At 38.2% G+C, this 45,927-nt stretch carries 39 protein-coding genes, 1 pseudogene and 1 other annotated feature; of the genes and pseudogenes, 14 read left to right on the top strand and 26 right to left on the bottom strand.

The annotated features are described in order from the left end of the window. Positions 1-447, top strand: a 447-nt coding sequence (locus M3210_RS03830) for a transposase (RefSeq protein ID WP_251511699.1), incomplete at its 5' end; no start/stop codon positions are given. A gap of 374 nt (positions 448-821) precedes the next feature. On the opposite strand, the gene ezrA is transcribed toward M3210_RS03830, so the two are convergent. Together ezrA and refZ are read right to left on the bottom strand one after the other, a co-directional pair. Further along, the gene (gene ezrA / locus M3210_RS03825) at positions 822-2,516 is read right to left on the bottom strand and encodes a septation ring formation regulator EzrA (protein ID WP_251511696.1); all 1,695 of its coding nucleotides are present in this window, start codon (positions 2,514-2,516) and stop codon (positions 822-824) included. 194 nt (positions 2,517-2,710) lie between these two features. Further along, positions 2,711-3,316, bottom strand: coding sequence for a forespore capture DNA-binding protein RefZ (refZ, locus tag M3210_RS03820; protein ID WP_251511692.1), 606 nt, complete (start codon positions 3,314-3,316; stop codon positions 2,711-2,713). A gap of 158 nt (positions 3,317-3,474) precedes the next feature. Between refZ and M3210_RS03815 the strand changes: the two genes are divergently transcribed. Next, a complete protein-coding gene (locus M3210_RS03815) occupies positions 3,475-3,954 on the top strand; it encodes a GAF domain-containing protein (RefSeq protein ID WP_251511688.1) in 480 nt (159 codons plus the stop codon). 35 nt (positions 3,955-3,989) lie between these two features. Here the strand turns inward: M3210_RS03815 and M3210_RS03810 are convergent, their stop codons facing one another. Next, positions 3,990-5,807, bottom strand: coding sequence for a sensor domain-containing diguanylate cyclase (locus tag M3210_RS03810; RefSeq protein ID WP_251511685.1), 1,818 nt, complete (start codon positions 5,805-5,807; stop codon positions 3,990-3,992). Positions 5,808-6,366: 559 nt separating this feature from the next. Between M3210_RS03810 and rpsD the strand changes: the two genes are divergently transcribed. Further along, on the top strand, positions 6,367-6,969 hold the full coding sequence (rpsD, locus tag M3210_RS03805; protein WP_251511680.1) for a 30S ribosomal protein S4: 603 nt from the start codon (positions 6,367-6,369) through the stop codon (positions 6,967-6,969). Positions 6,970-7,090: 121 nt separating this feature from the next. On the opposite strand, the gene M3210_RS03800 is transcribed toward rpsD, so the two are convergent. Both M3210_RS03800 and tyrS read right to left on the bottom strand, forming a co-directional pair. Beyond that, on the bottom strand, positions 7,091-7,819 hold the full coding sequence (locus tag M3210_RS03800) for a FixH family protein (protein ID WP_251511676.1): 729 nt from the start codon (positions 7,817-7,819) through the stop codon (positions 7,091-7,093). Between the two features lie 357 nt (positions 7,820-8,176). Then, the gene (tyrS, locus tag M3210_RS03795; protein ID WP_251511672.1) at positions 8,177-9,451 is read right to left on the bottom strand and encodes a tyrosine--tRNA ligase; all 1,275 of its coding nucleotides are present in this window, start codon (positions 9,449-9,451) and stop codon (positions 8,177-8,179) included. A 48-nt stretch (positions 9,452-9,499) separates the two neighbouring features. Then, positions 9,500-9,709 (bottom strand) — a binding site (T-box leader). Between the two features lie 108 nt (positions 9,710-9,817). Between tyrS and M3210_RS03790 the strand changes: the two genes are divergently transcribed. From M3210_RS03790 to M3210_RS03770, 5 genes are all read left to right on the top strand, one after another. Next, positions 9,818-12,745, top strand: coding sequence for a transglycosylase domain-containing protein (locus M3210_RS03790; RefSeq protein WP_251511668.1), 2,928 nt, complete (start codon positions 9,818-9,820; stop codon positions 12,743-12,745). A gap of 177 nt (positions 12,746-12,922) precedes the next feature. Next, complete coding sequence (locus M3210_RS03785) at positions 12,923-13,609, top strand: GNAT family N-acetyltransferase (protein WP_251511664.1); 687 nt, start codon at positions 12,923-12,925, stop codon at positions 13,607-13,609. A gap of 290 nt (positions 13,610-13,899) precedes the next feature. Beyond that, positions 13,900-14,550, top strand: a complete 651-nt coding sequence (locus M3210_RS03780) for an acetoin utilization AcuB family protein (protein ID WP_251511661.1) — start codon at positions 13,900-13,902, stop codon at positions 14,548-14,550. After that, positions 14,547-15,713 (top strand): acetoin utilization protein AcuC, encoded by a 1,167-nt coding sequence (locus tag M3210_RS03775; RefSeq protein WP_251511658.1) that lies wholly within the window; start codon positions 14,547-14,549, stop codon positions 15,711-15,713. The genes M3210_RS03780 and M3210_RS03775 overlap by 4 nt, the downstream gene beginning before the upstream one ends. A 137-nt stretch (positions 15,714-15,850) precedes the next feature. Beyond that, positions 15,851-17,326 carry a UDP-N-acetylmuramoyl-L-alanyl-D-glutamate--2,6-diaminopimelate ligase gene (locus tag M3210_RS03770; RefSeq protein WP_251511655.1) on the top strand — a complete coding sequence of 492 codons (1,476 nt, stop codon included), beginning with the start codon at positions 15,851-15,853 and terminating at the stop codon, positions 17,324-17,326. 43 nt (positions 17,327-17,369) lie between these two features. Here the strand turns inward: M3210_RS03770 and motS are convergent, their stop codons facing one another. The 4 genes from motS to M3210_RS03750 form a co-directional block, all read right to left on the bottom strand. Beyond that, positions 17,370-18,152, bottom strand: a complete 783-nt coding sequence (gene motS / locus M3210_RS03765; protein WP_251511652.1) for a flagellar motor protein MotS — start codon at positions 18,150-18,152, stop codon at positions 17,370-17,372. Continuing rightward, complete coding sequence (gene motP / locus M3210_RS03760) at positions 18,142-18,987, bottom strand: flagellar motor protein MotP (RefSeq protein WP_251511650.1); 846 nt, start codon at positions 18,985-18,987, stop codon at positions 18,142-18,144. Before motP ends, motS begins: the two co-directional genes overlap by 11 nt. A gap of 151 nt (positions 18,988-19,138) precedes the next feature. After that, entirely contained in the window at positions 19,139-20,143 is a 1,005-nt protein-coding gene (ccpA, locus tag M3210_RS03755; protein ID WP_251511648.1) for a catabolite control protein A, read from the bottom strand. Positions 20,144-20,326: 183 nt separating this feature from the next. Further along, entirely contained in the window at positions 20,327-21,400 is a 1,074-nt protein-coding gene (locus tag M3210_RS03750; protein WP_251511645.1) for a bifunctional 3-deoxy-7-phosphoheptulonate synthase/chorismate mutase, read from the bottom strand. 288 nt (positions 21,401-21,688) lie between these two features. On the opposite strand from M3210_RS03750, the gene pilM reads away from it, so the two are divergent. Continuing rightward, positions 21,689-23,830, top strand: coding sequence for a pilus assembly protein PilM (gene pilM, locus M3210_RS03745; protein ID WP_251511643.1), 2,142 nt, complete (start codon positions 21,689-21,691; stop codon positions 23,828-23,830). 56 nt (positions 23,831-23,886) lie between these two features. Here pilM and M3210_RS03740 read toward each other — a convergent pair whose 3' ends face one another. The 8 genes from M3210_RS03740 to M3210_RS03705 form a co-directional block, all read right to left on the bottom strand. Next, positions 23,887-24,462: a YtxH domain-containing protein gene (locus tag M3210_RS03740; protein WP_251511641.1), complete on the bottom strand. Its 576-nt coding sequence runs from the start codon at positions 24,460-24,462 to the stop codon at positions 23,887-23,889. A gap of 30 nt (positions 24,463-24,492) precedes the next feature. Then, positions 24,493-24,903: a DUF948 domain-containing protein gene (locus tag M3210_RS03735; protein ID WP_251511639.1), complete on the bottom strand. Its 411-nt coding sequence runs from the start codon at positions 24,901-24,903 to the stop codon at positions 24,493-24,495. Between the two features lie 546 nt (positions 24,904-25,449). Beyond that, positions 25,450-26,763 (bottom strand): UDP-N-acetylmuramate--L-alanine ligase, encoded by a 1,314-nt coding sequence (gene murC, locus M3210_RS03730; RefSeq protein ID WP_251511637.1) that lies wholly within the window; start codon positions 26,761-26,763, stop codon positions 25,450-25,452. Between the two features lie 123 nt (positions 26,764-26,886). Continuing rightward, the gene (locus M3210_RS03725) at positions 26,887-27,993 is read right to left on the bottom strand and encodes a nicotinate phosphoribosyltransferase (RefSeq protein ID WP_251511636.1); all 1,107 of its coding nucleotides are present in this window, start codon (positions 27,991-27,993) and stop codon (positions 26,887-26,889) included. 75 nt (positions 27,994-28,068) lie between these two features. Continuing rightward, a complete protein-coding gene (locus tag M3210_RS03720) occupies positions 28,069-30,498 on the bottom strand; it encodes a DNA translocase FtsK (protein ID WP_251511635.1) in 2,430 nt (809 codons plus the stop codon). 153 nt (positions 30,499-30,651) lie between these two features. Further along, on the bottom strand, positions 30,652-31,254 hold the full coding sequence (gene ytpR, locus M3210_RS03715; RefSeq protein ID WP_251511634.1) for a YtpR family tRNA-binding protein: 603 nt from the start codon (positions 31,252-31,254) through the stop codon (positions 30,652-30,654). A gap of 16 nt (positions 31,255-31,270) precedes the next feature. Further along, positions 31,271-32,080 carry a DUF1444 domain-containing protein gene (locus tag M3210_RS03710; protein WP_251511633.1) on the bottom strand — a complete coding sequence of 270 codons (810 nt, stop codon included), beginning with the start codon at positions 32,078-32,080 and terminating at the stop codon, positions 31,271-31,273. 21 nt (positions 32,081-32,101) lie between these two features. Then, entirely contained in the window at positions 32,102-32,419 is a 318-nt protein-coding gene (locus tag M3210_RS03705) for a thioredoxin family protein (RefSeq protein WP_251511632.1), read from the bottom strand. 169 nt (positions 32,420-32,588) lie between these two features. On the opposite strand from M3210_RS03705, the gene M3210_RS03700 reads away from it, so the two are divergent. After that, complete coding sequence (locus M3210_RS03700) at positions 32,589-33,029, top strand: YtoQ family protein (RefSeq protein ID WP_251511631.1); 441 nt, start codon at positions 32,589-32,591, stop codon at positions 33,027-33,029. A 45-nt stretch (positions 33,030-33,074) separates the two neighbouring features. On the opposite strand, the gene M3210_RS03695 is transcribed toward M3210_RS03700, so the two are convergent. Both M3210_RS03695 and M3210_RS03690 read right to left on the bottom strand, forming a co-directional pair. Next, a complete protein-coding gene (locus M3210_RS03695; RefSeq protein WP_251511628.1) occupies positions 33,075-33,578 on the bottom strand; it encodes a DUF84 family protein in 504 nt (167 codons plus the stop codon). A gap of 162 nt (positions 33,579-33,740) precedes the next feature. After that, entirely contained in the window at positions 33,741-34,808 is a 1,068-nt protein-coding gene (locus M3210_RS03690; protein WP_251511625.1) for a M42 family metallopeptidase, read from the bottom strand. Between the two features lie 174 nt (positions 34,809-34,982). On the opposite strand from M3210_RS03690, the gene M3210_RS03685 reads away from it, so the two are divergent. Continuing rightward, the gene (locus M3210_RS03685; RefSeq protein WP_251511623.1) at positions 34,983-35,297 is read left to right on the top strand and encodes a PepSY domain-containing protein; all 315 of its coding nucleotides are present in this window, start codon (positions 34,983-34,985) and stop codon (positions 35,295-35,297) included. 37 nt (positions 35,298-35,334) lie between these two features. Here the strand turns inward: M3210_RS03685 and M3210_RS03680 are convergent, their stop codons facing one another. Continuing rightward, positions 35,335-36,192, bottom strand: a complete 858-nt coding sequence (locus tag M3210_RS03680) for a YtnP family quorum-quenching lactonase (RefSeq protein WP_251511621.1) — start codon at positions 36,190-36,192, stop codon at positions 35,335-35,337. A 108-nt stretch (positions 36,193-36,300) separates the two neighbouring features. Beyond that, positions 36,301-37,200: a DUF4349 domain-containing protein gene (locus M3210_RS03675; protein ID WP_251511617.1), complete on the bottom strand. Its 900-nt coding sequence runs from the start codon at positions 37,198-37,200 to the stop codon at positions 36,301-36,303. Between the two features lie 280 nt (positions 37,201-37,480). Here M3210_RS03675 and M3210_RS03670 point away from each other — a divergent pair, with 280 nt between their 5' ends. Continuing rightward, positions 37,481-37,669, top strand: a complete 189-nt coding sequence (locus M3210_RS03670) for a hypothetical protein (protein ID WP_251511614.1) — start codon at positions 37,481-37,483, stop codon at positions 37,667-37,669. Beyond that, a complete protein-coding gene (locus M3210_RS03665; protein ID WP_251511610.1) occupies positions 37,666-39,141 on the top strand; it encodes a sodium:solute symporter family protein in 1,476 nt (491 codons plus the stop codon). The genes M3210_RS03670 and M3210_RS03665 overlap by 4 nt, the downstream gene beginning before the upstream one ends. A gap of 113 nt (positions 39,142-39,254) precedes the next feature. On the opposite strand, the pseudogene ybaK reads toward M3210_RS03665, so the two are convergent. The 3 genes and pseudogenes from ybaK to M3210_RS03650 form a co-directional block, all read right to left on the bottom strand. Continuing rightward, a pseudogene (gene ybaK, locus M3210_RS03660) lies at positions 39,255-39,729 on the bottom strand (Cys-tRNA(Pro) deacylase). A gap of 87 nt (positions 39,730-39,816) precedes the next feature. Further along, positions 39,817-41,298 (bottom strand): sodium/proline symporter PutP, encoded by a 1,482-nt coding sequence (putP, locus tag M3210_RS03655; RefSeq protein ID WP_251511605.1) that lies wholly within the window; start codon positions 41,296-41,298, stop codon positions 39,817-39,819. A gap of 93 nt (positions 41,299-41,391) precedes the next feature. Next, positions 41,392-42,399, bottom strand: a complete 1,008-nt coding sequence (locus tag M3210_RS03650) for a proline dehydrogenase family protein (protein WP_251511602.1) — start codon at positions 42,397-42,399, stop codon at positions 41,392-41,394. A 357-nt stretch (positions 42,400-42,756) separates the two neighbouring features. On the opposite strand from M3210_RS03650, the gene M3210_RS03645 reads away from it, so the two are divergent. Continuing rightward, positions 42,757-44,127 (top strand): sigma-54 interaction domain-containing protein, encoded by a 1,371-nt coding sequence (locus M3210_RS03645; protein ID WP_251511599.1) that lies wholly within the window; start codon positions 42,757-42,759, stop codon positions 44,125-44,127. A 39-nt stretch (positions 44,128-44,166) separates the two neighbouring features. Here M3210_RS03645 and M3210_RS03640 read toward each other — a convergent pair whose 3' ends face one another. Together M3210_RS03640 and M3210_RS03635 are read right to left on the bottom strand one after the other, a co-directional pair. Beyond that, positions 44,167-44,478 carry a YuiB family protein gene (locus M3210_RS03640; protein WP_251511596.1) on the bottom strand — a complete coding sequence of 104 codons (312 nt, stop codon included), beginning with the start codon at positions 44,476-44,478 and terminating at the stop codon, positions 44,167-44,169. Positions 44,479-44,630: 152 nt separating this feature from the next. Further along, positions 44,631-45,851 carry an NAD(P)/FAD-dependent oxidoreductase gene (locus M3210_RS03635; protein ID WP_251511594.1) on the bottom strand — a complete coding sequence of 407 codons (1,221 nt, stop codon included), beginning with the start codon at positions 45,849-45,851 and terminating at the stop codon, positions 44,631-44,633. Positions 45,852-45,927: the final 76 nt, after the last annotated feature.

The raw sequence follows: 45,927 nt of genomic DNA, 5'->3' as shown, positions 1-45,927 counted from the left end.
AAAGAACTGGATAAATCCATCGAGCGAATCATGAAAGGTTTGCCGCAAACGCTACAGTCTATCCCTGGCATCGGACCAGTATTAGCTGCCGGTATTCAAGCTGAAATTGGACAGATTGAACGCTTCGCAGATGAAACAAAGATCGCCAAGTATGCAGGTCTTTATTGGCGAAAGCATCAATCCGGTCGCTTTACAGCTGACGATACATCGTTATCGCGTAATGGAAATCAGTATCTCCGTTATTACCTTGTTGAAGCCGCCAACTCGGTAAGAAGACACGTTCCTGAATACAAAGAGTATTACGCGAAAAAGTACGATGAAGTACCAAAGCATCAACACAAAAGAGCCCTCGTCTTAACTGCAAGAAAACTTGTGCGTTTGGTGGATGCGCTACTACGCAAAAACCAAATTTACACGCCGAAAGGAGCGTACATACATGAAGCATGATTAGCTTCTAAATCCTTCTGACAATATCCAGTAAATTCTGTAAATATTACTGGGTTAGTTTAGTGCTGCCTTTTTTAAGATAATTGAACCTTGATAACTCAATAATCATTTATTTTACTCTTGACATATCACCGCAGGTCTTTAATAAGTGTTCTCTATTCTAAAACGTTTATTAATCGCTGAATTATACCTTAAGCATCTTAATGCATTCCAGCTAAAAAAACAAGGGTTTTGTATATAAAACAGCTGTTAAGTAAAGACTATCGGGTTAATCATTTCTATGAACACGATTAAAACAAAAGGCTGTAGTAAAAGGAGTCCCCTTTTACTACAGCCCTCAAAGTCAGTGACAATAACTTTCAATCTTAATAGTTTTAATCGTTCATAACTAGCTGAGATTCTTCAATGCGCTTTAAAGCTCCTGGTTCCACTTGCTCTATAGCTTTAGCCGCTTTTTCCAATGATAGTTCGTATTCGTAGTTACGGAATAATCGTTCTGCTTCATGAAGTTCTGCAGAAAGAATCGGGTTACGGCTACGATATCGGTTCGCATATTGAATGACACGTTCTGTCAAATATGCCTGATCAAGCATCACTTCGATCTGTTCGCTTGCTTGTTCAATGGAGCCTTCCGCTTCCAATAATGTTCGATGAACGGCCCCAGTATCCAATGGATGCTGTTCCAGTGCTTCCAGCACCTTTTTGTTCTTTTGTTGGGCCTCTTCAAGACTAGTCCAAATGTAAGTTGGTACTCCCGGGATGTTACTTTTACGTAAACGTCGATGTAAATTCATAATTTGCTCTCGCATTTGCACTAGTTTATCTTTGGCCATCAGTTCATCTTTTCTCAGTGTCTGAATACTTTCTCTAAAAGATGTGTGTTTCTCCTTCAATTCATCTATCTGCTCGAGACTTGTTTCAACTCTTCTCCGTATTTCACTATGTGCTAATCCATTTGTCTCTAGCTGTACTAAGATTTCTTCCAACTCATCTTTTAAACTTTGCGTTTTCTTATCTACTGCAAGGAACTTTTCCAGTTCTTCATCTTCTACATAGTAGGCTTTCTTCAATTCCTCAACTTCTTCTTTCGTTTCAGCGAAGGAGTTATAAAGGGATGTTACTGCATCTTTATAGGATGGTATATACTGTTCGAGGTAACTCTTGGCCAAAGCTTCTTGTTCCAATTGCTCATACATTTCAGCAATTCTCTCTTCCACTTCATTAAGTATCTCATTGCCCTCTGCTAAGTTTCCTTCTTCAAGCAGCTGCATACAATTCGTAAGTCTTTCCTGATATGTACGTATTTCTTTTTCAAAATTCAAGTGTTCAATGAAATACCCTTCTTGTTTCATCTCTTTCATACCTGAGAGCAGTTGATCAAGTTGTGAAGAGAGCTCGTGCTTGGCTTTTTTGTATAGAGGAGGAAATGCGGTTATTTTCTCTTCCAATTCCTCCAGTTCTGCTTTTATTTCAATCACAATATTCTTAGCTTCCATATAGTTCCCTGAATCACTTTCTTCATGGAACCTCTTTAATTTTTCTTCCAATTCGTCGAGTCTGCCGTCAAAATACCGATCGGCTTTAGCAAATTGATAGCGATTCTGAGAGATGTGTCTTCGTAGATCTTTGATGGATGGTTCTACAGCTTCTATCTCAATTCTGCTTGATTTTTCTGATTCCAGCAGATCATGAAGCTCATTTAAAATACTTTCAATACTTGCTTCAATCGATTGGAGAATTGTCTCCGTTTCTTTCAATACTTTTTTAGCCTTTGGAATTCTGAAGTAATCGGCAGCATCTTCCGCATCGAGTAAATGTTCTTCGATATCGGCCAGCTCTTTACTCACAATATAGTCCCAGCGTTCCTTCCACGCTTCGAACTTAACTTGAGTTTCCCCTGATAAATTGAGATTTTTGATTTTGCTCAATTCACCAGCAACATTCCGCCCCATAATATCCAATTTCCACGCTTCCAGCCTATCTACGTTATCATAAACTCTTTTACGCAGGATTAAACCGATGATGATTAATACAATTATTGCTAAAATAATTCCAATGAATAACTCCATAGCGTACCTCCTACCCCAATCCAACAAGAGGATTTATACCTATACATTCAGATGTTGTAAATAAAAAGTATATATTTTTTTTAATATAAGTTACGATATAATACTAATAATAGCATGTATCTAGTAACTTTGGCTAAGAAAAACAAAATTTTGTCTTCTTTTTATGGATTTTATAGAAAAATGGCGATTAGTTGTCAAATTCCGACAATGAATTTCAGCCATTTTTGAATCGTAGCCACATATTTTTTTACAAAAACCTCACGAGAATATTCCCCAATCACTCGATCTTTCCATTCATTGTGTAATATATATGGAGTAATCAGCATACCTTTCAGCTGCAGTAATAGATAATCCTTTTGATCACCCGGCAGTTTCTTACCTTCTAACGCTGAGAAAAAAGTAGAGCGGATATAGTAATTTTCTTTCGCAAGATATGTTACAGTCATTTCTCGGACAAATATGGAATCGAGTGTCAACTCACGCTGAATGAAGCATGTCAATTGCAGTTTTGATTGCTTGTATTGTATAATTGTAAAAATCAATTTGTTCAGCCGTTCTATAGCAGATTGATTCTCTGTCACTTTAAGGCATTCTTCCACTTTTTCTAAGTATTCTTCATAATATGCGGTCACAGCATATTCCAATAATCCTTGTTTGCCGTTGAAATAGTAGCTTACGGATGAGACATTAACTTTAGCTTTCTCGGCAATATCGCGAACGGAAGTACCATGGAAGCCTTTTTGGAAAAACAGAGTGGAAGCTGCATGGATCACTTTTTGTTTTGATAGGTTTTTTTTCATCATACTCAACTCCTTACTTTTCCAATACGACAAACTTTCTAGATTTCCTGTTACTTTCGCTCGACAGGATTCTTAGCAATGTCGAATACTGCATTGTAAGTTTCATTCTACTGGAATCTTCGGAGAAAAACTATTTATAATTCTATAGGGGGATGATTATGTTTCAACAAGTCACTTATTCAGACGACCGTATGAAAGGATATGAACTGTTAATTAAACAGCTTCATGCATTATCTGAAGATGAAAAAGATCAAATTGCACTTCTCGCGAATGCTGCCAGCCTTCTCAATCAATTTCTCGACGAAGTGAACTGGGTTGGCTTCTATTTATGGAAAGATGAAGAGCTTGTACTTGGTCCTTTCCAAGGGTTGCCTGCGTGTGTACGCATCCCTTATGGTAGAGGTGTTTGTGGTACAGCAATAAAAGAAAAGAAAACCCAACTTGTTCCTGATGTACATGCATTTCCTGGTCACATTGCCTGTGATGCTGCGAGCAACTCAGAGATAGTTGTACCAATGATCATCAATGGTGAAATCTATGGTGTGCTAGATATTGACAGTCCGATTAAAGAAAGATTCGATGAAACGGACCAATTATATCTCGAAAAGTTTGTAGATGCATTGAGTCAATATCTATAACATAAAACGAGCAACTCTAAGGAGGCTGCTCGTTTTTATTGTATGATCACACAATTCTTTCCTTTAGATTTCGCTCTGTACAATGCTTCATCGGCGCGTATAAACAAGCTTTTCTGATTATACTGTTCGGTTCTTTTCCAGTTGGAAATTCCACAAGAAACAGTAATCGCTGGTTCAGTACCTTCCCTTATAAGCTTTCGAATATCATTTGCATATTGCTTTCCTTGTTCACAATCCATCTCGGGTAAATAAATAGCGATCTCTTCTCCGCCCCACCTTGATACGATTCCTTTGTTCCCTATCTTGTTCTCCATGATTGCAGCAACTTGCTTCAATACCACATCACCCACATGGTGCCCATAGGTGTCATTTACACTTTTGAAATCATCAATATCAAATAAAAGAAGAACACCACTCGAACCACTCTCTAAATGAGTGTTGATCCTTTCTTCCAGATACCTTCTTGTATACAATTGAGTAAGGAAATCAGTAATGAGAGTCCGCTGTAATCTTTCCTTTAGAATAGTATTAGAGATGGCCAAGGCAGAATGCTGCATCATCGATTCCACCAATTTAAAACTCTCAAACGAAAAATGATACGTATCTTCGTGAAGGATAATCGTAAATCCCATACTAAGACCCGAGTATTCCATTGGAATAACCATTACCGACTGATAGCCATAACTTCGCAACTCCTCTGCTTTACCATTGAAGACCGCATCAGACTTCTGCAAGATTTTCTCTTTATATAGGCTTACAATACCGCTTCCATTCCCCACCTTAAACAACTCTGAGCTGCCTTCCAAAATTTCAATTTCAACATTAGATTCTTCATCAAGATAAATAAAACCGACTTCACTTGCTTCTGTGATTTCCATAATTTGAGTACGGATGATTTCTGTAAGTTCCGACAGTTCGCTTGTGGAATTCAGTTTATGATTTACTTCATTTATCAACGTTAGGTTGGATACTTGCATTAATGAGTCTTCATATAAAATAGTTTTTTCTAACGCTTTGCCTGATAATGCTGCAATCTCTTCTATTAAAAGAATATCTTCCTTCCATAAATAGCTCTCAATGGGCACGATGATTTCGAGAACACCATAAACACTCTGTTCACCTGTCAACGGAGCATAGATCATCTTTTTTGATTGTTCTTTTAAAATTTCAATTTGGAATTCTCCAGTCATAAAAACCTGGGTACTCATCGAAATTGGATTTTCATCTTTATATTCCATAACTCTGATAGGCAGTGAAGGAGTATTTCCATACTCCTGAGTCAGAATCAAATGGTATTCTGCATCACCATAAAGTTGTTCCAACGCTTTTGTAATATCCCGCAACACATCGTTCTTATCATTCGCCTTTAATAACTTCTCACTTAATTCTTGTAAGAATTTATTATTTTTGCTCCTCTGGGCATTTTCCCAGGTTTGAGCTATTATTGAGAATAATTTCTCTGTTTCCTTTTTAAATGTAGCTAGAAAATGTTCGGGTAATGGAGTTTCTTTGGAATAAATAAATAAAAGTTTCCCCATTCCCCTGAGTTGTATCTGAAGAAGGTCTACATGTTTTGGCCTCTTGTTTTCATGAAAAAAGCTTTCCGGTATGATAACCTCATCAGCAACAAAATTTTTCGGCATAAACATAACAATATCTTCATAATAGGATCCCAATAATCGAAATGACTCAGACTTATCGAAATGCACGTAAGCTGCAAGAAAATCCGCCTCAATATGCCCACATATTTCTTTTAGTATGTAATCAATAATTGTGTCATCCCAGGTTTTCTGTTCGAATAAATCTGAAAGAATGTTAAAATACATGAATTGAAGTTGTTTTGAGCTATCCATTTAATCACCTATTTATTATGATAAAGCTATTCTCTCTTCATCAAATAGTCCTTTATTACTATAAATGTGGTTTTAATCATTTAAATTATAAGCTTCTATTGCTTTCGATATATCCGTTTCTTTCCTCTCCCATAACGGTTTGGCACGTTATTCTTCAATAAAAGTTCAGCCGAACCAACAGATTTATATATTTGATATTTATTATACACGAAGTAGTGCGAAATTCCCATGCTAAATATACTCTTTTCCCAAAATATTACTTTTAAAACCTATAAGCAATCATAGTATAATTAAAATGATAAAGACTTCAATAGAACAAAGTTAAATCTTTGTTGACTTTCAGAGCTAATACTTATATAATAGTCTTTGTGTAAATTTAAGGTAGCCTTAGCGCTCGATTCATTGTAACTAGTTTGTTCCTTACTTTGATAAAGAAAGTTTAAGGGTGTATCGTGTAACTCTCTGCTGCTGGAGCGATGGTACAAGAAAACAAACTAGCCAGTGTAATTGACGTGGTGATTTAACTTTATACAAATTTAAATCAAAGGAGGAAATGTCTATGTCACGTTATACAGGTCCTGTATGGAAAAAATCTCGACGTTTTGGCATTTCATTAACTGGAACTGGTAAGGAATTAGATAAGCGTCCTTACGCTCCTGGACAACATGGTCCGAACCAAAGAAAAAAGCTTTCTGAGTATGCTTTACAGCTTCAAGAGAAGCAAAAACTACGTTTCATGTACGGATTGAACGAACGTCAATTCCGTAACCTATTCAACAAAGCTGGTAAAATGAAAGGGATCCACGGTGAGAACTTCATGATTCTTCTTGAGTCTCGTCTTGATAACCTTGTTTACCGTTTAGGTCTAGCTCGTACACGTAGACAAGCTCGTCAGCTTGTAAACCATGGTCACGTTTTAGTTGATGGTCGTCGTGTTGACATTCCATCTTACTCAGTTGCTCCAGGCCAAACAATCGGCTTACGCGAGCGTTCAAGAAATCTTGAAATCGTGAAAGAAGCAATAGAAGTAAACAACTTCGTACCAGAGTATACTACATTCGACGCAGAGAAATTAGAAGGTACGTACTCACGTTACCCAGAGCGTTCTGAGCTTCCAGCGGAAATTAACGAAGCTCTTATCGTTGAGTTCTACTCACGTTAATAGAATTAATGATTACCTCCTCTTTCACTTTAGTGTTCGAGGAGGTTTTTATATTGAAAAAACCTTAACACCCTATGAAAGGATATTAAGGTTTTTCATTCGCTATCAGCTTAGACACCAATTATTGTACTTCAATGGTATACTCTTCATGCTCATGAAGATCTGCATCATCTTCAACATGGATGACAATCGAATATGTACCTGCTTCTGAAAATTCATGAACTGCGGCATATTCACCTGGTTTCGTTTCATTGGCGTCAACCCAAGCTATATGTTCACCTTGTTCGGGTAGTATTTCAAAGCGGACGTTTGCGTTTTCTAATTCCTCACCCTCCAACTGAAGGTGAACAATTAAATCTGTATCGTCTCCTGCTTGAATATTTTCCGGGTTGGAAAAATGAAGTTGGAATCCATCAGAATGTTTGTGTTCTACATGTTCTTCATCCTGGTGTACCGCTTCTTCAGCATCACCAACCGCTATAGATTTTAACGGCATCGTATGCTGGCCTCTTGCCGTAGTATGGGCATACAACTCATAAATTCCATCTTCTGCAAATTCAACTTCCGCAGTATAACTTCCATTAGATGTATGTATTCCTTCCACATTTGTACTATCTGTTTCATTACCTTGAACCCAATATTCAAACATTACTTCATCAGCATCTTCTACCATCTCATCACCATAAGATACAATAGCTTCCAACTGGACTGTTTCACCAGGTTCTGCAGTTTCTGGTACAATAAATTCAACTTCCAACGTTGCTAATTCCTCTTCCCCGCTCTCTTCATTTCCACAAGCAGCTAGTAATAATAGCAACGCCATAACAACTAGTATTGTAATTTTCTTCAATAAAACAACCTCCAATATTTTGCTGGTCATTAATTTTTCCAAACTAATGAAATTGCATACACAGATTGAATAATCCATACCTACCCATAATAGGGATGGATTATTCAATCTGTAAGTGGGTACACGTTAAAACAAACTAATCTACAATGTCCCTAATTTAACTCTACCAACTAAAAATGCCATTTTCAACTGGATGACATGACTAATTTGTGAAAATGCAATGAGGTATGTCGATTGGTCCTATTGATCACTTTGAAATCTAAAGCTAACTAATCCTCCTCTCTCCTGCATTTTAAATTTAATAGTAAAAAGAAAACAGCCTGTGGGTTGATCCACTCACAGGCTGTTTTCACTTAATTAGCTGAAATCAATTAACGTATATTTCTTTTTCCCTCTTCGGATAACGGTAAATACATCACCAATACGATCTGCAGCAGTTACTTCATAATTCGTATCTTGCTGCCTTTCACCGTTAATATAAATTGCACCATTTTGAATATCTTCTCTTGCTTGACGTTTTGATGGAGAGATTTTCGCTTGTACGAGCAAGTCAACTAAACCAATGTCCGTTTTTTCCAATTGGTGTGTTGGGACATCTTTAAATCCTTGCTCAATCTCTTCTACTGTTAATTCTTTAATGTTCCCGCTGAATAATGCATCAGATATTTTAATTGCTTGTTGTAAAGCTTCCTTACTATGCACGAGGATGGTCATTTCCTCCGCTAAACGTTTTTGGGCTACGCGTTTTTCTGGTTGAGTTTCAACCTCTTTTTCCAGCTCTTCAATTTCTTCTTTGGAAAGGAAGGTGAAGTAACGTAAGAATTTCACAACATCCCTGTCATCTGTGTTGATCCAGAACTGGTAAAATTCGTATGGAGTCGTTTTTTCCGGGTCCAGCCAAATTGCATTACCGGCAGATTTTCCAAATTTTGTTCCATCAGCTTTTGTAATTAAAGGGACAGTCAAACCGAATACTTTGACATCCTCTTCTTCCGGATTCTCTCTCGTACGACGAATGAGCTCCATTCCTGCAGTAATATTCCCCCACTGGTCACTTCCGCCAATTTGAAGTTGACAGTTTTCTTCCTCATAGAGCTTCATAAAATCAATGGATTGCAGCAACATATAACTGAACTCCGTGTACGTGATTCCTGTTTCAATCCGGGATGAAACGGATTCTTTCGCTAGCATGTAATTGATGCTGAAATGCTTTCCTGCATCACGCAGCACTTCGATGAAAGTCAAATTGCTTAACCAGTCGTAATTATTACGTGAAACGACAGGGTTCTCCCCTTCTCCAAAATTAACTAACTTTCCAATCTGCTTTTGGATACTTTCCGCAAATCCCATAACAACTTCTTTACTGTTCAGGGAACGCTCAGAAGAACGGCCACTTGGGTCTCCAATCATTCCTGTACCGCCACCAACCAACGCAATCGGCTTGTGTCCTGCTTTCTGGAATCTTTTCAGCATAACAATCGGTACGAGGTGACCGATATGAAGACTATCTGCCGTCGGGTCAAAACCACAATATAATGTAACCGTTTGAGAGTCCAATAATTTCGCTAACCCTTCACGATCTGTCACTTGATTGATTAAACCACGCCACTCCAACTCATCTAAAATATTCATCCTGCCATCTCCTTTTTATTTCAAAATCAAAAAAAGCCCCTCCCTCAAAAAAGGGACGAGCTAATAATCGCGGTACCACCCTTGTTGCATAACAATGCCACTTGGGATTGTTAACGATGTCTCCACCGTTCTTAAGGCTACTAACCAAAAGAAATGCTCCAGACTGTAATTCACCAGTAAATTTATATTGGCTTGCACCACCCGCCAACTCTCTTCGATAGGGATTCACATGGCTACTGAATCTTTCTCAGCATAGTTTATCTATTAATAGCATATTTTCTTGCCTTTAGCAATCATTTCCAAAAACGTATTCATGTATTTTTTCATATATGGTATAATTATAAACGAAATTTAGGAGGGTTGCAAATGGATTTAAAAAAGTGGATGCAACAATTGATCGAAGCATTAAGAGAAAACTGGAAGTCAGGGAAAATCCAACGATCAAGCCGGATTACATATGGAGTTGCATGGAATATTATTTTATTCTTTTTAATCATAGGCTGTATCGGAATGTTTTTCGTTGGCGGAATTGGTGCAGGTTATTTTGCTTCCCTTGTAAAAGATGAAGAGATTCGTGACTATGAAACGATGGCTCAAGATATTTATGATTATGCGGAAACCTCACGAATGTATTTCGCTGATAATGAATTCTTAGGCGAAATAAATGCTGATATACATCGAGATGAGACATCCCTTGACCAAATCGCACCGCACTTGCTTGATGCCGTGATTGCAACAGAGGATGAGTATTTTAATGAACACAATGGGGTTGTACCTAAAGCCATATTGCGAGCAGTCTATCAAGAAGTTTCCAACTCGGAAACGCAAACTGGTGGAAGTACATTAACTCAACAGTTAATTAAAAATCAAATCCTAACGAATGAAGTTTCATTTGAAAGAAAGGCAAAAGAAATTTTACTCGCACTTAGGCTGGAACGTTTCTTTGATAAAGAAGAAATTCTTGAGGCATATTTAAATATTGTTCCTTATGGCAGAGATTCATCGGGTAGAAATATCGCCGGAATCCAAACGGCAGCACAAGGTATTTTTGGAATTGATGCCAAGGATGTTAATTTGGCTCAGGCCGCTTACCTAGCTGGACTTCCTCAAAGCCCTTCCGCTTATACCCCATTTGCAAATGGCGGCGGTTTGAAGAGCGAAGATGGTATTGAACCAGGACTTAACCGAATGAAAACTGTTTTGAATCGTATGTTGGATATGGAATACATTACCCAAGAACAATACGAAGAAGCTCTCGAATATGATCTAGTGGCTGATTTTAAAGAGGAAGAAAAATCACCGTTTGAAGAATACCCTGTTCTAGCTGCAGAGATTCAAAGAAATGCCATCAGCATTTTGAAGAACAAACTATTAGAAGAAGATGGTATTACTAATGAGGATTTGGCCGAAGAACCTGAATTAGATGAAGAATATGCAATTCGGGCTGAAAGAGAACTTCAGACAAAAGGTTATGAAATTCATACAACAATTGATAAAGAGATGTATGATCTGTTCCAAGAGATTGGCCAGAATTATTCTCAATATGGAAGCAATACAATGACGGAATATCCAAAAGGTTCCGGCAAGATGATTGAACAAGAAGTTCAAGGTGCAGCAATGATGATTGAAAATTCTACGGGACGAATCATTGCATTCTTTGGTAATCGTAGTCCTGATATCGAGAATCACTTCAACTTTGCAACCCAAGCTGAACGCTCCAATGGAAGTGCGATGAAACCAATCGCAGTATATGGTCCAGCAATGGAAGAAGGATTAATTCAGCCGGGTACACCAATCGCAGACGTGTTCTATCAGGTACCTAGTGGTGGAGGATCGCATGAAATCCGTAATATTGACAGAAGACATCACGGATTGCTGTCTGCACGGACACATTTAGCCAAGTCATATAATATACCAGCGGTAAAAACATATGTGTCACTCATTGATATTAATCCTGTGGATAAATATTTAAGGAAAATGGGAATCACGTCCATAAATGACCGTGAGTATGCGCATCCTACTCTAGGGATTGGGGCATTGGATACCGGAATAACCATAGAAGAGAACACAAATGCTTTCTCTACTGTTGCTAATGGCGGTAAATTTGCAGATGCTTATATCATCGAAAAGATCACAACAAGTGACGGAGAGGTTTTTTACGAGCATGAGCATGAACCAGTGGAAGTCTTCTCTCCACAAACGAGCTATCTATTGATTGATATGATGCGGGATGTCATCAAGTACGGAACTGCCTACGACTTAAGGTCGATGCTGAAATATCCTCATGTTGACTGGGCCGGAAAGACTGGGACGTCATCGAATACTTATGATGTTCATTTTGTTGCAAGTAATCCAAACATCACATTTGCAACATGGATGGGATATGAAATTAATGATTCGCTTGATCATAATCGACAAAGCCAATGGAATCGTGCTTTCTGGGCTCAATTCATCAATGCGGCAAGTGATCTCAGACCGGAACTCGTAGCACCTGACCATGCTTTCCAACAACCTGAAGGTATTGTGCAGAGAAGCTATTGTGCCATTTCCGGCAAGCTGCCTAGTGATCTATGTCAACGTGCTGGTCTTGTCAAAACGGATCTTTTTAACGCAAAATTTGTTCCGACTGAACGAGATAATAGTTTAATAACAGGCTCACATATTTTAGTAAATGGAAAAGCTGTAATGGCTGGCTCAAATACACCTGGAGAATTCACTAAACAGGATGGATTGGTGTTAAATCCTGAGTTTCTAAAAGAAAAAGGATACGATAAATTATCGAACATCCGGCAGCTCATTCCACAAAATGAAGACCGAAGCAAATGGGAGAAAATTGGATTTCCCGGTAGCGCAGTGAGCAGTACGGTCAGTGATGATGGCAAAGCTCCACAGCCTCCATCATCTCTAAACGCATCTGGTAATACACTGACTTGGAACAGTTCATCAAGTAATAATGTAGTGGGTTATCGAATTTATAAAGCCTCTAAACCTGGCGGCGATTTCTCACAAGTCGGCAACTCGGCCTCTCCAGAATTTAAAGTAAATGGAGACGGTGTATATCATGTAAAAGCCGTTGATTACTTTGGTCGTGAATCTGGTGCCTCTTCAACTGTTATCATCGGTGAAACACCTAAGGAAGAAAAAGAGACACCTGATGAAGAAAAAGAAGAGGAAACAAAGGACGAAAAGAAAGATAAAGGGAACAAAGATAAAAATAAAGATACAAATAAAGATGAAGGAAAAAGAAAAGAAAAAGGAAAAGGAAAAGATAAAGCTGAAGACGAAGATGAATAAACAGAATCAGGAGCAAAACGCTCCTGATTTTTTTATTGAATAATCACTGTTTTATCTGAGTCATCCAATTTTCATAAAATACTAAAAAATTTATATGAAATCATGTATAATGTTTGTAAGCGCATAACTGATAAGAGTAGCTGATAAAAACGTGACAATTTATTAGGTGGTGAAGCAGTGAAGCACAGCAAGGAATTCCATTCGGTAACCTATGAAACAACAAAAGGACCAATAACCATCGAAGGTCCCCTATCATCCGAACAATTGAAAAAATTTAATTTCCATGAAAAATTAATTGCCTTTCGCCCTGCGAAGAAACAATTTGAAGCGCTTCTTCAAATCGCTGATTTTGAAGAAGGTAGAATAATTATCGCTCGTACAGAAGAAATGATTGTAGGTTATGTGACCTATCTCTACCCTGACCCATTGGAGCGGTGGTCAACATTTAATATGGAGGAATTGATTGTACTCGGTGCAATTGAAATCGCACCAGAATATCGCGGAGAACGCGTTGCTTCTAATTTAATAAAAGTCTCCATGATGGATGATTTTATGGAGAACTATATTATTATTTCTACAGAATATTATTGGCATTGGGATTTGGAAGGCACGAAATTAAGTATTTGGGATTACCGAAAGATAATGGAAAAAATGATGGCTTCCGGTGGATTAAGTCCAGCGCCTACGGATGATCCAGAAATCATTTCCCACCCCGCCAATACATTAATGGTTAGAATCGGAAAGAATGTTTCCACAGAGGCGATTGAACAATTTGACAAATTAAGGTTTTTAACTAGATATGAGCAAACAAAAAAGCGGAAACAACCGATCAGCGACCTACGAAATGCGCCTAATAAAACATGAAATGGTCCGAAGTTACTCTTGAAATTGACGAATTAAGCGGACAGATCCTTTAGAAAAGACGTTAGAATAGAGTCCACCCTCAAATGTTTGCGGTGTGATGTACACAAGTTCAAATTCCTTGCGCATGTTTTTGCAAGCTTATTAACGGAGCAGTGGCACAAAGCACTTAAAATGAGTCTTAAACATAATAACGCAGATGTTAAGCAGGGCTATATATGACTTTTAAGGAAATCTACCACCAAATAGACATAAGAATAATGAATATATAGAAATAGAATTGAGGGATGAAGATGTTAGTCGAGAGTATAATGAACACAAATGTTCCAACCCTTCCGCCGACTGCAACGATTGAGGAAGCATTACATTTGCTGAAAAAAAATAAGATAAGACATATACCGATTGTTGATGATGAAAACCGGGTAATTGGGATTGTTTCCGATCGTGATGTTAGAGATGCAAGTCCTTCTTCCCTACTAAAAGATGCAGATAGGAAGGAATTGCAAAATGAGATTCAAACCATTATGAGTCATCCAGTTGTAACTGTGCATCCCTTGGACTTTGTGGAGGAAATCGCGAGGATTTTTTATGAGAAGGAGTTTGCAGCCGTTCCTGTTGTCCATAATGATGAACTTGTCGGTATCGTAACCGAAAAGCATATGCTCCATACGTTCATTCAATTAACGGGTACACATGTACAAAGTTCACAAATAGAAGTAAAAGTTCCTCACCGACCAGGAATCTTACCGGAAGTTGCACAAATAATCGGTGATCACAACGTTAATATTGTTTCCGTGCTCGTTTATCCTTATCTTGATGATCCTCATTACAAAGTGCTTGTTTTTCGGGTACAGACGATGAACCCTATGCCGATCATTCGAGGAATACGGGATGCAGGTTTTAAACTACTCTGGCCAAATAATATTATGGAGCCTAAATTATGAGTAAAAAAGTTAAATTTGTATTTTCAGATGACTTTTCGACCTATCGTTTTAATGATGACCACCCTTTCAATCAACAACGGGTACTATTGACTAAAGATCTGCTCGAAACTAGTAACTTGCTGGATGAAGAGGATATTATCCCACCGAGAAAAGCTACAGAGGAAGAATTGGCATTATTTCACGAAACTCAATATATCGAAGCGGTTAAGAAAGCCAGCAAGGGCAACTTGACTAAAGAAGAAGGACTTGTTTTTGGGCTGGGAACAGAAGATACTCCGATGTTCCCTAATATGCATGAAGCTTCAAGTTATTTGGTGGGTGGAACCCTAACTGCCGTCGACGCTGTCTTGTCAGGCCAAGCTGACCATGCTTTAAATCTTGGTGGAGGACTGCATCACGGTTTCGAACGTCAAGCTGCAGGATTCTGTATTTATAACGATGGCGCGGTCGCTATCAAGTATATTCGTAATAAATATGACCTGAAAGTGCTTTATGTGGATACCGATGCCCATCATGGTGATGGTGTACAATGGGCATTTTACGATGATCCTAATGTCTGCACCTTTTCCATTCATGAAACTGGCCGTTATTTATTCCCTGGCACAGGAGATGTTAGAGAACGTGGAATTAAGGAAGGTCATGGTTACTCCTTCAATCTTCCAATAGACGCATACACTCAGGATGAGTCGTTTTTGCACGTTTATGAAACCGCATTCAAGGAGATTGTGGAGTATTTTAAGCCGGATGTAATTTTAACCCAAAACGGTGCAGATGCTCATACGTTTGACCCGTTAACTCACTTATGTGGTTCGATGTCTATTTTCGAACGTATTCCCCTTCTCGCCCATGAATTGGCACATCAATATTGTGACGGAAAATGGATTGCCACTGGTGGCGGAGGATATGATATTTGGCGAGTTGTGCCGAGAGCATGGGCACAGATCTGGAGTGTAATGAAAACGGAACGTATTTTAGAGGGGGATTTGCCATCCAGTTGGTTAAATAAATGGCAACATGTATCACCAGTTCCTTTACCAAGCACTTGGCATGATGGAGAGGAAGCTTTTCCACAGATTCCAAGGAAGTCAGAAATAGAAGAAAAAAATTATAAATTATTGTTAGCAATGCTCAAATATGCGAAGATAAGCAATTCAAATTCTTGAAGGATCCGATTGGGTCCTTCCTTTCTTTTTACTCTTCATCGTTTCGTACATAGACAATCATTTTAAGAAGATATATAATTAGTAAAGCAACTTGTTAAATATTTGACCTTGTCATTCTGAGAAGGAGCTGAACGGACATGAGACTTAGTAACATCCTAAAGGATATGGAATATGACTTGGTCCAAGGGACACTAGACCAAGATATTTCTGAAATAATTTTTGATTCTCGTATTAAGCAGACTAATAGTTTATTCATTTGCATTTCCGGTTTCACACTGGATGGACATGATAAAGCTGAAGAAGCAATTCAAAATGGTGCAGTTGCTGTCCTAGTGGAAAAGGATATACATGTGCCAAACGGAGTAACTGTCATTAAAGTAGAGAATACTAGAAATGCGATGGCTAAGGTTGCCAGCAATTTCAATGACAATCCATCTGACGACATAAATGTGATAGGTATAACGGGTACAAATGGTAAAACTTCCATCACTCATTTCTTAAAGTCCATTTTGAATGAAGCCAACCATAAAACCGGTGTAATTGGTACATTGGGCACGGTAATAGACGATGAATTGATACCAACAAACAATACTACACCTGAATCAGTCGATTTACAGAAATTCCTAAAAGATATGGCGATCACAGACCACGATTACTGTCTAATCGAAGTTTCTTCCCACTCTTTACAATTAAAACGGGTGGCACATACTAAATTCAGTACGGGTATTTTTACCAATTTAAGTCCGGATCATTTAGAGTTACATAAAACAATGGATGAATACTTTGAAGCTAAGGCGCAATTATTTACGATGACTGAAAAGGCTAATATCATCAATGCGGACGACATCTATGGCCAGAGATTAATTGAACAATTAAGAGATTCCAATGTTAAAACGTTGACATATGGAATCCATGAGAAAGCTGACTTTTATGCTTCTGATATTGAATATTCTCTCGAGGGAACATCTTACACATTACATACACCGTTTGAAACAGCCAAAATCAACATTCATCTGCCTGGTGAAATATATGTCTCAAACAGCCTAGCTGCGATTGCAGCTGCATATAGTAATGGAATCGCTATTGAAGCAATTCAAACAGGGTTGGCTAATGTAAGTAACATTGACGGCAGATTTGAAACAGTATACTCCTCAGGGAATTTCAATGTAATTGTCGACTTTGCACATACAGAAGATGCGCTGCAAAAAACAATCAGTATTCTTAAACCTTTCGTAAAAGGTAATATTATACTCGTCTTTGGAGTATACGCAGACATGAGTGAAAACGGCAGAGATAAACGTTATGGTATGGGACGTGTAGCAGCTGAATATGCCGACTTTTCAATTGTGACTTTAGATAATCCAAAAAACCACGATATTGAAACGATAATGAAAGAAACAACTGATGCCATCGAACGAAATAAAGGTAAATTCATCGAAATCCGTGATCGCGAGAAAGCAATTCAATATGCGATAGAGATTAGTGAACAAGATGACTGTATATTGCTTGCAGGTAAAGGGCATGAAACAACTCAAGTAATCGGAGACGAAGAAATTTACTTCTCTGAAAAAGAGATTGTACAAAAAGCCATGGAAACAAAGGTATTTCAATAAACAAAAAGAAGCAGAAATATGAGGTTCATATTTACTGCTTCTTTTAATTTTCTTCTTGAGCATCCGTATTCAAGATTGTTATCTCGACTCTTCGATTCATACTCATGTTTTCTTCCGTATCATTAGGTGCAATTTGTCTCGTATCAGCATACCCTGCTATCGAAAAGCGCGATTCATCTAAATTAAATTCCTCAATAAAATACCTGACTACACTGCTGGCTCTAGCTCCAGATAATTCCCAGTTGGACGGATATCGATATGTATTAATTGGTCTACTATCGGAATGCCCTTCTACCTTTATATCATTTGGCAATTGTGAGAATAAAGTTGCCAGTTCTTCTAGAAACGGTTTTCCTTCTTCTAGAATAATAGCTTCTCCAGTGTCAAAAAATATACTTTCTTGTATCACTAACAATACTCCCCGTTCTGTACGGGTCGCTGAAACAATATCATTTAAATCATGTTCATCCAGGTAATCCTCTACACTATCTATCAGTTGATTCAAGGATTCATCTTCCTGAGCTTTACTTTCATATTCATCTAAGGCCCTATCCAAATCAATAGGATCATCTGAATGATCATCCTCAGCCGTTTCCGCGGCCTCAGTATTTTCGGGTTGGTCATTTGGTACAATGGAAGGCATAAAATCGAATATTACTCGTTCTTGAAAAGACTGTGCTACTGCTTCTAGTTTGATTTGATCAACAGTTGACATCGAAAACAATAAGATAAAGAATACAAGAATCAAAGTTACCATATCAGAATAAGTTACAAGCCACTTTGCTGCCCCTTTATCCTGCTTTTTTTTGACCGGTCTACGCTTCATTTACTCGATCCTCCACCATTCCTGAACGAATAGCTTCTTCTTCCTTTTGCATGGCTTCTTTATATTTTTCCCTATCCGAATAGGAAACGAAAGCACTAAGTTTTTCTTCCAAAATTCTTGGATTTTGTCCAGATTGAACTCCAATAATTCCTTCAATGATAATTTGCTTAAGAAACACTTCCTCTTCTGTCTTTGTCTCAAGTTTACTAGCCATTGGAAGGAAAACAAGGTTCGCAAGCACTGTACCGTATAATGTGGTTATTAGAGCAATAGCCATTGCCGGTCCAAGTGTTGCCGGATCAGAAAGTTGGTTCAACATGAGTACGAGACCAACTAACGTACCAATCATTCCCCAAGCTGGAGCGTATTCTCCTGCCTTTTCAATGATCGAACGACCTTTATAATGGCGTTCTTCCATGGCAGTTATCTCCGCATTTAAAATATCAGTTATGACTTCAGGTTCAATACCGTCGACCGCAAGCATAATTCCTTTTTTTATAAAAGGGTCATCCACATCTTCCAATTCATTTTCAAGAGCAAGAATTCCTTCTCTTCTAGCTCGTTCCGATAGGCGAGTGAATAACTCTACCAATTCGGGTAACCGGTTTTCAGTTTTGATAAAAGACTCTTTGACTACTCCTCTTGTTAGTTTAATTTGCTCAAATTTAAACGTAATCAACAAGGAGGCTACTAATCCACCGATAACGATAAATATAGAAGGAACATCTAAGAAAATTGAAATATTTGATGGGTTGCCATTCGATCCAATCGCAAAGATAATCATCAAAAATCCTAACGTTATGCCGATCGGAGTCAGTATATCTTTTTTCGTCATCGTAATCTCTCCAAACTTCATTAAAATACTTGAAACTGGTTATGAATGGTATGGCTTTTCATTTTTAAAGCTACTGTCTTCCCCCCTGTTACATTGGAGAAGGAAGCAGTAGCAAATTCACGTACCTAGCTTCTTATATTTTATATCGGCATTAATTGGAAGTTGTTGAGTTTCTTTTTTCCAATCGATGTGGAAGAACAACATTTTTATCGGTTACTTCTTCTTTGTTCATATATTTCGTCAAGAGACGCATTGCGACAGCTCCGATGTCATACATTGGCTGCACAACTGTGGACAACGTCGGGCGCACCATCTTCGCGAGCTTAGTATTATCAAAACCAAATACTTGAATATCTTCCGGAACGTTATATCCTCGATCTTGGAACCCATGAATCACTCCAATTGCCACTTCATCAAATGTGACAAACACAGAAGAAGGAAGTGCTTCCAACTCAAGAAGTTTCTCTGCTGCCGTTATTCCTCCATCGTAAGAATAATCGACCGTAATAACCAGTTCCTCACTGAATTCTATATTGGATTCTTCCAAAGCTCGGAGATAGCCTTCATATTTAAGCTTATTCACCGGCGCATCCGGCACACTAATAACAATTGCTGGTTGTTGGTTGTTATTGTTTTCAATCAGATCTTTTGTCGCTTCGTAGCCTGCCAATTCGTAATCAATATTTACAGATGGAATTTCATTACTTGAATCATATGTTGCAGCTAAAACTACAGGTACAGAGGAAGTTTTGAACTGCTGGATATGTTCATCAGTGATATTACCACCCATAAACAAGATTCCATCTACCTGCTTCTCCAACATCGTATTGATAAGCTGCAATTCATTTTCTTTTTTGGAGTCTGAGTTGCTTAAAATAATATTGTACTTGTACATCGTTGCAATATCTTCAATTCCTCTAGCCAGTTCTGAGAAGAAAATATTGGATATATCAGGAATAATCGCTCCAACCGTAGTTGTTTTCTTACTAGCAAGTCCTCTAGCTACAGCATTTGGGCGATAGCCTAATCGTTCAATTGTTGCTAGCACTTTTTTTCTTGTGCTAGGTTTAACATTCGGATTCCCGTTTACCACACGGGAAACAGTAGCCATAGAAACGTTTGCTTCTCTAGCTACGTCATAAATCGTTACAGTCATCACATATACCTCCAGTATAGTTCGTGCTCTTTTTTCTATCATACTCTACCATGAAAATTTTTTCAAAAATTTTCATGGTGTTTTCATAAGTTTGTCATAAATATAAACTGATTCTTACTAGCAGTATTCCCAAACTTACAAAATAAAAAAACTGCTTCTTCTCTCAGAAGCAGTTTTTTTATCTTATTTCAATCGTCTATCCAAGTCAGTGATCTCTTCAAAGAACTTATCGAATGTTGGTATATCCATTTGTTGCGCTGAGTCAGAAAGTGCTACAGCCGGATCAGGGTGAACTTCCGCCATAATACCATCCGCACCAATTGCAAGTGCTGCTTTAGCTGCTGGAAGCAGTAAGTCCCTTCTACCAGTCGAATGTGTGACATCCACAAGAATCGGTAGATGCGTTTCCTTCTTCAACACAGGTACAGCCGAAATATCCAATGTATTTCTAGTCGCTGTTTCATAAGTTCTGATTCCGCGTTCACATAGAATGATATTAGTATTTCCACGTGAAATGATGTATTCAGCTGCATTAATGAACTCTTGGATTGTTGCTGACAGACCACGTTTTAGAAGTACTGGCTTATCCACTTCTCCTGCAGCTTTTAGTAATTCAAAGTTCTGCATGTTTCTTGCGCCAATTTGAATCACATCAATGTATTCCACGGCTTCCTCAATATGTGCAGGGTTAACAATCTCACTGATTACCGCTAATCCATACTCATCTGCAACGCGTTTTAAAATTTGTAATCCTTCCACTCCTAAACCTTGGAAATCATAAGGTGATGTACGAGGTTTGAAGGCGCCACCACGTAGTAACTTTAATCCTTTTGCTTTAACCGCCTCTGCCACCTGTGCAACTTGTTCATAACTTTCAACCGCACAAGGACCGAATACGTAGTTTGTCGAACCATCGCCGATTTTCGCTCCGTTGATGTCAATCACAGTGTTTTCAGGTTGATTTTTACGGGAAACAAGTAAAGCTTTTTGGTGATCATCTTCCTGAAGCTCTAATCCCGCTTTGAAAATCTCCTTGAAAATATGCTCAATTGTGGAATTTTCAAATGGACCATTATTATGCTTTTTAATTAAATCAAGCATTTCTCTTTCCCTTACCGGATCAAACTTATACATGCTTTGCTTTGATTTAACTTTACCAATTTCCTGAACCAATTCTGCGCGGCGATTAATTAAATTCAAAATCTCAAGATTCACATCATCAAGTTGTTGTCTAAGCTGTTCCATTTGATTACTCATAATATATGCCCCCTGAAAACTTTTTAATAATTAGTGACAATTATAGCTAAAAATCTATTATTTGTCACTATTTAATTAAAATTAAATAATATTAGGAAAAACTTGACAAAAATATACTAGGTTTTTCATTCATTTAATGGTTATCTATTAACTATCCATGTGAATAAAAGACCGTACGGTTGTTAAACATCCCCCTCTTACTTTCAATATGATAAATTAGATAATAGATAATTAGAGAGAGTGGCTGGTTTGAGATTGCCTATTTGAAAGAATGGAGTAATGATACATATGAGTAATATAACTTTCGCTCTAGATATTGGAACACGCTCCGTTACTGGAGTGCTAATCGAGAAAGATATGTCTAAAATTAGATTGATTGATTATTGTATAATTGAACATGATGAACGTTCTATGAGGGATGGTCAAATCCATGATGTAGTCGCAGTCGCTAATACCATTAAAGAGGTTAAATCAAGGTTAGAGGCCAAGATCGGAACCACCTTACATAAAGTATGCATAGCAGCTGCTGGGAGGGCTTTGAAGACTATAGAAGCCCGTGCTTCTGTCAATTTGCTTGAATATTCTATCCAGACCAATGAAGATGTTAAGCATTTAGAGTTATCTGCACTTCAAGTTGCACAAGAGAAGCTAAAGTCTGACGAAATGAATGATGGTTCCAATCATTATCATTGTGTAGGATATTCACTATTATACTATCAATTAGACAATGAACGCATTGACTCCCTTATCGAACAGAAAGGAAATGAGGCCAGTGCCGATATCATTGCAACTTTTTTACCGAAAGTTGTTGTGGAATCCCTGCTCACCGCAGTAACTAAAGCAGATTTAGAAGTTGAGGCGATGACGTTAGAACCGATTGCGGCTCTAAATGTACTTATTCCCGAATCCATGCGGCGCTTGAATGTTGTTTTGATCGATATAGGTGCAGGCACAAGCGATATTGCAATTACAGATAAAGGGACCGTAGTCAGCTATGGAATGGTTCCTGTGGCGGGTGATGAGATAACTGAAGCAATCAGCGACTCATACTTACTTGATTTCCCTGTTGCAGAGAAAGTAAAAAGAGAAATAGTCATGGAAAAAACCGCTGAAATTGAGGATATACTTGGTTTTTCAACTACTATAACCTATGAAGAATTAATAATAGAGATAGAACAACAAGTAGATCACCTCGCAAGAACGATAGCTGGAGAAATTAAGAAGCTGAATATAAAAAGTCCACGAGCAGTGATGCTTGTCGGCGGTGGGAGTTTAACACCGAACATCAGCGATAAATTATCCGGTGAACTTGATCTCCCGTTAAATCGAATCGCTATCCGTGGGGTAGACGCTATCCAACAATTGGAGGCATCTGATAATTTACCAGCTGGACCTACTTTTGTAACTCCTATTGGAATTGCAATTACTGCTAAAGAACGTCCAGTACACTATATAAGTGTCATTGTTAATGGAGAAGATGTGCGTTTATTCGAAGTGAATGAATTGACCGTCGGTGATTGTCTCGTGCAAGCAGGTTACGAATTAAGAAGATTTTACGGTAAACCTGGATTGGCTGTTATTATAACACTGAATGGCAAAGAAATAACCATTTCAGGCGAGTATGGTAAGCCTCCAGTCATTTATCTCAATCATGCTCCAGCAACTGTACATGATCAAGTTAAGCATGGTGACACGATAAAGATTGAAAGAGGTCACGACGGAGAAAATGCAGAAATGAGTTTGGCCGAGCTGGTTGGGCGAGAGGAAATGTTTCAAGTACAATACAACGGTATGTTGTATGATATGGGAACTTCCTTTCTCGTAAATGGAACCATGCAACCCTCAACTTATAGGGTGAAAGATCGGGACAATATCAGATGGAGACAGGAAATATCGATTAAAGACTTTTTAACGAAGTACTTTCCAAACCAAAACGTCGAACCTTCCTTCCCTATTATCATTGATCAGAGAGAAATAAATCTTCCAATGAGTGGAACCTCCTTTCTCGTGAACAACAAGAAGGCAAACGTGGATACCACTTTACAGCATGGAGATGAGATTAAAATAATTCCCTCTATCACACCGACTGTTGAAGATGTAGTTAATATGTTAGGAAAACCGTATTGGCAAGAAATTGAGGTTACATTTAATGAGGAGAAAATAACATTAAAAAAACCAGCTTATCAGATTTTACGTAAGCAAGACGTATTGAAATATGATAGCAATCTATATCCTAACGACCGACTGACAATGAAAAACATAAATAATCAAACTTTCCTCTTCCAAGATGTTTTCCGTTATGTCGATGTGGATTTAACAAATGTTAACGGGAATTTCACCATTTTTCGTAATGAAGAAAAAGCAGGTTTTGATACAATGATTCAAAATGGAGATCGTTTAGCGATTATTTGGAGCGAAGTATCAGTGTAAAGTTTGGAAATGAGACAATGAAAAAGGCTAAAGCAGGATTTGCTTTAGCCTCTGTTTTATCTAACTGTACTTGCACTATTTTTATTGCTTTTTAATGCCTCGTCTGCATCTTCTATGCTTTCGGCAGCGACATTTGCTGCTTTTTCAATATTTTTATCTACTTCTTCACCTGATTTTTCCACTTCACGATCTACAACGTTCGTAGTATCTTTTTTATTCACTTTATCAGCCGCTTGATTCACCTTTTCATCAACGGCGTCTGCTTGATTAGCAGCTTTTTTCGTGAAATCTTTAGTTTTCTCGGAGACCGCTTTTGAAACTTCTTGTGCTTTAGTAGCAGCTGTTTTAGTCAGTTCTTTAGATTTCTTGGTCAATTCAGCACTTGTATCTAATGTTCTTTGTTTCAATTCAGAACCGGTAGTATATGCTTTATCTTTCCAACCCGCACTTTTTTCAACCGCAATATCCTTTAATTCGCCAGCACGGTATTTAACTTGTTGGGCACCCATGTTTAAATCATGTCGTGTTTCTTTCCCGGATTTTGGTGCAAATAATAACGCCGTCGAGGCTCCGATTACCGCACCTAACACAACACCAATAGCAAAGTCTTTCGTATTATTGTTTTCAGCCATTTTTAGTCCCTCCATTAATAGAATTAATTTTTATTTTTGTTTATTTCGCTTCATCACAAATTCCAAAATAGATGCTCCCCACTTCACTGCTTCGTTTGTTTTTTCTCGATCTTCAGAAGAAGCGCGGGCAATACTATTCGATAACTGATTCAATGAACGATCAAATTCCTTCATCGTCTCACCAATTCCTTTAGCTCCGTCCAGTAGGCCATCCATTTTTCGGGATTTTAATTCCACATCATCCGCAAGACGATTCGTTTTATTAAGTAATTGTGTTGTCTCCGTAGTAATTCCTTTCACCTGTGTTTCCAATCCCTGTAGTGTTGTTTTCGTTTCATTTAGAAAGTCTTTCGTTACCTTCAGGGTGTTGATCGTATAGACGGTCAGTACCACAAGAGCTATAACTGCGATAATTATAGCGATATAAAGCATGATTTCCATAGTCTTAACAGCTCCTTTTGCGATTGATTACTGGTCTGATCAGTTAGCGGTACTTATAAAATTTATACCCTAACTGCCATGGACTAAACATCGTACCAAAAATAATTTGTATATACGTTTAGTATATACTTTTATCTTTAAATTTTCGAATTATATGGTGGATGAGATTATAGCGTTATCGAACAATCTTTGGTACCTAAAATTGTTGCTTTATGCCTGAAAATGAAATTGCACTACTGCTTCGGGAAAATAAACTCATAATATTTTCCCGAAATAGGATTGTAGTTCTACTTCAGGAAGATAAACACTTAATATTTTCCCAAAACGGCTATCAAATCACTTATTCAGGAATGTAAATATATGATATTTTCCCCAACAAGTTTTTATGTCCTTCTCTCAGGCAAATAGAGAATATAATCTCTCCTACATAGAAGCTAGTATGTGATCAAATAACTGATATAAACTATCTAATGGATGTCCATAAATAAAAAAGCCTGCCTAAAGGCCTCCTACTCTAGGTTACCTTTGACAGACTTTCTTCATACATCATTCATTAATAATCGAAGCTTTCATTTCTGGTTTATAAGCTTCAATAAACTTTTGAATATCACCAGCACCCATGAAAATAAGTACACTATCCTCATGCTTCTCGAGCACTTTCGTCTCTTCGATATCCAAAATCTCACAACCCTCTATTAACTTTTGCAGGTCGGTGATAGTCAATTTCCCAGCTTCTTCTCTTGCTGAACCAAAGATTTCACATAAGTATACATAGTCTGCACCTTTTAGACTGTCTGCAAATTCTTGTAAAAATGTTTTTGTTCGCGTAAAAGTATGCGGCTGGAAAATGGCGATTATTTCTTTGTTCGGGTATTTCTGTCTAGCAGATTGAATGGTAGCTCTAATTTCTTTCGGATGATGGGCATAGTCGTCAATAATCACTTGATTACCGACTGTTTTTTCGGAAAAGCGTCGTTTCACACCACCGAATGTGCTGAGCTTTTTAATATCTGCTGCAGATAGCCCTTCATAATGGCATAAAGTGATTACGGATAATGCATTCAGAATATGATGATCACCGAACATTGGAATCAGGAACGTATCATAGTATGTGTTTCTTACAAATACATCGAATTCTGTTCCTTCTCCGGTTATCTTTATATTTTGGGCTTGGAAGTCATTTCCAGCTTCCAATCCATAATACAATACAGGCACCTTTGCAGTTATCCGTTGCAGATACTCATCATCACCACAAGCGATAATACCTTTCTTCACGCGATCAGCCATATCTTGAAAAGCAGAAAAAACATCATCAATACTCGTGAAATAATCAGGATGATCAAAATCAATATTTGTCATTATCGCATAGTCCGGTTCATAACTTAAAAAGTGACGACGATATTCACAAGCTTCAAAAACAAAATATTCACTATCGACATGTCCTTTACCTGTTCCATCACCGATTAGATGGGAAATAGGAAAGGCTTCATTCAACACATGGGCAAGTAGACCAGTCGTTGAAGTTTTTCCGTGGGAACCGGTTATCGCAATACTGCGGAATTGTTTTAACCAATCACCAAGAAAGTCATGATAGCGGTAAAATTTACAACCTAATCGTTTTGCTTCTTGGATTTCTTCATGTTCATCTGAAAAAGCATTTCCTGCAATAATCGTATATTCTGCTTTAATATTTTCTTTAGAAAACGGGAGAATTGGAATGTTTTTTTCCATTAAGGCATCTTCTGTGAAAAAGTGTTTTTCCACATCGGAGCCTTGAACGATTTCACCGGAGTCATAAAGAATTTGTGCAAGGGCACTCATTCCAGTTCCCTTTATACCAATAAGATGGTAAGTTGTCATAAAAAGAACCTCCACATGTTCAAACAAGGATTTGACGTACTGTTTGTGATAGATTATCACACAATAGTTAATTATAGCAAACAATCTAGGTCATGAAAATACTTCTTTCAGCCTACCCGATAATTAATTGTAATATTCCACCGTTTCTAAACGAGGATTTGGGCGGAACTTTCGTCCTTCTTTCGCTTCCGGTGAACCATTCAGCAAAACTAAATCGCCAGTGAAACCAATATTTAACCGCAATAAATTTCTGCCTACTCCATACATATCCACTGGTACACCAGCTTTTTCAAATTCCTCGATTCTTTCTTCCGTAAAACCACCTGAAACCATGATCTTCACGTGTTGGAACCCTTCATCATCCAAAGCTTTTCTTAGAGCGAATAATAATTCCGGATTCACCCCACGTGGATCAAAGGTACCCATTAAGTGGTGATTCCTCAAGAAGTACTTATCTACTAGTGTTCGGGAAGTATCTAGACGTACCGAGCTTAATTGATCACCAAATCGTTTGGCAACTTTCAATGAATCCGTTATGACATCATTGTTATAGTCAACAAGCGCCGATAATTCATCTTCAGGAAAAACTTTATGATATGCTTCAGCCGCTGCTACTACATCCCCACGAAACATTTGAATCAAAGCATGAGGCATTGTCCCCATTCCTTCTTTCCCCCACCATTCATTCATCGCATGGGTGGCTTGGGCGGTAGACCCTCCAATAAATGCAGCATAGCCATCACCGGCTTGGGTTGTGTAGTGGTCATCCCTATCCCCCATAAATATGACAGGCTTTTGTTTGCCCGAGATTCTCGCTGCTTTTACAACATTGTATACATTTGTAGCTACAGATGTTCTTCTCGCAAGGATTCCATCGATAATTCCTTCCAAGTATCCAAATTGCTGATAGGAACCAGAAATGGTTAGCACGGTTTCATAAGGTTGGATCCGGTCCCCATCTTTTAATGATTTTATTTCTAGTGTTTCGGGCTGGTCAGCAAATGTATGTAATAATGCTATAACTTCATCCGTACCACATAGTACTGCATGGTCTTTTTGAAAGAATTGCATTGTTACATGATTGTTCGGCAAAATCTCTTCCGCAATTTGTTTTGTTTTCAGGAAGTAAACCGCCGAAAACCAGCCATCTTTAATACGATCATCAAATTTAAATGTTTTATTCGTTAAACGTTCAATTTTCCCCGCAAGCTTTTGGTCAATCTCTTTCATTGTGACTTCTCCTTAGTTTATCTATTCAATACCAACATCATATATAATTATTATAAGCGAGACAAATATTAAACTTTATTCGACAGTTATTTCATTAACGAGGACGTCTCTAGGCTTGCTTCCATTCTGCCCTGAGATGATTCCCCTCGCCTCCATTGTATCTATCAAACGGGCTGCACGATTATAACCAACCTTAAAATGACGCTGCAGCATCGAGGTGCTTGCCGACTGTTGTCGAATAACAAACTGAATTGCCTCTTCCAGCAGCTCATCCTCATCTTCTTCAAACTCGATCTGTTCCAGTAATTGTTCTTGTTCAAATAAATATTCAGGTTCTGCAATTTGCCTCACGTAAGCAGTGACTCTTTCAATTTCATCATCGGAAACAAATGGTCCTTGTAATCTGACACTTTTCCCTGTACCGTTCTCCATAAACAGCATGTCTCCCCTACCTAGAAGTTTTTCTGCTCCACTTGCATCCAAGATAGTACGGGAGTCGACTTGAGAAGATACACTAAAAGCGATTCGTGTAGGTATATTTGCTTTAATCAGCCCGGTGATAACATCCACAGAAGGTCGTTGTGTTGCAAGCAAGAGATGAATTCCACAAGCCCTTGCTTTTTGTGCAATACGGCTGATTGCACTCTCAACATCTTGTGGTGACATCATCATTAAATCGGCCAACTCATCAATGACGATGACGATGTATGGCATTTTACGATCCGTTCTACCGTCGCTCAATACTTTACGGTTATACCGTTCAATGTCCCTTACTCCTTCTTCAACAAACCGTTCGTACCGGTCTTCCATTTCTTGCACAGCCCATTTTAAGCTTTGGGTTGCAGCTTTGACATCGGTAATGACCGGAGAAACCAAGTGTGGGATTCCATTATACGGAGCTAGCTCAACCATTTTTGGATCAATCATTAAAAATTTCACATCTTCATGACTTGCTTTATACAGGATGCTGATAAGAATCGTATTGATACAAACACTCTTACCAGATCCAGTTGCCCCAGCAATTAAGCCATGTGGCATTTTTTGGATATTTGTTATCTTTGGTTCTCCCTCAATAGTAAGTCCTAATCCAATAGCAAGAGGTGATGGATTCTTTTTAAATTCTTCTGTATCGACAATCTCCTGGAAACCAACCATTTGTGGATGAGGATTCGGTACTTCGATACCAACCGTATTTTTCCCTGGAATCGGCGCTTCAATCCGAATATCCTTAGCAGCCATATTCAATTTCAGGTCATCACTTAGATTTCGGATCTTACTAACCTTGACACCTAATTCTGGTTGGACCTCAAATCTTGTTACAGTTGGCCCTTGAGTTGCTTTGACGACTTTAGCCGCTACGTGGAAATGCTTCAGTGTCTGCTCCAATAAATTTTGCTGTTCATCAATCCAATGTTCATGAGTAAAATCCTCAACCTCTGGATCATTCAACAGATGAATTGGAATTTGGATATCTTCCGGACGTTCAATTGCGACAGCATTTTCCGTCGTATTTTTAGTAGTTGGTTCTTCCTGCTCTCCTATCCTCTGTATAGCATGCTGTTTACTATCCATATTCTCTTCAGAGTTCTGCGCTGTTTCATGTTTCGGTCTTTCAATAGGTCGCTCTGCAAATTGTTGTCTCGATGCCTGTTTTTGTTGATATCTTGCCCGGTCTAACGGTGTCATAATTACATTGAACGGTACCTTAGCGGAATTATTTTTACTTTCTCGTTTCTTACTCCGTTTACTTGGCCGTTGTTCGTGCTTCTTGGGAGTAGATTCATTCTCCATTTCTTCCTTCGCCAATTGTTGAATGGTCTTAATATCTTCTTTAGGTGCTTGTCTGGCTTCTAATACTGGTTCCTCTTCCTGCTCTGGAATTTCCAAGGACGATGCTACTTCAGCTTCACCCAAGTTGGTCGAGGATATTTCTTCTTGTATTTCTTCAATATGTTCGGTCTCTGCTTGTAGAACTATTTCATCTTCCGCCATTATTTCTTCAATTACTTTATCTTCTTCTATGTTCACTTCTTCTTTTAATTCTAGTGCTTCAATTATTTTACTCTCTTCTTCTTTCTTTAATTGCTCTTCTCGTTTCCGAACAAAAGTAGGTATATCGTGATCAGTCTCTTTATTCTTCTGTTTCTGAAATCCATAAACAGGTGATGGAACTTTACTTACTTCAAACGGTGGAGCATTTTCATCCCGAATAACTTTCCTGGTATGCGGTTCTGTTGACTTTGTCTTTTTGATCTCCTTTTGTGGAGTTTGTGGAGAAACTGGAGTCTCTCTTCTTTTCCTACGCACATAAGCAGGTGATTGTTTATCTTTCTCAGGAACATCGACATGGTCAGGTATTACTGGAAAACGGAATTTCTTCTCAGGATATTGATATGTCATTCTCGCTTTTATTTCCTGACGTTGGGTGGTTGGTTGTGTATGTTCCTGAATTTCATCATCATCTTTAAATATACTTTTCATTTTTTCCAATAGATTCTTAATCATTTCTTTCACTCATTTCTCTAACATTCCATGTTACCTATCTATTTTACCAGTTTTTTATAACAAATGTTGTCATAAAAAAATTAAATCTGTATGACAGACGTCAAAAAAAACACACGCTATCCAAATAATAGTGTGTGTTTCAAAGATATGAAGTTAAAAAGTAAATTCTTCACCAACCTGATAACTATCATCAAGTACATAAATCCCTTTTTCTTCCGGAGCATTTGGTAACCCTAATTCTTTTTGGGAGCAAATCATACCATTAGAAGGTACTCCGCGTAGTTCGGATGGCTTAATACGCAATCCGCTAGGCATAGTTGCACCAACTTTTGCAACAACTACCTTCTGACCCGCATCGACATTCGGTGCACCGCAAACGATCTGTAACACTTCGTTCCCTACGTCAACTTTACAAACATTGAGCTTATCTGCATTTTCGTGGGGTTGCTTTTCTTCCACGTAGCCAACGACAAACTTCGGGCTAAGATCAAAGTTGAGCTCATCTTTCACATCATTTTTATAAAAGAGTTCCTGGATTTTACTCAAGAAATCCTCTGTAAGTTTTATTGCACCTGTCTGTTCTATGTCAAAATTTTTCGTTGCGTTGAAGATATTGTAACCTAATACTTTTCCACCTTCGCCGATAATACGGACAATATCTCCATACGTTTCGTAACTATATTCATAGCGGTCACCTTCTTCAATTGGTATGATCAGGACATCGCCAACACCTTTTGGATTGTAAAATACGTTCATTATTATATCTTCCTCTCTATTCCTTCTCTGGTCGATTTTTTGCAAGGATGAATATTGGTTCCAGTTTTTTATTTTCATAAATAAACGGTAGAGAAGTGACTGGTATCCGACCTTCTGTGAAGTACTTCATCGTAAGCTGTGCCAATATATCATACCCGGTTTTGTTTTGAATGTCTGCTATAATGAGAACATCTTGATGTGGTGTAGCAACAGTCATATCACCTTTAACCTTCTCGCTCATTTCATCCAGAAAGGCTTCATTAAGAATTCGAGATGCATCATAGCCATCTTGAGTGGCAATGAAGTAAAAATCATTCCCTGCCACCCGGTCTACTTTATATTTAGTAGAAAGGGATCTGGCATTGAACATCGCAATTTCCTCCAAATGTTGCTGTGACCAGCCCGCTTCTTTTAATAAAACCTCATCAATCAATCGGTATGATTTACCTTCATCTAAAGCGTAGAAAATTCTCGTTTCTGCCGTATGATCTTTATAAACGAGTGCTGTACCAGCATTCGTCTTTTTGGGAAATGATGTGGAGCGAATAACAGGAAATATTTGTTTCTCCTTACCTGTGAGTTCGACTTCCATCTTCATCATTCTTAAAGCTTCCTCAATATGTTCCACCACTTCGTTAATTACTTCTTCACCTCGTGTATCATATTTTGCGATGATACTAGGTAAAGTTAACGTCATACCCTGCTTTGAATCTTTCCACTCTACTCTTAATGTGTCTTCTTTACGGTTAAAACGGAATTGGTATTTGTCAGCAGATAGACGTTCTTTTATTATGTCTCGCAATTTAGTACTGGTTAACTTAGCCATCGATGGTACCCCCTCATATCCTTATTTCGAAAAGCCATCGATAAACGAAATGATTTCTTCCTTCGTCTTCCGGTCTTTGCTTACAAAACGGCCTACTTCAGCACCCTCTTTAAATGCTAAAAAGCTTGGGATACCGAATATATCATTTTCTTGCGCTAGTTCCATAAATTCATCACGATTTACTTCAACAAATGTATATTCAGGATACTTTTCTTCAATTTCAGGCAATATTGGCTCAATGACTCGACAGTCAGGACACCATCCTGCTGAAAACATAAAGATAACTTGCTGATTATTTTTTAGTTCATTAAATTCTTTAACAGATTGTAATTGTTTCACTAGTGACCACTCCTTTTTTCTATCATAGCTTTCATTTTCATCTGTTTCAATCCTCAAGCCTCTGCCGGAAACAAATTCGACTAGATTCCACTGAGCATAGGATGAATCATTTAACAATACTCACACAATTAGGTAGTATGTATATAGGAATAATATTGGAGGTGCAGAAATGGAACTTACAGTTTATTTAGCTGGAGAAATTCATACGGACTGGCGTGATCAAGTAAAGGCTAAGGCAAAAGAAAAAAACTTACCGCTTACGTTTGTCGGTCCTCAAACAAACCATGATCTATCAGATGCAATTGGTGAGAAGATTCTCGGAGAACAACCAGGTAAATATTATCGAGATGATGCTGCTTCAGCAGTAAACAATTTAAGAACACAAGTACTTATGCAAAAATCGGATGTTGTTATTGCCCTATTCGGCGAGAAATATAAGCAATGGAACACTGCAATGGATGCATCTGCTGCAATTACGATGAACAAGCCAACCATTATTGTTCGTCCAGAAGAGCATATCCATCCACTAAAAGAACTTTCAAATAAAGCAAATATTACGGTTGAAACAGTGGATCAAGCATTAGAAGTACTTGCATATATCTTTGAATAAGTGAAAATGGAGTGCAAATTGGTGCACTCCATTTTCATTTGCACTTTATCTCGACCAATACTCCATCTGACCTCGAAGTAGTTGCATAACATGGGTAAACATCTCACTTCGATCAACTATATCATTGGTGAATATACCAACTGCACCTTCGTTAGATCTGACGTCCTCTTTTTTGGAATAGGCTTCCATGATTTCACCAAGTTCCTTGCCCGAATTTAACTCGGGAACAAAGTCAATCGGCAGCTCGATTCGTGCTCCGCTAGCTGTATAAATGTCTCCATTTGATGTTACAAGAGCTCCCCAGTTACAAAGATAGAGTCGACCTTCCAAAAGCATCACTCCACCTTCAAGACCTACCCCCATATCAGCATCCTTGCTGCTAATAGAAGCAAGCGCACGATTAATCGAACCTTGTCTCGTCTCTTCATCAGTAGATGGTTGAGGAGAAACATTCGACGCTACTGAAACTCCTATTACCTCGTGTTCTGGAAAAACCGCTTTGCATGCTCGAATTTTAGTGGGATTTTTTGAACCTAAAATCAGTTTCATGTTTCACCTCATCATTGAAGTATTGAAATCACACATTCATCACGCAATTACGGGCGGTACACTCCATTATAAACCTAAAGAGTATACAACCCGTAACTCATCATACTGTGCAAAACTTAGACTCTACGGAATGAAGTCTCCCTCCATCACAGCAATTTATTGCTAACTATTGCTCCTGATGGTATCAACGGTGTTTTGATCTGTATTTTTCACTAGTTTAACAAGCAATTCTTTAGCAGCAGCATAATCATCGATATGAATAATCGAAGCTGATGTATGAATGTATCTTGAACAAATTCCGATTACAGCACTTGGTACACCATTATTGGAAAGGTGGATTCTACCTGCATCCGTACCTCCTTGTGAAATAAAGTATTGATAAGGAATGTTATTGCTCTCAGCAGTATCGAGCACAAATTCTCTCATTCCGCGATGTGTCACCATGGTTCGGTCAAAAATACGAACTAGGGCACCTTTACCAAGTTGACCAAATGCATTTTTATCTCCTGATGCATCATTTGCCGGTGAAGCATCCAATACGTAAGCAATATCCGGCTGAATCATATTAGCAGCTACTTGTGCACCACGTAAGCCCACCTCTTCTTGGACTGTCGCACCCGAGTATAGTTCATTCGGCAACGTTTCACCTTGTAATTCTTTCAAAAGTTCAATGGATAGACCACAGCCATATCGGTTGTCCCAAGCTTTAGCAAGAATCTTCTTTTCATTAGCCATCGGTTGGAATGGAGTTACCGGAACGATTGAATCTCCAGGCTTCACACCTATCTTTTCAGCATCTTCCCTGTCATCGGCTCCAATATCAATCAACATATTTTTAATTTCCATCGGTTTCTTCCGTTGTGCATCTGTTAATAAATGTGGCGGTATCGAAGAAATTACACCGATAATCGGTCCGTTTTCTGTCATTACTTGAACGCGCTGAGCAAGCATGACTTGGTTCCACCAACCACCTAATGGTTGAAAACGGATCATACCATTTTTCGTAATTTGAGTAACCATAAAGCCTACTTCGTCCATATGTCCAGCAACCATAACACGTGGGCCTTCTCCACGTTTAACTCCAAAAATTCCCCCAAGATTATCTTGGACAATTTCATCGGCATATTTTTCTAATTCTTTTTTCATAAAAGCCCGGACAGCATGCTCGTTTCCCGGTGCCCCTTGTAATTCAGTTAGATTTTTAAAAAGATCCAAGGTTTCCTGATTCATGTTCAAGCCCCTTTTTATATATTTTCTGTATTTTATTCATTCTCTATTAGTATAACGGATATGTTATTCTGCTTTCCACTATCCTGTTGTTAGCTGCAATTTTAATTTTTCCGACAAGTAAGGTATACTTAAAACAGGATTGATGTTTATTTCATAATTGAGAGGTGGAACGAATTGAAAAAACGAAATCTCATACTTGCTGCAGGCATTGGCTTTGCGGTAGGATACTTACTTAGAGACCAACTGGAACAAAAGCAACAGATCACACCTGAGAAGGCGTTGAGCAATGCAAAAGAAGCCTTTAAACGTACTGGTCCAATAAGCGGTTCATGGATTTATATGAAACCGGAAGAGGTGGAGAAAAACGGCCTTGTTTATCAGGCTTACCGTGGAGGCATCACCAGAAATATCGATGGCAACAATAAACAATATGAATTTTATGTGGATGTGGAAACAGGCGGCATCATCGCTTCTGCTGAAACTGCTTAATCAAAAAGAAGCGCTTCTTTTAGAAAGCGCTTCTTTTTTATACCTTATACTCATAACGTTTTCTTTTCAACTCATCCATTATCTCGCCGCTTTCATTAAATCTGACTGCTCGGTAATATGCATCATGATAAAATGTATACCAAGCTTCTTTGCTGTATCCAAATTCCATCCATTCTTCCTTCTCGTGAACGGATGTCACTGGATAATCATCATAAGCTAATACCCATAGTTTATTTTGATGGGCAATGGTCGGCATGATATCCCCCATATGAATGAAGCAATCATCTCCATCCTCGAAAATGATGATGGCGTGCCCTTCACTATGACCACCAGTATGGATCATTCGTAAACCATCTACTATCTTCAGTTCATCGGCAAACGTCTCGACCTGATCCTCGATAGGCTGCCAATTTATTTCCCAATATGTATTTACAGATCGTATATTAGGATTACGCATTTCTTCCCACTCAATTGCAGTTGTATAAATGACTGCATTAGTGAAAATCGAATCATATTCATCTCCAACTCGTTTCGATAAACCACTAGCATGATCAAAATGCAAGTGGGTCATCAAAACAGCATCGATATCTGTTGGTAAAAGTCCCAATTCTCCCAAAGACTCTTCAACAAACGAAAGCTCAACTGCTCCAAAATTGTGAATTTGCTTTTCAGTCAATTTGTCGGTTCCAAGCCCAGCATCTATTAAAAAGTTTTTACCATCTAACTGCAGTAAGATTGGATCGGTACGAAGCTCGATTTGATTCTTCTCATTGGATGGATATTTCCTAGACCATAATGCTTTTGGTACAACACCAAACATAGCACCTCCATCCAGATGATTGACTCCCCCTTTAAGCCATGTCAACCTCGCTCGCCCTACTTCTAAAGTTTCCATTATTCTCCTCCAGATGCATATATTATTTCTATCATTTTAACACTAGCTTATATATAATCAAAATATTTTTACTTTATCTACAGAAAACGGAAAAACCCTAGGTCTAGCCTAGGATTTCTCAGATTTTCTTTTCCTTCGCCATGTAAGAAAACCAATTAAAAGTAAAACACCTACTAATAAAAACACAGGAAGATTGCCAATGAAGAATACTATTATTCCAGAAAAAACGGAGATGACAAAGTTTACACTTCTCATGAATTGCTTTTTCGTTTCTTCCCAAGTATTCAGGTCATCATCATCAATAGATGATAGTGTTACATTGTTTTCATATATCCTTATCGTAACCGTAGAAAAGTCTGTTTTATCCTGCAAGTAATTCATCCTGCCTATCAAGGTTTCAATCTCTTCTTGAATGTCAGCCAAATCATTAGATATTTTTAATAGGTCTTCTGTTTTCTCAGCATTTGTCAAAAACTCAAGTAACCTTTCTTCGACTTGGCGTTTTGATTTCATTCTTGACTCTAAATCCACAAACTCCTCTGTTACATCTTGACCGGAAACAGTTTGTTCCACTACCTTCGTACTCCCTTTTTCAACTATTTCTATAAAAGTTCGGAAGTCTTCTTGCGGTATACGAACTGTTATTTGTCCGCTCCTCCCATCTGAATCGTTGTACAGATTAGACTCTACAATATAGCCTCCCAATCTTTCTGTTTCTTTCTGAATATGCTCCGTTATTTCCTGGTAACTTTCCACCTCGACTTGCAGGTCTGCAGTATAAATGACTTTCCGATTATTTCCCTCAGATTCTCTAACTGCGGACTTGTTTTCGACCTCCTCTACTTCAACATCTGCCGATTCAGTAAATGCGAGATTTTCTTCAGCCATATCCGCTCCACTACGATCATACGATTCAACAGACATATCAGCTGTCATCTCACCTGAATCTTGGTTGCTGCACGATAAAAGAAAAAAGACAAGAACTAAAAGTGAAAATAGCTTTCGCATGCCTTGCTGACCCCTTTCAACCTTTTTCTCATTAGACGACAATTCAAAAAGAAAGTTGCAGAAAAGGGAAACTTTATTATCCGTATCGTTTTTTACGACTAGCGAGGGTTACATTAACTAGAAAAGAACGAGATATAAATATTTACTTTCTGTGGCAATTCAAATGGCATTCTGTTATGATTGTTTTTGTAAAATTTAACGAATTAAATGAAACAACTACGCTAACATGTGATGAATTCCACAAAATTTCCAATATACAGAATGGATTGGAGGAAATATCATGAAACACAATGAAAAAGCTTACGCAATCCTAATTACAATATTAATTCTTTTAGCTTTCGTTGTACCTTACACATTACTAAGAAATGTAAATGCATGGTATGGCAGTTTTTTATTTTGGACAGCCTTGACCATACTCGTTATCGGTGTCAACTATATAATGATTAAAGATTGGGGCAAAGAAGAATGAATACTTCCTATGTCTGGTGGGCAATTGCAATTTATATATTCATTTCTTTATTAATTGCTTTCATGTCACGCACTGGTAACCAAAATAATATGGTTGGATATTTTCTTGGAGACCGGAAACTTGGAGGGTTTGTTTCAGCGTTAAGCTATAGCGCAACGACCTACAGCGCCTTTATGTTAGTTGGACTGGCCGGTCTAACATACCGTGGTGGAGTTGGGGCGCTTGGATTTGAATTGATATATTTAATGGGAGTTTCACTCATTGCCTTTTTTGGCCCGCGTTTTTGGGTTGTTGGTAAAAAATATGGATATGTCACCCCTTCTGAAATGCTGGGTGACCGTTATCAAGACAAGCGAGTGGCTATTATTGTCGCGATATCAAGCTGTCTATTTCTAATTCCGTATAGCGCTGTGCAGCTGACAGGAGTAGGGTATCTGCTTTCAGGTCTTACAAATGGGGGGATTTCCTTTTCTAGCGGAGTTCTAATCGCTACGGTAATGGCTATATTATTTTCATACATTGCAGGCATCCGTTCCGTTGCCTGGACCGACTCCTTACAAGCAATATTTATGATTATTTCCTCCACTCTCGTCATCCTTATATTGATTAATGGGTTGGGTGGGTTCAACGGCTTTTTCCATACTTTAGAAACAAAATACCCAGAGTCACTAAGTGTACCAGGTAATGGATTTTTTAGTTTCTTTACATTTATCGGTATGACAATCCCGTGGATGTTTTTCAGTCTCTCCAACCCTCAAGTCAGTCAGCGATTGTACATGCCGGCATCGATGAAAGATTTAAAAATCATGATTTTAGGCTTTATGATTTTCGGAGTGATTTATACGTTGGTAGCGATTCTTTGGGGCTTTTCAGCAACGATTATGTTTCCTGACTTAGAAAACGTCGATTTAGCTACACCTTTACTTTTGTCTTCTGACATCGTGCCTCCCATACTTGGGGTCATCGTCATGGTGGGGATTATGGCTGCAGCTATTTCAACAATCGACTCCATTCTATTGACGTTAGCATCGGTCTTTGCAAAAGATGTCTATGGAAACATTAAGAAAAAGTCATCTGATAAGATGCAGCTGCGAATAGGGAAAATCATCATTCCGATCATTGCAATTCTAGCTTACCTCTTTGCCGAAATGGAATTGAGCATTATCGCTCTGCTGTCTGTTGCATCTTCCGCTGGTTTGATCATCGTTGTTCCAGCTATTTTCGGTACATTTTTCTGGAAGCGTGGTACTGCAAAAGGGGTGCTGGCCAGTGTGATTATTACTGGGCTTATCGTCATCTGTTTGGAAGCCTTTCAATGGAAGCCACTTGGATTGGCATCTGGAATATGGGGACTAATTTTGTCAACCAGTATCTTTATCATCGTAAGTTTACTTACCAAAGCACCTGTGGAAAAAGCGAATGAATTTATCGATACAGTGAAGGTTGCATTACAGGCTGAAAAAAGAAAGTAAAATAATTGGATTCAACTTAGAAATGTCCAGTACATTACAGATTACTGTATTGTTCTGGACATTTTTGAATGTATGATAGTTTACGGCAAAACAAGCATGTAAAAATCTTATAATTAATCCACCTTTAGATTTTTAAAAACAGCACCTGTGAGTTGTTCCAAATCATATGGAGATAATTCTACTTGACTCCCACGTGCACCGGCAGAAATAACGATGGTTTCTAATTTCTTTGCAGACTCATCGATAAATGTCGGAAAGCTTTTCTTCATTCCAATAGGTGAACAACCTCCGCGAAGGTAGCCAGTTGTTTTTTCCAGATTTTTCATTAATAGCATTTCCACTTTTTTTGTTACCGCTGTGTTTCGCAAGTGCTTTAAGATCAAGTTCATCTTCTGCTCTAATGCAAGCCACAAGAGTACCTGTTTTATCTCCAACTGCTACGAGAGTTTTATATACTTTTTCCAAATCAATATGTGCCTGACTTGCAGCAGTTTTTGCATCCAATCTCTCCTCTGTCCAAGGATATTCGTGAATCTGATAATCTATCTTTCTTTTGTCGAGCAGCCGATGGACATTTGTTTTCTTCATTCAATCACTCTCTACTTCTTTTTTATTAATAACATACATGAATAAGAAAAAAGAGTGAACATTTATGCTCACTCTTTTAAGTGATAATCAGTCCTCAAATTTTGCAAGTCTTACTGCTTCATCAAACTCTTCCTCTACTTCTGGATTGTGCTTGTATGTCAGCTTGCTTACTACACATCCAACAATTAAGGCTAATATAAAACCAGGTACAATTTCATATAAATAATTTTTTAATGGAGTGTTACCCCAAATGAATACTGTAATCGCACCGACAATCATTGCCCAAAGTGCACCAGAGCTTGTAAACTTCTTCCAATACAAGGACATAAGGATTACCGGACCAAAGGAGGCGCCGAACCCTGCCCAAGCGAATTTCACAAGTCCTAAAATGGTATCGTTTTGTTCCCAAGCAAAGTAGATGGCAATCGCTGAAATGAATAATACGGCTAGCCTTCCCATATTTACATAAAACTTATCACTCGCTTCTTTTTTGAAAACCGTCTTATAAATATCCTCAACCAGAGCTGAGGATGAAACAAGAAGCTGAGAAGAAACTGTACTCATTATAGCTGCGAGAACTGCAGCCAACATCAACCCTGCAATAAATGGGTGGAACAGAATCTGTCCTAATGAAAGAAATACCGCTTCAGGATTACTTAAAGTGATTTCTGGATTTTGTTGGAAGTAAGCTGATCCAACCAGGCCTGTAAGTACTGCTCCTCCCAGTGATAATGTAACCCAACCAAAACCAATTCTCCGTGCTGCCTTTGTTTCTTTAGCTGATTTGATCGCCATGAATCTAATGATGATATGTGGTTGTCCAAAGTAACCTAATCCCCAAGCAAGTAACGAAATGACTCCCAGGAAAGTGGTCCCAGATACGATACTAAAAGCATCAGGATTAAATTCCATTGCACTTGCCGTCATTTCTCCAAATCCTCCGGTGGCTAGAATTCCAAATATAGGAACTAGTATAAGGGCTAAAAACATCATGGTACCTTGAACAACATCAGTGTAACTAACCGCTAAGAATCCGCCTATGAAAGTGTAAAGAATAGTTACACCACCAACAATCATAAGTCCAGTTTGATATTTATAATCAAATGCACTTTCGAAGAAGACCCCACCAGCAACCATTCCAGATGAAACATAGAAAGTAAAATAAAGTAAAATAATAAGCCCGGAAACTACTCGTAATATCTTAGCATTATCTTTAAATCGATTATCCAAGAAACTCGGAATTGTAATCGAATTATTTGCCACTTGTGTGTACGTACGAAGTCTTGGTGCAACGATTTTCCAATTCAACCATGTTCCAGCAGCGAGCGCTATCGGCATCCATATTTCTACTAAACCAGCTACATACAAAGCGCCAGGAAGACCCATTAACAACCACTGAGACATGTCCGAGGCACCTGCACTCATAGCAGATGCAACGGGACCTAACTGACGCCCACCGAGCATGTAGTCACCTAAGTTTTTTGTCTTTGAGAATCCAAAGAGACCAATCAATACCATACATATGAAATATAATATGATTGCCATTAACTGATACGTATAATCCGACATCCTTTCCATCTCCCCTTATTAAATTATATTTAAAAAGCTCGAATCTCGAGCTTTTATCGATATTTCATCATTAAAATAATCCTTTATCTTTGTTTATTTATTTCTTGCTTTTTTTCTTCCTACGAGAAATGTAATCGCTGCAATCCCTGCAACACCTGCAACGACCGGTCCTTTTTTGAGCGTATTTTCCTTCGTGTAGAAGGTATCCTTCAATACTAGATTCATATTTTGCGGACGCTCAGCCAACCGACGCATGAAGTATCCGAACCAATCATTGCCGAATGGAATATACGTACAGAAACGGTATCCCTCTTCCGCCAAAGCATATTGCATCTCTGTACGGAAACCATATAGCATTTGAAATTCAAACTTATCTTTATTTATGTTGTTCTCCTCAACATATTTTTTCACTTGATTAATAATATGATGGTCATGTGTTGCAATTGATGTGAAAGCTTCTCCTTGCAGTCGTTCTTTCACTACTTTGATAAAGTTGGCATCAATTTCTTCTTTGGTTTGATAAGCGACATCTTCGGACTCTTTATAAGCCCCTTTTACAATTCGTAATCTGACATCCTTTAATTCTTTCAAATCTTCTTCGGTACGATATAAATAAGTTTGTAAAACAGTTCCAACGTTTTTGTATTCTTTACGAAGCTCCTTCAACAGATCCAAAGTAGGTTGATAATGCACAAATTTTTCCATATCGATATTGACAAATATATGATTTTCATTTGCCTTAGCTACAATATCCCTCATATTTTCCAAGCAAAAGTCCTTGTCAATATCAAGTCCGATTTGTGTAAGTTTAACAGAAATATGACTATCGAGTTCTAGCTCATGAATTTGTTCAATTACGTTAAGGATCTGATTTTTCGCCTCAATAGCCTCCTCACGGTCATATACAAATTCCCCTAAATTATCCAATGTGACGGTGATACCGTGCTGATTCAATTCCCGGACTTTCTTTGCAGCAGCATAGATGTCGGTACCAGCAACAAATTTTTCCGCACCTAAACGGAATCCCCATTTACGTGCATTTTCATTAAGAAATTCACTATTTGATAGTGCAATAAAAAAGTCACGAGTTAAGTTAGCCATGATACATTCTCCTTTTTGAGTTACTCTTGAAGGTGTGCCAATTCTAGCAGCTGTTACAGTGTTGAGATAATTCGCATCATTGAAAGTGCTTACATTTATTTGCGATAGTTTCCAGATTGTGATTTAATCTGTAACTTCTGCTACTGCACTTACTATTATTATAGCAAAAACCATGCCAAATCAAGAGGAGAGATTCATCTTAATTCCGAAATTGCTTCGTATGAATGCCCTTTCATACGAAATTATTTTTATATGAGTTTTAGTTAACGACAATTGTACACGCTATCATTTACACAAGTGTAAATAATCTGTACAATTATTGTACAACTACTTTACAGTTTGGGAGGTACGAATTGGTTGAATGTAAATCAGTTGATTTTAGAAACAGTTCTTTCGACAGAAGATGATGCAATAACAGTGATTAATCGTGATAAAATTGTTTTATATTGGAATGATGCTGCCGTTGCCACTTTTAACATATCAAAAGAAGAAATAATTAATCAATCGATTACTGATTTCTTTAAGGAAGAAGATCTCATGGTTTTGAAAGTACTAGAAACGAAAGAACAAGTGAAGAATATCTATCACCGTCCCAGAGAAGATAAACACGTGGTCATTAACACTACCCCAATTTTTAATAATAGCGGAGAATTAATTGGTGCTGTCTCTGTAGAGAGAGATATTACACAAATTGTACGATTGAGCAATAACTTGGAAACAACTTCGATGGAATTGGATGAACTAAGAAAGAAAGTCAAACAAGTGAACGAAGAATCCCCTTTTGCCAAGTTAAAAGGTCGGAGCACCGCTCTTTTAGATACCATTCAAATTGCTGTAAAGGCTGCAAAAACCGATGCAACCACTTTAATTCTCGGTGAAAGCGGTACCGGAAAAGAAGTATGTGCACAAGCGATTCATGAAGCGAGCTCTCGAGCCGACAAACCGTTTATCCCAGTTAACTGTGGAGCCATCCCCCCTGCCCTATTTGAGAGCGAACTTTTCGGTTATGAAGCGGGTTCTTTTACCGGGGCATCGAAGGAAGGGAAAGCAGGGAAAATTGAAATGGCAGATGGAGGAACGTTATTTCTCGATGAGATTGGTGAGCTTCCGTTGGACATGCAAGTAAAATTGCTGCGGGTGCTGCAAGAAAACCGTATTTATCGGATAGGTGATTCCATCGGTCGTGAAGTGAATGTACGTATTATTGCTGCTACCAACCAAGATCTTACGACGATGATGGTTGAGAATAATTTCCGTGCCGATCTATATTACAGAGTGAATGTCATCCAACTCACCATGCCGCCATTACGTGACCGCTTGGATGATATTCCAAGCTTGACAGATTTATTTCTCGAACAGTTTGCTTTAAAATATCAATTACCAACACCCGTGCTCCATCATAGTGCCATGCAAATTCTTTTGTCTTATGAATGGCCTGGTAATGTACGAGAACTTAAAAATATGATGGAAAGGTTGGTCATACTCTGTGACAAATCCCAAATTGAAAGTGATGATTTATTGAATTACTTCCCTGATCTCATCCCCTCTTCACAAATAAGTGATGATGATAAAAGCTCGTCTCTATCAGATGAGAAAGATTCTATTGAAAAAGTATTAATTGAAGAAACTTTACGTCAAACAAATGGAAATAAATCAGACGCAGCTCGAAGACTTGGTATCTCGCGGGTGACTCTTTATAACAAACTACAAAAGTATCAAATAAAATAGCAGACCAATAATTTGGTCTGCTATTCATATCATTGAGCTCTAAAACATTCGATATCCACTCTTACGCAAAATTCGGATGGTGATCCCCGAAACGATTGTACCGGCAAGTCCGGAACCCATAATGATATAGTCGGCAACCTGTAAAGAAGCTAACCTATCACCCAGTACTTGAAAAGACTCACTCGTATTGGTCAAGTAATCAAAAGTTGAAATCCCATCAATAATAATTATTGCTATAACAGGATAAAGGAAAGACATTAACCAAGTACTCCGTAAAAGCATATTTAAAATAAAAGCAATCCCGAAGAATATTACAAAATAAAGTAGAACAGAAACTACTAGCTGTATCAATGGTGTGGCTCCCTTCGCTTCGTTAAATCAATTAAACATTCACTCCGTTGACTATTGTCTCCAGAATGATAGTTTTCGTTCATGGAACATAATATCCACGCCTATTTTATAACAAATAAATAGAAAAGCAAAGATAAACAACCTTCCTGCTTTTACGCTTGGAAGAAGTTGAACCGGCCTTTTTTAAGTAAGAGATGAATCCCGCCGAGCCTGAGTAAGTAACGATTTAAGCATATTTTTTTCATTAGATTAGCTTTCCAGCCAAAACTATTCCTGCCGTTTAACGATACTGCCACACCATCTGATGTACCAAGTGAAGCAATCACCGTTTTATTATTTAATTGGAAAGGAATGAGGGCTTCCCCATTAATCTGTGCTTTGATATTTTCAGCAGCTGTTTCCGCTGAGGCAATGGCGATTTCTGCATTTGCCGGATATAGTCGTCCGGTTTCCGGATTACGTATATTGGCACAGTCCCCTACTACATATATTGCTTCATTATCTGGGACACGTAGATTGTTTTCTACTTCTACTTTGCCATTGTTTGTAGGGATGCCTGACTCTTCAAGAAGGGAATTCCCACGCACTCCTCCAGCCCATACAACGGTTTTGGTCGGCAATTCAATCCGTTTACCTAACTTCTCATATACGACACGATCTTCTTTAGTCTCTATAATTTCAGCATCTGTAACAAATTCAACACCTCGGGATTCCAATGAATTCATTGCATAGTTAATGAATTCATTATGGAAACCTGGTAGGATAGTAGATTCACATTCTACTAAAATCACCCGGACTTGAGTGCGATCCACACCATATTCCTTACTCAAGTCTGGAATTCGGTCCACCAATTCTCCAGCGTAGCCAACACCTGTAAATCCTCCACCAGCAATCACAATATTTAGTCTCGCTTGGTTTTTCTTTTCTTCGTTTGCATACTTCGCAAAGTTATACTCCAGGTGCTCTCTAAGAACCCTGGCATTATTTAGGTTCCCTATAGGAAATATATGATCGTTCAAATTAGGATTTGTAATAGCTTCCGCTTCAAAACCTAAACCTATCACTAAAATATCATAAGAGAGTTCACGGTTCTTTAACTTTACTATTTTCTCTTTTTCTTTGATCATCACTACTTCATCAATTACGAGATTGATTTTTTCTTGGTTTATAACATCCCTGATAGGTATGATTGTCCTTTCAGGTTTTAAAGTACCAGCTGCAGTTTCATGCAACCAGGATGTCTGATAGTGATAATCATTTATGTTCACTAATGTAATATCAGCTTCATTCCGATGCAATATTTTCTGTAACTTAGTTGCAGTCATTAAGCCGCTATAGCCCGCCCCTAGAATTACAATTTGTGGTTTATACATGTTAACACTCCATTAGCCATTTTTGCTTTTGTCTTCTTGTTGTCCCAGTGGCTATTTATACTGTACCAATTACATC

The organism is Oceanobacillus luteolus (assembly GCF_023715655.1).
Taxonomy (GTDB): domain Bacteria; phylum Bacillota; class Bacilli; order Bacillales; family Amphibacillaceae; genus Oceanobacillus; species Oceanobacillus luteolus.
This window is presented reverse-complemented; position numbering and strand designations above follow the sequence as displayed.

Coding starts and splice junctions, on each gene's coding strand:
- M3210_RS03735 (WP_251511639.1), bottom strand. CDS start 24,903: ATGGAAATCATGCTTTATATCGCTATAATTATCGCAGTTATAGCTCTT.
- M3210_RS03720 (WP_251511635.1), bottom strand. CDS start 30,498: ATGATTAAGAATCTATTGGAAAAAATGAAAAGTATATTTAAAGATGAT.
- M3210_RS03790 (WP_251511668.1), top strand. CDS start 9,818: ATGGATTTAAAAAAGTGGATGCAACAATTGATCGAAGCATTAAGAGAA.
- motS (WP_251511652.1), bottom strand. CDS start 18,152: ATGAAGCGTAGACCGGTCAAAAAAAAGCAGGATAAAGGGGCAGCAAAG.
- ccpA (WP_251511648.1), bottom strand. CDS start 20,143: ATGACTGTAACGATTTATGACGTAGCTAGAGAAGCAAACGTTTCTATG.
- M3210_RS03635 (WP_251511594.1), bottom strand. CDS start 45,851: ATGTATAAACCACAAATTGTAATTCTAGGGGCGGGCTATAGCGGCTTA.
- M3210_RS03770 (WP_251511655.1), top strand. CDS start 15,851: ATGAGACTTAGTAACATCCTAAAGGATATGGAATATGACTTGGTCCAA.
- M3210_RS03815 (WP_251511688.1), top strand. CDS start 3,475: ATGTTTCAACAAGTCACTTATTCAGACGACCGTATGAAAGGATATGAA.
- M3210_RS03780 (WP_251511661.1), top strand. CDS start 13,900: ATGTTAGTCGAGAGTATAATGAACACAAATGTTCCAACCCTTCCGCCG.
- M3210_RS03725 (WP_251511636.1), bottom strand. CDS start 27,993: ATGAAAGAGATTGACCAAAAGCTTGCGGGGAAAATTGAACGTTTAACG.
- putP (WP_251511605.1), bottom strand. CDS start 41,298: ATGTCGGATTATACGTATCAGTTAATGGCAATCATATTATATTTCATA.
- M3210_RS03680 (WP_251511621.1), bottom strand. CDS start 36,192: ATGGAAACTTTAGAAGTAGGGCGAGCGAGGTTGACATGGCTTAAAGGG.
- M3210_RS03775 (WP_251511658.1), top strand. CDS start 14,547: ATGAGTAAAAAAGTTAAATTTGTATTTTCAGATGACTTTTCGACCTAT.
- M3210_RS03740 (WP_251511641.1), bottom strand. CDS start 24,462: ATGGCTGAAAACAATAATACGAAAGACTTTGCTATTGGTGTTGTGTTA.
- M3210_RS03675 (WP_251511617.1), bottom strand. CDS start 37,200: ATGCGAAAGCTATTTTCACTTTTAGTTCTTGTCTTTTTTCTTTTATCG.
- M3210_RS03750 (WP_251511645.1), bottom strand. CDS start 21,400: ATGAGTAATCAAATGGAACAGCTTAGACAACAACTTGATGATGTGAAT.
- tyrS (WP_251511672.1), bottom strand. CDS start 9,451: ATGAATATTTTAGATGAGTTGGAGTGGCGTGGTTTAATCAATCAAGTG.
- M3210_RS03810 (WP_251511685.1), bottom strand. CDS start 5,807: ATGGATAGCTCAAAACAACTTCAATTCATGTATTTTAACATTCTTTCA.
- ezrA (WP_251511696.1), bottom strand. CDS start 2,516: ATGGAGTTATTCATTGGAATTATTTTAGCAATAATTGTATTAATCATC.
- refZ (WP_251511692.1), bottom strand. CDS start 3,316: ATGAAAAAAAACCTATCAAAACAAAAAGTGATCCATGCAGCTTCCACT.
- pilM (WP_251511643.1), top strand. CDS start 21,689: ATGAGTAATATAACTTTCGCTCTAGATATTGGAACACGCTCCGTTACT.
- murC (WP_251511637.1), bottom strand. CDS start 26,763: ATGACAACTTACCATCTTATTGGTATAAAGGGAACTGGAATGAGTGCC.
- M3210_RS03650 (WP_251511602.1), bottom strand. CDS start 42,399: ATGGCTAACTTAACTCGTGACTTTTTTATTGCACTATCAAATAGTGAA.
- M3210_RS03710 (WP_251511633.1), bottom strand. CDS start 32,080: ATGGCTAAGTTAACCAGTACTAAATTGCGAGACATAATAAAAGAACGT.
- M3210_RS03695 (WP_251511628.1), bottom strand. CDS start 33,578: ATGAAACTGATTTTAGGTTCAAAAAATCCCACTAAAATTCGAGCATGC.
- M3210_RS03690 (WP_251511625.1), bottom strand. CDS start 34,808: ATGAATCAGGAAACCTTGGATCTTTTTAAAAATCTAACTGAATTACAA.
- motP (WP_251511650.1), bottom strand. CDS start 18,987: ATGACGAAAAAAGATATACTGACTCCGATCGGCATAACGTTAGGATTT.
- ytpR (WP_251511634.1), bottom strand. CDS start 31,254: ATGAACGTATTTTACAATCCAAAAGGTGTTGGCGATGTCCTGATCATA.
- M3210_RS03700 (WP_251511631.1), top strand. CDS start 32,589: ATGGAACTTACAGTTTATTTAGCTGGAGAAATTCATACGGACTGGCGT.
- rpsD (WP_251511680.1), top strand. CDS start 6,367: ATGTCACGTTATACAGGTCCTGTATGGAAAAAATCTCGACGTTTTGGC.
- M3210_RS03670 (WP_251511614.1), top strand. CDS start 37,481: ATGAAACACAATGAAAAAGCTTACGCAATCCTAATTACAATATTAATT.
- M3210_RS03665 (WP_251511610.1), top strand. CDS start 37,666: ATGAATACTTCCTATGTCTGGTGGGCAATTGCAATTTATATATTCATT.